At 55.0% G+C, this 57,671-nt stretch carries 41 protein-coding genes, 2 tRNA genes, 3 rRNA genes and 1 riboswitch (1 of these 47 running past the window's edge); of the genes, 29 read left to right on the plus strand and 17 right to left on the minus strand.

What is annotated here, in order from left to right:
- Window positions 1-3 precede the first annotated feature (3 nt).
- On the minus strand, window positions 4-1,593 hold the full coding sequence (purH, locus tag AC6I8T_RS01290) for a bifunctional phosphoribosylaminoimidazolecarboxamide formyltransferase/IMP cyclohydrolase (protein WP_021186411.1): 1,590 nt from the start codon (window positions 1,591-1,593) through the stop codon (window positions 4-6).
- A gap of 602 nt (window positions 1,594-2,195) precedes the next feature.
- Here purH and AC6I8T_RS01295 point away from each other — a divergent pair.
- From AC6I8T_RS01295 to rrf, 5 genes are all read left to right on the plus strand, one after another.
- A 16S ribosomal RNA gene (locus tag AC6I8T_RS01295) occupies window positions 2,196-3,737 on the plus strand.
- A 74-nt stretch (window positions 3,738-3,811) separates the two neighbouring features.
- Window positions 3,812-3,888, plus strand: a tRNA-Ile gene (locus AC6I8T_RS01300).
- Between the two features lie 146 nt (window positions 3,889-4,034).
- Window positions 4,035-4,110: transfer RNA gene (locus AC6I8T_RS01305), tRNA-Ala, on the plus strand.
- Between the two features lie 194 nt (window positions 4,111-4,304).
- Window positions 4,305-7,206 (plus strand): 23S ribosomal RNA (locus AC6I8T_RS01310).
- A 105-nt stretch (window positions 7,207-7,311) separates the two neighbouring features.
- A 5S ribosomal RNA gene (gene rrf, locus AC6I8T_RS01315) occupies window positions 7,312-7,427 on the plus strand.
- Together the 16S, 23S and 5S rRNA genes with 2 tRNA genes alongside form the textbook arrangement of a ribosomal RNA operon.
- 184 nt (window positions 7,428-7,611) lie before the next feature.
- On the opposite strand, the gene AC6I8T_RS01320 is transcribed toward rrf, so the two are convergent.
- Window positions 7,612-8,934, minus strand: coding sequence for a carbohydrate porin (locus AC6I8T_RS01320; protein WP_021186251.1), 1,323 nt, complete (start codon window positions 8,932-8,934; stop codon window positions 7,612-7,614).
- 509 nt (window positions 8,935-9,443) lie between these two features.
- On the opposite strand from AC6I8T_RS01320, the gene metA reads away from it, so the two are divergent.
- The 4 genes from metA to aceK all read left to right on the plus strand — a co-directional run bounded on the left by metA (window position 9,444) and on the right by aceK (window position 15,339).
- Window positions 9,444-10,373, plus strand: coding sequence for a homoserine O-acetyltransferase MetA (metA, locus tag AC6I8T_RS01325; RefSeq protein ID WP_208724573.1), 930 nt, complete (start codon window positions 9,444-9,446; stop codon window positions 10,371-10,373).
- 263 nt (window positions 10,374-10,636) lie between these two features.
- Entirely contained in the window at window positions 10,637-12,235 is a 1,599-nt protein-coding gene (gene aceB / locus AC6I8T_RS01330) for a malate synthase A (protein ID WP_497833442.1), read from the plus strand.
- A gap of 16 nt (window positions 12,236-12,251) precedes the next feature.
- Window positions 12,252-13,556, plus strand: a complete 1,305-nt coding sequence (aceA, locus tag AC6I8T_RS01335) for an isocitrate lyase (RefSeq protein WP_021186254.1) — start codon at window positions 12,252-12,254, stop codon at window positions 13,554-13,556.
- Between the two features lie 49 nt (window positions 13,557-13,605).
- A complete protein-coding gene (gene aceK / locus AC6I8T_RS01340) occupies window positions 13,606-15,339 on the plus strand; it encodes a bifunctional isocitrate dehydrogenase kinase/phosphatase (protein WP_497829890.1) in 1,734 nt (577 codons plus the stop codon).
- On the opposite strand, the gene iclR is transcribed toward aceK, so the two are convergent.
- Entirely contained in the window at window positions 15,336-16,166 is an 831-nt protein-coding gene (gene iclR, locus AC6I8T_RS01345) for a glyoxylate bypass operon transcriptional repressor IclR (RefSeq protein ID WP_021186256.1), read from the minus strand. The two genes, aceK and iclR, sit on opposite strands and share 4 nt — an antisense overlap.
- Before the next feature lie 149 nt (window positions 16,167-16,315).
- Between iclR and metH the strand changes: the two genes are divergently transcribed.
- Entirely contained in the window at window positions 16,316-20,047 is a 3,732-nt protein-coding gene (gene metH / locus AC6I8T_RS01350) for a methionine synthase (protein WP_437180269.1), read from the plus strand.
- 141 nt (window positions 20,048-20,188) lie between these two features.
- Here the strand turns inward: metH and AC6I8T_RS01355 are convergent, their stop codons facing one another.
- From AC6I8T_RS01355 to pgi, 5 genes are all read right to left on the minus strand, one after another.
- Window positions 20,189-22,279, minus strand: a complete 2,091-nt coding sequence (locus tag AC6I8T_RS01355) for a YjbH domain-containing protein (RefSeq protein ID WP_208724577.1) — start codon at window positions 22,277-22,279, stop codon at window positions 20,189-20,191.
- Entirely contained in the window at window positions 22,279-23,016 is a 738-nt protein-coding gene (locus tag AC6I8T_RS01360) for a capsule biosynthesis GfcC D2 domain-containing protein (protein WP_208724578.1), read from the minus strand. The genes AC6I8T_RS01355 and AC6I8T_RS01360 overlap by 1 nt, the downstream gene beginning before the upstream one ends.
- Window positions 23,013-23,660: a YjbF family lipoprotein gene (locus AC6I8T_RS01365; protein ID WP_208724579.1), complete on the minus strand. Its 648-nt coding sequence runs from the start codon at window positions 23,658-23,660 to the stop codon at window positions 23,013-23,015. Before AC6I8T_RS01365 ends, AC6I8T_RS01360 begins: the two co-directional genes overlap by 4 nt.
- Window positions 23,661-23,735: 75 nt before the next feature.
- Window positions 23,736-23,984, minus strand: coding sequence for an exopolysaccharide production protein YjbE (gene yjbE, locus AC6I8T_RS01370; RefSeq protein WP_021186261.1), 249 nt, complete (start codon window positions 23,982-23,984; stop codon window positions 23,736-23,738).
- Between the two features lie 514 nt (window positions 23,985-24,498).
- Entirely contained in the window at window positions 24,499-26,145 is a 1,647-nt protein-coding gene (pgi, locus tag AC6I8T_RS01375; RefSeq protein ID WP_208724580.1) for a glucose-6-phosphate isomerase, read from the minus strand.
- A gap of 418 nt (window positions 26,146-26,563) precedes the next feature.
- Window positions 26,564-26,758: riboswitch (Lysine riboswitch) on the plus strand.
- 113 nt (window positions 26,759-26,871) lie between these two features.
- Between pgi and lysC the strand changes: the two genes are divergently transcribed.
- The 3 genes from lysC to panS all read left to right on the plus strand — a co-directional run bounded on the left by lysC (window position 26,872) and on the right by panS (window position 30,278).
- Complete coding sequence (lysC, locus tag AC6I8T_RS01380; protein ID WP_021186263.1) at window positions 26,872-28,227, plus strand: lysine-sensitive aspartokinase 3; 1,356 nt, start codon at window positions 26,872-26,874, stop codon at window positions 28,225-28,227.
- A 262-nt stretch (window positions 28,228-28,489) separates the two neighbouring features.
- The gene (gene aqpZ / locus AC6I8T_RS01385; protein ID WP_208724581.1) at window positions 28,490-29,182 is read left to right on the plus strand and encodes an aquaporin Z; all 693 of its coding nucleotides are present in this window, start codon (window positions 28,490-28,492) and stop codon (window positions 29,180-29,182) included.
- 178 nt (window positions 29,183-29,360) lie between these two features.
- A complete protein-coding gene (panS, locus tag AC6I8T_RS01390; RefSeq protein WP_021186265.1) occupies window positions 29,361-30,278 on the plus strand; it encodes a ketopantoate/pantoate/pantothenate transporter PanS in 918 nt (305 codons plus the stop codon).
- An 85-nt stretch (window positions 30,279-30,363) separates the two neighbouring features.
- On the opposite strand, the gene AC6I8T_RS01395 is transcribed toward panS, so the two are convergent.
- On the minus strand, window positions 30,364-30,957 hold the full coding sequence (locus tag AC6I8T_RS01395) for a YhgN family NAAT transporter (protein ID WP_497833443.1): 594 nt from the start codon (window positions 30,955-30,957) through the stop codon (window positions 30,364-30,366).
- Window positions 30,958-31,178: 221 nt separating this feature from the next.
- Between AC6I8T_RS01395 and asd the strand changes: the two genes are divergently transcribed.
- Window positions 31,179-32,288, plus strand: a complete 1,110-nt coding sequence (gene asd / locus AC6I8T_RS01400) for an aspartate-semialdehyde dehydrogenase (protein ID WP_021186267.1) — start codon at window positions 31,179-31,181, stop codon at window positions 32,286-32,288.
- Here the strand turns inward: asd and AC6I8T_RS01405 are convergent.
- Window positions 32,232-32,531 carry a hypothetical protein gene (locus tag AC6I8T_RS01405; protein WP_208724582.1) on the minus strand — a complete coding sequence of 100 codons (300 nt, stop codon included), beginning with the start codon at window positions 32,529-32,531 and terminating at the stop codon, window positions 32,232-32,234. The two genes, asd and AC6I8T_RS01405, sit on opposite strands and share 57 nt — an antisense overlap.
- Window positions 32,532-32,640: 109 nt before the next feature.
- Here AC6I8T_RS01405 and glgB point away from each other — a divergent pair, with 109 nt between their 5' ends.
- From glgB to glgP, 5 genes are all read left to right on the plus strand, one after another.
- Complete coding sequence (gene glgB / locus AC6I8T_RS01410; RefSeq protein ID WP_208724583.1) at window positions 32,641-34,824, plus strand: 1,4-alpha-glucan branching enzyme; 2,184 nt, start codon at window positions 32,641-32,643, stop codon at window positions 34,822-34,824.
- Window positions 34,824-36,803 carry a glycogen debranching protein GlgX gene (glgX, locus tag AC6I8T_RS01415; RefSeq protein WP_497833444.1) on the plus strand — a complete coding sequence of 660 codons (1,980 nt, stop codon included), beginning with the start codon at window positions 34,824-34,826 and terminating at the stop codon, window positions 36,801-36,803. The genes glgB and glgX overlap by 1 nt, the downstream gene beginning before the upstream one ends.
- A gap of 10 nt (window positions 36,804-36,813) precedes the next feature.
- Window positions 36,814-38,109: a glucose-1-phosphate adenylyltransferase gene (gene glgC / locus AC6I8T_RS01420; RefSeq protein WP_021186270.1), complete on the plus strand. Its 1,296-nt coding sequence runs from the start codon at window positions 36,814-36,816 to the stop codon at window positions 38,107-38,109.
- Between the two features lie 61 nt (window positions 38,110-38,170).
- A complete protein-coding gene (glgA, locus tag AC6I8T_RS01425) occupies window positions 38,171-39,604 on the plus strand; it encodes a glycogen synthase GlgA (RefSeq protein WP_021186271.1) in 1,434 nt (477 codons plus the stop codon).
- Window positions 39,605-39,625: 21 nt separating this feature from the next.
- Window positions 39,626-42,073 (plus strand): glycogen phosphorylase, encoded by a 2,448-nt coding sequence (gene glgP / locus AC6I8T_RS01430; RefSeq protein WP_497833445.1) that lies wholly within the window; start codon window positions 39,626-39,628, stop codon window positions 42,071-42,073.
- A 70-nt stretch (window positions 42,074-42,143) separates the two neighbouring features.
- On the opposite strand, the gene AC6I8T_RS01435 is transcribed toward glgP, so the two are convergent.
- Both AC6I8T_RS01435 and AC6I8T_RS01440 read right to left on the minus strand, forming a co-directional pair.
- Window positions 42,144-42,701 carry a DcrB family lipoprotein gene (locus tag AC6I8T_RS01435; RefSeq protein WP_021186273.1) on the minus strand — a complete coding sequence of 186 codons (558 nt, stop codon included), beginning with the start codon at window positions 42,699-42,701 and terminating at the stop codon, window positions 42,144-42,146.
- 117 nt (window positions 42,702-42,818) lie between these two features.
- Window positions 42,819-43,484: a 7-cyano-7-deazaguanine/7-aminomethyl-7-deazaguanine transporter gene (locus tag AC6I8T_RS01440; RefSeq protein ID WP_021186274.1), complete on the minus strand. Its 666-nt coding sequence runs from the start codon at window positions 43,482-43,484 to the stop codon at window positions 42,819-42,821.
- Between the two features lie 193 nt (window positions 43,485-43,677).
- Here AC6I8T_RS01440 and tusA point away from each other — a divergent pair, with 193 nt between their 5' ends.
- Window positions 43,678-43,929 (plus strand): sulfurtransferase TusA, encoded by a 252-nt coding sequence (gene tusA, locus AC6I8T_RS01445; protein WP_021186275.1) that lies wholly within the window; start codon window positions 43,678-43,680, stop codon window positions 43,927-43,929.
- A 17-nt stretch (window positions 43,930-43,946) separates the two neighbouring features.
- Here tusA and AC6I8T_RS01450 read toward each other — a convergent pair whose 3' ends face one another.
- Window positions 43,947-46,211, minus strand: coding sequence for a zinc/cadmium/mercury/lead-transporting ATPase (locus AC6I8T_RS01450; RefSeq protein WP_208724586.1), 2,265 nt, complete (start codon window positions 46,209-46,211; stop codon window positions 43,947-43,949).
- Window positions 46,212-46,305: 94 nt separating this feature from the next.
- Entirely contained in the window at window positions 46,306-46,935 is a 630-nt protein-coding gene (locus AC6I8T_RS01455; protein WP_497833446.1) for a lysoplasmalogenase, read from the minus strand.
- Window positions 46,936-47,099: 164 nt separating this feature from the next.
- Between AC6I8T_RS01455 and AC6I8T_RS01460 the strand changes: the two genes are divergently transcribed.
- Window positions 47,100-47,453 carry a DUF2500 domain-containing protein gene (locus AC6I8T_RS01460; RefSeq protein ID WP_021186278.1) on the plus strand — a complete coding sequence of 118 codons (354 nt, stop codon included), beginning with the start codon at window positions 47,100-47,102 and terminating at the stop codon, window positions 47,451-47,453.
- 78 nt (window positions 47,454-47,531) lie between these two features.
- Here AC6I8T_RS01460 and AC6I8T_RS01465 read toward each other — a convergent pair whose 3' ends face one another.
- Entirely contained in the window at window positions 47,532-47,801 is a 270-nt protein-coding gene (locus tag AC6I8T_RS01465; protein WP_021184046.1) for a DUF1145 family protein, read from the minus strand.
- Window positions 47,801-48,391 (minus strand): 16S rRNA (guanine(966)-N(2))-methyltransferase, encoded by a 591-nt coding sequence (rsmD, locus tag AC6I8T_RS01470; RefSeq protein ID WP_208724588.1) that lies wholly within the window; start codon window positions 48,389-48,391, stop codon window positions 47,801-47,803. The genes AC6I8T_RS01465 and rsmD overlap by 1 nt, the downstream gene beginning before the upstream one ends.
- 229 nt (window positions 48,392-48,620) lie before the next feature.
- On the opposite strand from rsmD, the gene ftsY reads away from it, so the two are divergent.
- The 4 genes from ftsY to rpoH all read left to right on the plus strand — a co-directional run bounded on the left by ftsY (window position 48,621) and on the right by rpoH (window position 52,739).
- A complete protein-coding gene (gene ftsY, locus AC6I8T_RS01475; RefSeq protein WP_208724589.1) occupies window positions 48,621-49,985 on the plus strand; it encodes a signal recognition particle-docking protein FtsY in 1,365 nt (454 codons plus the stop codon).
- 5 nt (window positions 49,986-49,990) lie between these two features.
- Window positions 49,991-50,659, plus strand: coding sequence for a cell division ATP-binding protein FtsE (gene ftsE, locus AC6I8T_RS01480; protein ID WP_013507452.1), 669 nt, complete (start codon window positions 49,991-49,993; stop codon window positions 50,657-50,659).
- Complete coding sequence (ftsX, locus tag AC6I8T_RS01485) at window positions 50,649-51,632, plus strand: permease-like cell division protein FtsX (protein WP_021184049.1); 984 nt, start codon at window positions 50,649-50,651, stop codon at window positions 51,630-51,632. Before ftsE ends, ftsX begins: the two co-directional genes overlap by 11 nt.
- 249 nt (window positions 51,633-51,881) lie before the next feature.
- Complete coding sequence (gene rpoH / locus AC6I8T_RS01490) at window positions 51,882-52,739, plus strand: RNA polymerase sigma factor RpoH (protein ID WP_021184050.1); 858 nt, start codon at window positions 51,882-51,884, stop codon at window positions 52,737-52,739.
- A gap of 92 nt (window positions 52,740-52,831) precedes the next feature.
- Here rpoH and panM read toward each other — a convergent pair whose 3' ends face one another.
- On the minus strand, window positions 52,832-53,218 hold the full coding sequence (gene panM, locus AC6I8T_RS01495; RefSeq protein WP_208724590.1) for an aspartate 1-decarboxylase autocleavage activator PanM: 387 nt from the start codon (window positions 53,216-53,218) through the stop codon (window positions 52,832-52,834).
- A 404-nt stretch (window positions 53,219-53,622) separates the two neighbouring features.
- Here panM and AC6I8T_RS01500 point away from each other — a divergent pair, with 404 nt between their 5' ends.
- The 4 genes from AC6I8T_RS01500 to livG form a co-directional block, all read left to right on the plus strand.
- Complete coding sequence (locus tag AC6I8T_RS01500) at window positions 53,623-54,750, plus strand: branched-chain amino acid ABC transporter substrate-binding protein (protein WP_021184052.1); 1,128 nt, start codon at window positions 53,623-53,625, stop codon at window positions 54,748-54,750.
- A gap of 119 nt (window positions 54,751-54,869) precedes the next feature.
- On the plus strand, window positions 54,870-55,796 hold the full coding sequence (gene livH, locus AC6I8T_RS01505; RefSeq protein ID WP_013507457.1) for a high-affinity branched-chain amino acid ABC transporter permease LivH: 927 nt from the start codon (window positions 54,870-54,872) through the stop codon (window positions 55,794-55,796).
- On the plus strand, window positions 55,793-57,064 hold the full coding sequence (locus AC6I8T_RS01510; RefSeq protein ID WP_021184053.1) for a high-affinity branched-chain amino acid ABC transporter permease LivM: 1,272 nt from the start codon (window positions 55,793-55,795) through the stop codon (window positions 57,062-57,064). The genes livH and AC6I8T_RS01510 overlap by 4 nt, the downstream gene beginning before the upstream one ends.
- Window positions 57,061-57,671, plus strand: the 5' portion of a protein-coding gene (livG, locus tag AC6I8T_RS01515) for a high-affinity branched-chain amino acid ABC transporter ATP-binding protein LivG (RefSeq protein WP_013507459.1). Its footprint extends 157 nt past the window's final position; the window shows 611 of its 768 coding nt (coding positions 1-611); the start codon lies at window positions 57,061-57,063; its stop codon lies beyond the right edge, outside the window. The genes AC6I8T_RS01510 and livG overlap by 4 nt, the downstream gene beginning before the upstream one ends.

The following is a 57,671-nucleotide window of genomic DNA, read 5'->3' on the forward strand; positions in this document are numbered from 1 at the left end:
CGATTAATGGCGGAAATGACGCATGTCGGTAAAGATCATCGCGATGCCGTGCTCATCGGCGGCGGCAATCACTTCATCATCGCGAATCGAACCACCTGGCTGAATCACACAGGTGACACCGACGGCAGCCGCAGCATCAATACCATCGCGGAACGGGAAGAAGGCGTCAGAGGCCATTGCAGAACCTTTTACTTCCAGACCTTCATCACCTGCTTTAATACCGGCGATTTTCGCGGAATAGACGCGGCTCATCTGGCCTGCGCCAATACCGATGGTCATGTTGTCACGCGCATAGACAATGGCGTTGGATTTAACGAATTTCGCCACTTTCCAGCAGAACAGCGCATCACGCAGTTCCTGTTCAGTTGGCTGGCGTTTGCTTACTACGCGCAGCTGGCTGGCATCGACCATACCCAGATCGCGGTCTTGTACCAGCAAACCACCGTTTACACGTTTGAAATCCAGACCGGCAACGCGATCCTGCCACTGACCACACACCAGAACGCGCACATTCTGTTTGCTGGCGGTGACTTTCAGCGCGGCTTCAGAGGCGGAAGGGGCAATAATCACTTCCACGAACTGACGGCTAATGATGGCTTGTGCGGTGGCTTCGTCCAGCTCACGGTTGAAAGCGATGATGCCGCCAAATGCAGAGGTAGGATCGGTTTTGTATGCGCGCTCATAGGCGTCCAGAATCGAGCTGCCCACAGCCACACCGCACGGGTTGGCGTGCTTCACAATCACGCAGGCGGCTTCGCTGAACTCTTTGACACATTCCAGAGCAGCATCAGTATCAGCGATATTGTTGTAGGACAGCGCTTTACCCTGCACCTGCTGGGCAGTGGCAACCGAGGCTTCCGCCACGTTCTCTTCTATATAGAAAGCGGCATCCTGATGGCTGTTCTCGCCGTAACGCATATCCTGCTTCTTAATGAAGTTCAGGTTCAGGGTACGCGGGAAACGACCAGCAGGTTCTTTGCTCTCGCCGTGATAGGCCGGCACCAGGCTACCAAAGTAGTTAGCAATCATGCTGTCGTAGGCGGCAGTGTGTTCGAAGGCTTTAATCGCCAGGTCGAAACGGGTTTCCAGCGTCAGAGAGTTTTCGTTGGCGTCCAGCTCGGCAATGATGGCGTGGTAATCGCTGCTCTTAACGACAATTGCCACGTCTTTATGGTTCTTCGCGGCGGAGCGCACCATGGTCGGGCCGCCGATATCGATGTTTTCAACCGCATCTTCCAGCGTACAGCCCGGCTTCGCCACGGTTTGGGCGAAGGGATAAAGGTTAACGACCACCATGTCGATAGGATTGATAGCGTGCTGCGCCATGATGGCATCATCCTGGCCGCGACGACCAAGAATGCCGCCATGCACTTTCGGGTGCAGCGTTTTGACACGTCCATCCATCATTTCCGGAAAACCGGTGTAGTCAGACACTTCAGTGACCGGCAGGCCCGCATCTGCCAGCAGGCGTGCAGTGCCACCTGTGGAGAGCAGCTCAACACCACGGCTGGAGAGTGCCTGAGCAAATTCGAGGATACCGGCTTTGTCTGAGACACTCAGCAGAGCGCGGCGTACTGGACGACGTTGTTGCATGGTGGTTTTATCCCTTGGCTTTGTTTCGCGTAAATAAGAGCGTTACATCAAGCTTAGCGTTTTTCTTCTATATAGAAGAAACGTTGGCCTCAGGTAACGCCCCAAAAGGGGCATCCTTCACGTCGCGGGGCATTGTAGCGAAAACGTTTGCGCGATGCTCGCCTAAATTCATTTCTGTCGTGAGGTGTGGATAACTTTGTGTGTAAGTGGGTATAAGGCGGGGTTTTGCTGTGGAATGCAGCGAACGGTTGTTTTTATTGAAATTAGCGGTTGCGTGCGCCGAACAACTCCCTATAATGCGCCTCCATCGACACGGCACAACGGTTTACGAAATGCGGTGTTGAGAGAGAAGTTCTGAAGGAACTCTCGCCAGAGAAAATCGCTGAAAAAAGTGATTGACTCTGAAAGAGGAAAGCGTAATATACGCCACCTCGCGACAGACGGTTAACCCGCTGCTCGCACTGCTCTTTAACAATTTATCAGACAATCTGTGTGGGCACTCGCAGGATTGATATCAAAAGTCTACGGACTTAAAAAATATCAAGTCTCAAGAGTGAACACGTAATTCATTACGAAGTTTAATTCTTTGAGCATCAAACTTTAAATTGAAGAGTTTGATCATGGCTCAGATTGAACGCTGGCGGCAGGCCTAACACATGCAAGTCGAACGGTAGCACAGAGGAGCTTGCTCCTTGGGTGACGAGTGGCGGACGGGTGAGTAATGTCTGGGGATCTGCCCGATGGAGGGGGATAACTACTGGAAACGGTAGCTAATACCGCATAACGTCGCAAGACCAAAGTGGGGGACCTTCGGGCCTCACACCATCGGATGAACCCAGATGGGATTAGCTAGTAGGTGGGGTAATGGCTCACCTAGGCGACGATCCCTAGCTGGTCTGAGAGGATGACCAGCCACACTGGAACTGAGACACGGTCCAGACTCCTACGGGAGGCAGCAGTGGGGAATATTGCACAATGGGCGCAAGCCTGATGCAGCCATGCCGCGTGTATGAAGAAGGCCTTCGGGTTGTAAAGTACTTTCAGCGGGGAGGAAGGGATGATGTTTAATACGCATCGTCATTGACGTTACCCGCAGAAGAAGCACCGGCTAACTCCGTGCCAGCAGCCGCGGTAATACGGAGGGTGCAAGCGTTAATCGGAATTACTGGGCGTAAAGCGCACGCAGGCGGTCTGTCAAGTCGGATGTGAAATCCCCGGGCTTAACCTGGGAACTGCATTCGAAACTGGCAGGCTAGAGTCTTGTAGAGGGGGGTAGAATTCCAGGTGTAGCGGTGAAATGCGTAGAGATCTGGAGGAATACCGGTGGCGAAGGCGGCCCCCTGGACAAAGACTGACGCTCAGGTGCGAAAGCGTGGGGAGCAAACAGGATTAGATACCCTGGTAGTCCACGCTGTAAACGATGTCGACTTGGAGGTTGTGCCCTTGAGGCGTGGCTTCCGGAGCTAACGCGTTAAGTCGACCGCCTGGGGAGTACGGCCGCAAGGTTAAAACTCAAATGAATTGACGGGGGCCCGCACAAGCGGTGGAGCATGTGGTTTAATTCGATGCAACGCGAAGAACCTTACCTGGCCTTGACATCCAGAGAACTTAGCAGAGATGCTTTGGTGCCTTCGGGAACTCTGAGACAGGTGCTGCATGGCTGTCGTCAGCTCGTGTTGTGAAATGTTGGGTTAAGTCCCGCAACGAGCGCAACCCTTATCCTTTGTTGCCAGCGATTCGGTCGGGAACTCAAAGGAGACTGCCGGTGATAAACCGGAGGAAGGTGGGGATGACGTCAAGTCATCATGGCCCTTACGGCCAGGGCTACACACGTGCTACAATGGCGCATACAAAGAGAAGCGACCTCGCGAGAGCAAGCGGACCTCATAAAGTGCGTCGTAGTCCGGATTGGAGTCTGCAACTCGACTCCATGAAGTCGGAATCGCTAGTAATCGTAGATCAGAATGCTACGGTGAATACGTTCCCGGGCCTTGTACACACCGCCCGTCACACCATGGGAGTGGGTTGCAAAAGAAGTAGGTAGCTTAACCTTCGGGAGGGCGCTTACCACTTTGTGATTCATGACTGGGGTGAAGTCGTAACAAGGTAACCGTAGGGGAACCTGCGGTTGGATCACCTCCTTACCTGAAGATACCTTCCTTCGAAGTGCTCACACAGATTGTCTGATGAAAAAGTAACGAGCAGAAAAAACCTCTACAGGCTTGTAGCTCAGGTGGTTAGAGCGCACCCCTGATAAGGGTGAGGTCGGTGGTTCAAGTCCACTCAGGCCTACCAAATTTCTCCTCATGCTGCGTTATGCGCGCGGTCGTTTACTCACGTAAACTTCCCTTCCGCATGCCTTGCCTGAGAAGAAATTACATTCTTCCTGTAAGAATGTTAACTCGGTTGAGTGGTAGTAGTGGTCTCTGCAGTAACTGTATGGGGCTATAGCTCAGCTGGGAGAGCGCCTGCCTTGCACGCAGGAGGTCAGCGGTTCGATCCCGCTTAGCTCCACCATTACAGTACTTCAATACTTCAGAGCGTACCGGAAACGGTGTGCTGCGAAGTATTTGCTCTTTAACAATCCGGAACAAGCTGAAAATTTGAAACGACACGTTGTTTCATTTCTCCGTAATAAGAAATGAAAGCGATGTGTTCGAGTCTCTCAAATGCTTGCAGTCTGCATGCGTGAAAACGCCTGTGGGTTGTGAGGTTAAGCGACTAAGCGTACACGGTGGATGCCCTGGCAGTCAGAGGCGATGAAGGACGTGCTAATCTGCGAAAAGCGTCGGTAAGGTGATATGAACCGCAACAGCCGACGATGTCCGAATGGGGAAACCCAGTGCATTTATGCACTATCGTTAACTGAATACATAGGTTAACGAGGCGAACCGGGGGAACTGAAACATCTAAGTACCCCGAGGAAAAGAAATCAACCGAGATTCCCCCAGTAGCGGCGAGCGAACGGGGAACAGCCCAGGACCTGAATCAGTTTGTGTGTTAATGGAAGCGTCTGGAAAGTCGCGCGATACAGGGTGACAGCCCCGTACATGAAAATGCACAGATTGTGAGTCCGATGAGTAGGGCGGGACACGTGGTATCCTGTCTGAATATGGGGGGACCATCCTCCAAGGCTAAATACTCCTGACTGACCGATAGTGAACCAGTACCGTGAGGGAAAGGCGAAAAGAACCCCGGCGAGGGGAGTGAAACAGAACCTGAAACCGTGTACGTACAAGCAGTGGGAGCACCTTCGGGTGTGACTGCGTACCTTTTGTATAATGGGTCAGCGACTTATATTCTGTAGCAAGGTTAACCGTATAGGGGAGCCGCAGGGAAACCGAGTCTTAATTGGGCGTTAAGTTGCAGGGTATAGACCCGAAACCCGGTGATCTAGCCATGGGCAGGTTGAAGGTTGGGTAACACTAACTGGAGGACCGAACCGACTAATGTTGAAAAATTAGCGGATGACTTGTGGCTGGGGGTGAAAGGCCAATCAAACCGGGAGATAGCTGGTTCTCCCCGAAAGCTATTTAGGTAGCGCCTCGTGAACTCATCTCCGGGGGTAGAGCACTGTTTCGGCTAGGGGGCCATCCCGGCTTACCAACCCGATGCAAACTGCGAATACCGGAGAATGTTATCACGGGAGACACACGGCGGGTGCTAACGTCCGTCGTGAAGAGGGAAACAACCCAGACCGCCAGCTAAGGTCCCAAAGTCATGGTTAAGTGGGAAACGATGTGGGAAGGCCCAGACAGCCAGGATGTTGGCTTAGAAGCAGCCATCATTTAAAGAAAGCGTAATAGCTCACTGGTCGAGTCGGCCTGCGCGGAAGATGTAACGGGGCTAAACCATGCACCGAAGCTGCGGCAGCGACACTATGTGTTGTTGGGTAGGGGAGCGTTCTGTAAGCCGCTGAAGGTGGACTGTGAGGTCTGCTGGAGGTATCAGAAGTGCGAATGCTGACATAAGTAACGATAAAGCGGGTGAAAAGCCCGCTCGCCGGAAGACCAAGGGTTCCTGTCCAACGTTAATCGGGGCAGGGTGAGTCGACCCCTAAGGCGAGGCTGAAAAGCGTAGTCGATGGGAAACAGGTTAATATTCCTGTACTTGGTGTTACTGCGAAGGGGGGACGGAGAAGGCTAGGTTATCCGGGCGACGGTTGTCCCGGTTTAAGCGTGTAGGCTTGCATTCCAGGCAAATCCGGAATGCTTTAAGGCTGAGGCGTGATGACGAGCCACTACGGTGGTGAAGTAACTGATGCCCTGCTTCCAGGAAAAGCCTCTAAGCTCCAGGTAACACGAAATCGTACCCCAAACCGACACAGGTGGTCAGGTAGAGAATACCAAGGCGCTTGAGAGAACTCGGGTGAAGGAACTAGGCAAAATGGTGCCGTAACTTCGGGAGAAGGCACGCTGGCATTAGGTGAAGGGACTTGCTCCCGGAGCTGAAGCCAGTCGAAGATACCAGCTGGCTGCAACTGTTTATTAAAAACACAGCACTGTGCAAACACGAAAGTGGACGTATACGGTGTGACGCCTGCCCGGTGCCGGAAGGTTAATTGATGGGGTTATCCGTAAGGAGAAGCTCTTGATCGAAGCCCCGGTAAACGGCGGCCGTAACTATAACGGTCCTAAGGTAGCGAAATTCCTTGTCGGGTAAGTTCCGACCTGCACGAATGGCGTAATGATGGCCAGGCTGTCTCCACCCGAGACTCAGTGAAATTGAAATCGCTGTGAAGATGCAGTGTACCCGCGGCAAGACGGAAAGACCCCGTGAACCTTTACTATAGCTTGACACTGAACATTGAGCCTTGATGTGTAGGATAGGTGGGAGGCTTTGAAGCGTGGACGCCAGTCTGCGTGGAGCCAACCTTGAAATACCACCCTTTAATGTTTGATGTTCTAACGTAGGCCCGTAATCCGGGCTGCGGACAGTGTCTGGTGGGTAGTTTGACTGGGGCGGTCTCCTCCCAAAGTGTAACGGAGGAGCACGAAGGTTGGCTAATCCTGGTCGGACATCAGGAGGTTAGTGCAATGGCATAAGCCAGCTTGACTGCGAGAGTGACGGCTCGAGCAGGTGCGAAAGCAGGTCATAGTGATCCGGTGGTTCTGAATGGAAGGGCCATCGCTCAACGGATAAAAGGTACTCCGGGGATAACAGGCTGATACCGCCCAAGAGTTCATATCGACGGCGGTGTTTGGCACCTCGATGTCGGCTCATCACATCCTGGGGCTGAAGTAGGTCCCAAGGGTACGGCTGTTCGCCGTTTAAAGTGGTACGCGAGCTGGGTTTAGAACGTCGTGAGACAGTTCGGTCCCTATCTGCCGTGGGCGCTGGAGAATTGAGGGGGGTTGCTCCTAGTACGAGAGGACCGGAGTGAACGCACCACTGGTGTTCGGGTTGTCATGCCAATGGCATTGCCCGGTAGCTAAGTGCGGAAAAGATAAGTGCTGAAAGCATCTAAGCACGAAACTTGCCCCGAGATGAGTTCTCCCTGACTCCTTGAGAGTCCTGAAGGGACGTTGAAGACGACGACGTTGATAGGCCGGATGTGTAAGTGCAGCGATGCATTGAGCTAACCGGTACTAATGACCCGTGAGGCTTAACCTTACAACGCCAGAGGCGTTTTGAGTTGAGAGACGCGAAAATTTTCAGCATTGTTCGAACGGATTGATTCGTATGGCCTGTGAGGGCGGTGCGGATAAACAGAATTTGCCTGGCGGCTGTAGCGCGGTGGTCCCACCTGACCCCATGCCGAACTCAGAAGTGAAACGCCGTAGCGCCGATGGTAGTGTGGGGTCTCCCCATGCGAGAGTAGGGAACTGCCAGGCATCAATTAAGTGAAGAAGCCCTGAACGAAAGTTCAGGGCTTTTTTACGTCTGGAAACCAGTCAATATCCCCGTAGCGGCGCGATTTATCGCGCATTTTTCAGCGTCCGGAACACTAAAACCCGCGCGATAAATCGCGCCGCAACGGGTAATGATGCGATAAATCGCACCATTACAGCTTAACTGTTAGAACGTTAAGCTCGCTGTAATTCCCCCAACAAATGCATCTTTTACGCTGCTGTCTGCGCCTGGCGCGACAACATATTGCAGATTAGGACGCAATGTAAGCCATGAGCTGGCGTTCCAGGAATAGTAGAGTTCATAGTCGTATTCAGAGCCTCTGATCACTGGCAGATAAGTAGCATCATTCACGCTTTGCGCACCGTTCTCTTCATTCTCCCGCTCGAGCATGCGGCTGTATGCCGAGTTCACATGCAAACGTGCCATACCTAAACCAATTTCATCCTGGGGACGCGTAGCAAAAAGCCCTTTCCAGCTCAGTGCCACCGTTTGGGTATAATCGAGTTTTGAGGTGCGCTTATCATGCATCACCTGGCTCAGCGTCAGAGACAAGCTGCGATGATTATCATGTTGCAGGGCAAATAATTGCTGCTGAACAATGGCATAAGCGCCGTAGCCATGCGCGGTATCGCCATATTGACCGTGTTGCCAGCTGTGATAAACCCCACCCTGAGCCGAAGAGTAGTAAGCACCCAGGCGATAATTTCCCTGTAGTGCATCAGCACCAAGCTTTGGCTGCCAGCCAATTTCTACCGGAACCAGATTGCCATCGGAGTGATTGACCGAGAAGTGAAAACCGCTGCCGCGATTATCGTTATCATCGTTCTGATTATAAAATCCCACCTTAACATAGACATCCGGCGTGATATTCAGCTGTAAACGCCCCATCCACTGAGATACCGGCCAGTTCATCCAGCGATCGCTACGAGATTTACCCGGAATACCCGGTCCGAGCGCCAGGTTCTGGAAATGTGACTCGATGGTGCCAAAATCCTCCCCTACCGTCGCACGACCCAGCTTAAGATTGACATGGTCGTTGAAAAAACCGCTACGCAACCAGAACTGTGTCAGTCGCCATGTCTGACCGCGGCCATAAACCTCCTGAACAGAAGAAAGCATCGGGGCTTTAGGGTTTGCCACCTGTTCCGACAGGTTCTGCCCATTACGATCGGTCACTGTGGCCTGGAAATCAGTGTCCTGCCACCCCAGCAATTTTTCCAGATCGAGATGGGTACTGAACATCCATTGATCGGTATAACGTGCGGTAGTGGAGGATTGATAGCCACCTGCCAGATTCGCGGCACTCTCCATCACATAATTAACATTAAAATCAATGCCTTGTTGTTGAAGGGCGGTACGCTGACCATCCCAGTCACCTAACATCCACGGTGAATCACTGGAGAAGGGGGCGGCAGCCGCAAACCCGTAGGGTGACGCCATGACCAGCATGCCTGGTACGATCAGGTGTGCAATTTTGAGTTTATGCATAGTAATAAACCTTACAGATATAATTTCCGAGCCAAAAAGTTAAATAAAGGGATATTTCAAAATTGGAATTAATAGTGTGGTCTGTTTTTATAACAGAAGTGACTTATACACCTGACGTGATTTAAATTTTATAAATATTTATTTGGAGGTTTTGATTGAGAACAATAAAATTCATAACGTAATGAATTTAATGGTTTTTATATTTCAATTTCATAAGGTTTAATTATTTGCCTCACTTTTATTGCTGGTATTTATACAACCTAAAAAGTCTGGATTATAAACCAAATAAATATGGATCGAATGTTTTCCCTCCGCTTTGATTATTTAAATTGACCCGCAGTCATTTAATTTCAAGCTGTCAGAGATTCTTTCTTCGCCAGATCCTTAAGACACATTAAGCTGAAACATTTTCATAAATCGCATGAAGACTCGACATTCACGATACTCCAGGCTAATGTCAGGCATCTGGATGTCTAAACGTTTATACGGTTGTAAGAGGTAAGCAGGTTATGCCAATCAGGATCCCCGACGAGTTACCGGCAGTAAATTTCTTGCGCAACGAGAATGTCTTTGTGATGACCTCGTCGCGCGCCAGTGTTCAGGAGATCCGTCCGTTGAAAGTGCTGGTCCTCAACCTGATGCCGAAAAAGATTGAGACCGAAAACCAGTTCCTGCGCCTGTTATCCAACTCGCCATTGCAGATTGATATTCAGCTACTGCGTATCGACAGCCGCGAGTCACGTAATACCCCCACCGAGCACCTGAATAATTTCTACTGCAATTTTGAGGATATTCAGGATGATAACTTCGATGGACTGATTGTTACCGGTGCGCCGCTGGGTCTGGTTGATTTCAATGATGTCGCCTACTGGCCGCAGATTCAGCGTGTGCTGCACTGGGCAAAGGAACACGTCACCTCGACGTTATTTGTCTGCTGGGCGGTACAGGCCGCGTTGAATATTCTCTACGGCATTCCTAAACAGACGCGCCAGCACAAGTTGTCTGGCGTGTATGAGCATCAAATCCTGCATCCGCATGCGTTGCTGACGCGTGGTTTTGATGACAACTTCCTCGCCCCGCATTCGCGCTATGCCGACTTTCCCAGCCAGCTGATCCGTGATTACACCGATCTGGAGCTGTTTGCCGAATCGGAAACCACCGGGGCCTACCTGATGGCGAGCAAAGATAAGCGCCTGGCGTTTGTTACCGGACACCCGGAGTACGATGCGCTGACACTATCCGGTGAATACCATCGTGATTACGATGCCGGGCTGCATCCCGCGGTGCCATTTAACTATTTCCCTCACGACAACCCGGAGTTGCCGCCACGCGCTACCTGGCGCAGTCATGGCAACCTGTTGTTCTCAAACTGGCTGAACTATTACGTTTACCAGATCACGCCGTTTGATCTACGACATATGAATCCGACACTCGAGTAACCGTTCCAACTCATTTGACCTTGCCGTGGTTGCCTGTGTAACCACGGCTTTTTTTTGCCTGCTAGATGTCGTGGAAGTCATTGCCTTTAATTCGAGACTTTAAATTACATTTAAATCATATGGTTGAATTACATTTTAATCAAAAATGGAAATTGTTTTTGAAAATAAAATAAAAATCATTATGCTCTAATCTTGCAGGTCAAAAAATACCCTACAGCCGGATCCCGCAACGCAATCAGGGATCAACACAGGAGGCAGCCCGCATGACAGACTCGGTTATCAGCAGTACGCTAACCTTCATCCAGCCCTTTACCCACGCGGAAAAGCAGCTGCTCACCCCGGAAGCGATCGACTTCCTGCACTCCCTGGTGGCACGTTTCGCCCCGGAACGCGATCGCCTGTTGAAAGCTCGCGAGCAACGGCAGCAGCGTTATGACCAAGGCGCATTGCCAGGCTTTGATTCGGAAACGGCTTCCATTCGTGAAAATGCATGGCAGGTGCGCCCCATTCCCGAGTTATTGCGCGATCGCCGCGTTGAGATCACCGGACCACCGGATCGCAAAATGGTGATCAACGCATTGAATGCGAACGTAAAAGTCTTTATGGCGGATTTTGAGGATTCGCTGGCACCCACCTGGCAAAAATTGGTTGATGGTCAGCTGGCGCTGCGTGATGCGGTAAAAGGTACGCTGAGCTTCACCAGTGAAGCAGGCAAGATCTACCAGTTACGATCCGATCCGGCATTGCTGATGTGCCGTGTGCGCGGTTTGCATCTGGATGAGAAGCATGTGGAATGGCGTGATCGTGCTATCCCCGGTGGGTTGTTCGATTTTGCGTTGTATCTGTTTCACAACGTCGATGCGCTGCTGGAGAAAGGTCATGGGCCGTGGTTCTATCTGCCGAAAACCGAACATGCCTCGGAAGTGGCGTGGTGGCGTGAAATCTTCCGTTTCAGCGAAGATCGGCTTGATCTGCCACGCGGCACCATTAAAGCCACGGTGTTGATCGAGACGTTACCGGCGGTATTCCAGATGGATGAGATCCTGTGGGAGCTGCGCGATCATGTGGTCGGTCTGAACTGTGGTCGCTGGGATTATATCTTCAGCTACATCAAAACGCTGGGGCAGCATGGTGAACGCATCCTGCCAGATCGTCAGCAAATCAGCATGGATCAACCTTTCCTGGATGCCTACTCGCGTCTGCTGATCAAAACCTGCCATCGGCGCGGCGCGCTGGCAATGGGTGGCATGTCGGCGCTGATCCCAAGCAAGGATGAAGAGCGTAATGCCTGGGTGATGCAGAAGGTACGGGAGGACAAGGCTCGTGAAGCGGCAAACGGCCACGACGGCACCTGGGTGGCACATCCCGGTCTGGCGGATATTGCGATGGCCGAATTTAATCGCCAACTGGGCGATCGACCTAACCAGTTGCATGTCAGCCGCGAGCAAGACAATCCGATCACCGCCGAGCGCTTATTACTTCCCTGTCGCGGCAAACGTACCGAAGCCGGGATGCGCGCCAACATCCGGGTGGCGCTGCAATATCTGGAGTCGTGGATCAGTGGCAACGGCTGTGTCCCCATTGATGGTCTGATGGAAGACGCCGCGACTGCCGAAATTGCCCGTACCTCGATCTGGCAATGGATTCACCACAGGCAAATCCTCAGCGATGGTCGGCTGGTGACGGCTGCATTGTTTGAACAACTGCTGGATGAAGAGTTGCATGCGTTACAGCACAGCCTCGGCGAAGAGCGCTTCCGTCATGGACGTTTTGCTGATGCCGCTGCGCTGATGGCGCAAATCACCACCGATGATGAACTGGTTCCTTTCCTCACCCTGCCAGGTTACCGCCTGCTGCCATGACCCAGGAGACATTGCCATGACGACTCGTGCACAACAAATCAAACAACTGGAAACCACCTGGCGCGACGCGCGCTGGCAGGGCATTACCCGTCCTTACAGCGCGCAGGATGTGGTGAATTTACGCGGTTCGGTGAATCCGGCTTGCACCCTCGCCGAACGCGGCGCGCAAAAGCTGTGGTCGCTGCTGAATGGCGAATCGCAAAAGGGTTACATCAATAGCCTGGGGGCACTGACCGGTGGTCAGGCGGTACAACAGGCGAAAGCGGGTATTGAGGCGATTTATCTCTCCGGCTGGCAGGTGGCGGCGGATGCCAACCTTGCCGGGCAAATGTACCCGGATCAGTCGCTGTATCCGGTGAACTCGGTACCGGCGGTAGTGGAACGTATCAATCAAAGCTTCCAGCGTGCCGATCAGATTCAGTGGGCCAGCGGAATGTCGCCGGACGTTGAAGGGTTTATTGATTACTACCTGCCGATCGTGGCGGATGCTGAAGCGGGCTTTGGCGGGGTGCTCAACGCGTTTGAGTTGATGAAGTCGATGATCCAGGCAGGTGCGGCGGCGGTGCATTTTGAAGATCAACTGGCGGCGGTAAAGAAATGCGGCCATATGGGCGGCAAAGTGCTGGTGCCAACGCAGGAGGCGATTCAAAAACTGGTGGCGGCACGACTGGCGGCAGATGTGATGGATGTCCCGACGGTGCTGATCGCCCGCACCGACGCGGATGCTGCTGACCTGATCACCTCGGACTGCGATGAATATGATCGCGCCTTTATTACTGGTGAGCGCACCTCGGAAGGGTTCTTCCGCACTCGCGCCGGGATTGAGCAGGCGATCAGCCGCGGTCTGGCCTATGCCCCTTATGCGGATGTGTTGTGGTGCGAAACCTCGACGCCGGATCTGGCGCTGGCGCAGCGTTTTGCCGACGCGATCCATGCGCAATACCCCGGTAAGCTGCTGGCCTACAACTGCTCGCCGTCGTTTAACTGGAAGAAAAACCTCGATGATCGCACCATCGCCCGCTTCCAGCAGGCGTTGAGCGAGATGGGTTACCGCTTCCAGTTCATCACCCTGGCAGGTATTCACAGCATGTGGTTCAACATGTTCGACCTGGCGCACGCCTATGCGCAGGGCGAGGGGATGCGCCACTACGTGGAGAAAGTACAGCAGCCAGAATTCGCGGCGCGTGAGAAGGGCTACACCTTCTCGTCCCATCAGCAGGAAGTGGGTACCGGCTATTTCGACCGTATCACCACGGTGATTCAGGGCGGCCAGTCGTCGGTGACGGCGCTGACCGGTTCCACGGAAGCTGCACAGTTCTGAGTTGTGATCCCTGGCCCACGGAGGGGCCATATTGCCGGGAGACGTGCCGATGCCGCCGAGAGAATCTCTGATCGCCCATACCATCCTGCAAGGTTTTGACGCGCAGTATGGCCGCTTTCTCGATATTACCGCCGGTGCTCAACAGCGCTTTGAACAGGCCGACTGGCATGCGGTACAGCAGGCGATGAAGGCGCGTATTCACCTTTACGATCACCATGTCGGTCTGGTGGCAAACCAGCTACGGATCATCAACGGTGCGGCAGACTGGGATGAGGCCTTCTGGCTGCGGGTGAAAAGCCACTACGAAACGCTGTTGCCGGGTTATCCGCGCCATGAGATTGCCGAAAGCTTCTTTAACTCAGTGTATTGCCGCTTACAGGGCCATAGCCATCTGTCGCCTGAGCGGCTGTTTATCTTTCCGTCGCAGCCGTATGCCTCCGCCCCGGAATCACCGCGCCCGCTGTCGCGTCTGTACCGGCCCCAGCAGGGGTGGCAGGAGACATTACGGCAGATCCTCAACGATATCCCGCTGCGTCTGCCGTGGCAGGATCAGGCGCGTGATATCAGCTGGGTGGTGCGCCATCTGCACGAGCAATTCAGCGCAACGCAGTTAGCGACGGCGACGTTGGATGTGGCCTGCGAGCTGTTTTACCGCAATAAAACCGCATGGATAGTGGCGCGCCTGCGACTGGCCGATGCCACTTTCCCGTGCCTGTTACCGATCCAGCGTGATGAAGCCGGGCGGTTGTGGATTGATACCTGTCTGACTGACAGCAACGACGCCAGCATCGTGTTCGGTTTCGCCCGCGCCTACTTTATGGTTTATGCCCCGGTGCCTGCTGCGCTGGTGGCCTGGCTGGCACCCATTCTGCCCGGCAAAACCACCGCTGAACGTTATATGGCGATTGGCTGCCAGAAGCATGGCAAAACCGAATGCTATCGCGAATATCTGCACTACCTGGCGCACAGCGAGGAAGAGTTCACCATTGCCCCTGGCGTTCGCGGCATGGTGATGTTGGTGTTCACGCTGCCAGGATTTGATCGGGTTTTTAAGGTGATCAAAGACCGTTTTGCCCCGCAGAAGGAGGTGACGGAAGCGCAGGTGCGCGACTGCTACCAACGGGTGAAAGAGCATGATCGTGTCGGTCGCATGGCGGATACCCAGGAGTTTGAACACTTCGCGCTGCCGCGTGCACGTATCCCGGCGGCGCTGATGGCCGAGTTTGAACGTGAAATCCCGGAAAAAATCTGCATTGAAGATGACGTGGTGATTATTCGCCATCTGTGGCTGGAGCGCCGTATGCAGCCGCTCAACTTGTGGCTGGCACAGGCCGATGCTGCGCAGCGCCGCCATGCCATTGAAGAGTATGGCGATGCCATACGCCAGTTGGCGGCAGCGAACATTTTTCCGGGGGACATGTTATTTAAAAATTTCGGCATGACGCGCCACGGTCGGGTGGTGTTTTACGATTACGACGAAATCCGCCCGATGACCGAGCTACAGTTCCGTGACGTACCGCCCGCGCGTTACGAAGAGGATGAACTCCAGGCCGAGCCGTGGTACAGCGTCGGGCCAGATGATGTGTTCCCGGAAACGTTCCGCTATGCGTTGTGTAGCGAACCGGCCACCGGGAAGTTGCTGCTGGCGCTGCATCCTGAGTTATTCGATGCGGGCTGGTGGCGTGCCCAACAGGCGCGTATTCGTCAGGGACATATTGAGGAAGTGATCGCGTGGCGGGCAGCACAGCGCTTTAGCGTGCGCTATGCTTTGCTCCCTGCTTAACGTCCGGCGTACGCCTGAGTCACCTGCTTCGCGGCGCGGATCACCAGCGCACCTAATTCGGTGATGCGGTCATCAGTCATACGTGCAATCGGGCCGGAAATGGAGATCGCCGCAAAGGGTTCACCATGTTCGTCATAAATCGGTGCCGCCACACAACGCAGACCCAGCGCGTGTTCTTCATCATCGTGAGAAAAACCCATCTTGCGAATCAGCGCCAGATTCTCTTTCAGGCTATGCGGCGACATCAGGGTTTTCGGTGTGTAGTAATGCAGCCCTTTTTGATGCAGCAACGCCGTCACCTGATCGTCGCTCAGATGCGCGAGGAAGGCTTTGCCAGCGCCGGAAGCGTGCATCGGGAGCTTACCGCCAATCGGTGCAGACATACGCATCAGTTGAGTGCACTGCACCTGGTCGATAATCACCGCCTGATAATCACTGAGATCCAGCACCGCCAGATTGACGGTTTCTCCGGCATCTTCCATTAACTTGCGCAGAATCGGATGCACAATCGCCAGCAGATTGCGACTTTGCAGGAAGCTGCTGCCGACAACAAACGCATGCGAACCAATCGCCCAGAAACCGAGATCACCCACCTGATGGACGAAGCCCTGCTGCTGCATGGTGGTGAGCAGGCGATGGGTGGTGGAGTTGGGTAAACCGGCCTGTTGCGCCAGTTCAGTCAACGGCACGCTGCCGTGTGATTCTGCAATCAGTTCCAGCAAACGCAGGCCGCGCGTCAGGGATTGGACCTGGCCGCCAGCCGGGGCCGAGCTGGCCGCAGCGGTACGGGGTTTTTTGCCGCGTTTGGCGGGTGCAGGGGTAACCATGACGTCTCCAGAATTGCTCCAAATATGGAAACCATTTTCGTTTTTCGTCTGGTGAATGCAAACGCTGGCTTACTGGTCGGATCTGTAAAGTCACACTCTGAAAATGTCTCAACTGGCATAACTTTTACCCACCGTAAAGTTATGCCAGTATGTCTGGCTGGCATTTCAGCCAACGTAATGACGTGGACGGGGCAAGAGTGAGCAACAGAATAGAAGCGCTGCATCAGCAGCTCGCGCGACGCATCATGATTCTGGACGGTGGCATGGGCACCATGATCCAGAGTTATAAACTGGACGAGCAGGATTTTCGTGGCAGCCGTTTTGCCGACTGGCCATGCGATCTGAAGGGCAACAACGATTTGCTGGTGCTGTCCAAACCTGAGGTGATCCGCGAGATCCATGACGCCTACCTCGCGGCAGGTGCTGATATTCTGGAAACCAATACCTTCAACGCCACCACCATTGCGATGGCGGATTACGAGATGGAGGCGTTGTCGGCGGAGATTAATTTCGAGGCCGCGAAACTGGCGCGTGCCTGTGCCGACGAATGGAGTGCAAAAACACCTGAGCGCCCACGCTACGTGGCCGGGGTGCTTGGCCCGACCAACCGCACCTGTTCCATCTCACCGGACGTGAACGATCCCGCTTTCCGTAATATCACCTTTAATCAGCTGGTGGACGCCTACCGTGAATCCACCCACGCGCTGATCAAAGGCGGTTCTGACCTGATCATGATCGAAACGGTGTTCGATACCCTGAACGCCAAAGCCGCGATTTACGCAGTACAGGCCGAGATGGAGGCGATGGGGGTCAAGCTGCCGCTGATGATCTCCGGCACCATCACCGATGCCTCTGGCCGTACCCTGTCCGGTCAGACGACGGAGGCCTTTTATAACTCGCTGCGCCATGCTGAGCCGCTCTCCTTCGGTCTTAACTGTGCATTGGGACCCGATGAACTCCGTCAGTATGTCGCTGAATTGTCGCGCATTGCCGAAGGTTACGTCACCGCACACCCTAACGCCGGTCTGCCCAACGCCTTTGGCGAATACGATCTCGATGCCGCCACTATGGCACAGCAGATTGGTGAATGGGCGCGTTCCGGCTTTCTGAATATTATCGGTGGCTGCTGCGGCACCACGCCGGAGCATATTGCGGCGATGGCCGCGGTAGTGGACGGCGTTGCCCCACGTCAACTGCCGGAGATCCCGGTGGCGTGTCGCTTGTCCGGGCTGGAACCGCTGAATATCAGCGCTGACTCGCTGTTCGTTAACGTGGGCGAACGTACCAACGTAACCGGTTCGGCGAAATTTAAGCGTCTGATTAAAGAAGAGAAATACAACGAAGCGCTGGATGTGGCGCGTCAGCAGGTGGAAAGCGGCGCGCAAATCATCGATATCAACATGGACGAAGGTATGCTGGATGCGGAAGCGGCGATGGTGCGCTTCCTCAACCTGATTGCCGGTGAACCGGATATCGCGCGCGTGCCGATCATGATCGACTCCTCCAAATGGGAGGTGATTGAGAAAGGGCTGCAATGCATCCAGGGCAAAGGCATCGTCAACTCGATCTCGATGAAAGAGGGGATTGAGCCGTTTATCGATCACGCACGTAAGGTGCGTCGTTACGGTGCGGCGATGGTGGTGATGGCGTTTGACGAAGTCGGTCAGGCGGATACCCGCGCACGCAAAATTGAGATCTGCCGTCGTGCTTACCAGATCCTCACCGAAGAAGTCGGTTTCCCGCCGGAAGATATCATCTTTGATCCGAACATTTTTGCCGTCGCGACCGGTATTGAAGAACACAACAATTACGCGATGGACTTTATCGGTGCTTGTGAAGACATCAAGCGCGAGCTGCCGCATGCGATGATCTCCGGTGGTGTATCCAACGTATCGTTCTCGTTCCGGGGTAACGAACCGGTGCGTGAAGCGATCCACGCGGTGTTCCTTTACTACGCGATTCGCAACGGCATGGACATGGGTATCGTCAACGCCGGGCAGCTGGCGATTTATGACGACTTACCCGCTGAACTGCGCGATGCGGTGGAGGATGTGATTCTCAACCGCCGTGACGACGGCACCGAGCGTCTGCTGGAGCTGGCGGAGAAGTACCGTGGTGCCAAAGGCGACGGCGAGCAGGAAAAACAGCAGGCGGAATGGCGCAGCTGGGATGTGGTCAAACGTCTCGAATATTCGCTGGTTAAAGGTATCACCGAGTTTATCGAGCAGGACACCGAAGAAGCGCGCCAGGCATCTGCGCGGCCGATTGAGGTGATTGAAGGGCCGCTGATGTCCGGCATGAACGTGGTGGGCGATCTGTTTGGCGAAGGGAAGATGTTCCTGCCGCAGGTGGTGAAATCCGCGCGCGTGATGAAGCAGGCGGTGGCTTACCTCGAGCCTTTTATCCAGGCGAGTAAAGAAGCGGGCAGCAGCAACGGCAAAATTGTGCTGGCGACGGTGAAGGGCGATGTGCATGACATCGGCAAAAACATCGTTGGCGTGGTGCTGCAATGTAACAACTACGAAATCATCGATCTTGGCGTGATGGTGCCGAGTGACAAAATTCTGAAAACCGCGATTGAGCAGAAGGCCGACATTATTGGTCTCTCCGGGCTGATCACGCCATCGTTGGATGAGATGGTCAACGTGGCGAAAGAGATGGAGCGTCAGGGTTTCACCCTGCCGCTGCTGATTGGCGGCGCAACCACCTCTAAAGCGCATACCGCAGTCAAAATCGAGCAGAACTACAGCGGCCCGACGGTGTACGTACAGAACGCCTCGCGCACCGTTGGCGTGGTTTCTTCGCTGCTGTCACCGACGCTGAAAGATGATTTTGTGGCACGTACGCGCAAAGAGTACGACACCGTGCGTATTCAGCATGCGCGCAAAAAGCCGCGTACTCCGCCGGTCAGCCTGCAAATCGCGCGTGACAATGATTTCTCATTTGACTGGGAAAGCTATACGCCGCCGGTGGCACATCGTCTCGGCGCCAGTCCGGTAGAGGCCAGCATTGAAACGCTGCGTAACTACATCGACTGGACACCCTTCTTTATGACCTGGTCACTGGCCGGGAAATACCCACGCATTCTGCAAGATGAAGTCGTGGGTGAAGAGGCACAGCGTCTGTTCCATGATGCTAACGCGATGCTCGATATGCTGAGCCAGAAAGGTACGCTTCAGCCACGCGGTGTGGTGGGGATTTTCCCGGCTAACCGCGTGGGCGATGACATCGAAATTTACACTGATGAAAACCGCAATCAGGTGTTGTGTGTGAGTCATCACTTACGTCAACAGACGGAAAAAACCGACTTTGCTAACTATTGTCTGGCTGACTTCGTGGCACCGAAATCGAGCGGCAAGGCGGATTACCTTGGTGCTTTCGCGGTCACCGGTGGCCTCGAAGAAGATGCACTGGCCGAAGCCTATGACCAGCAGCATGACGACTACAACAAAATCATGATCAAGGCGGTGGCGGATCGTCTGGCTGAAGCGTTCGCGGAATATTTACATGAGCGAGTGCGTAAGGTGATCTGGGGCTTTGCTGCTCATGAAAACCTCAGCAATGACGAACTGATTCGTGAGAATTATCAGGGTATCCGTCCGGCACCGGGTTATCCCGCATGCCCGGAGCACACCGAAAAAGCGCAGATCTGGCAACTGCTGGATGTGGAAACCCATACCGGCATGAAGCTGACCGAGTCCTTCGCTATGTGGCCGGGGGCATCAGTGTCCGGCTGGTATTTCAGCCATCCTGACAGCCGCTATTTCGCCGTGGCGCAGATTCAGCGCGACCAGGTGGAGGATTACGCGGTGCGTAAAGGGATGAGCATCAGTGAGGTGGAGCGCTGGTTAGCGCCGAACCTCGGCTACGACGCAGACTAGTCTTTGCTGCGCGATAAATCGCGCCGCTACAGGTTCGCACGGGCTCGTCGCGGCGCGATTATCCCATCGTTACCCGTGCGTAGCGGCGCGATTTATCGCGCATATTTGGGCGACCCACCGGGCCGCCCATTTTTATGGCGGTTAATTAAACCGCGCATCACGATCAGAGGTCATATCATACAGCTGGTATTTACGTCCCAACATCTGACCGCCATCACGCGTCAACGGTACCCAGTTCACCTGCGCACGACCACGCGTTGGCGTCACGGTAAACAGGTCCATCGGAATTGAGATATAGAAGCCTTTGGTGAAGCTACCTTCGCCATACTCTTCTGCGGAGACGTTGGTTTTGGTGGCGTAGAAGCCGACGATCACACCGCTGTCGAACTGCTTCGACATATCGACTGTCACACCTTTATCCTTCGCCAGATACTGACCTACGCTGGCTTTCACCAACACGTTCTCCATAAACCACGGACGCCAGTAAGCGGTCAGATTACCCACAGGCGCTTTGTAATCGGTGAACTTCATCATGTTGTCCCAGTCGCGCTGCTTGACGTAGTTGGCATCGACGCCAAACGCCCAGTTGCTGTCGACCGGACGGTACAACACCTCGCCACCGACACCGCCATACATAGTTTCCAGATAACCGCCGTACACCTGACCGTAGAAGCCATTGCCGAGGTAATGCATGTAGTTGGCTTGCAGGTCATTGATATAAACGTTGTTCTCAACGTACTGACGAATATGGGTACGTACACGCGGCAGGCCGTTGCTGGCCGATAAACCATTGTAATTAAACTTATCGTAGTTGTTGGCGATGTTGCCAAACAGGCTACCGCCGACCAGCAGGTGATCCGTCAGCCAGTAATCAACGTTACCCATCACCCCGACCTGGTACATATAGAAACTTTCCGGCCCACCGACCGACTGATTCAGCACCGGCGACAGGCTGTAGTTCAGACGATCTTTACGGATGAAGTAACCCTGTTCGGCTTCACCCGGATCGACCGGATCGATACGCTGCTGTTGCAACGGTTTTTCCTGACCCAGCGGGTAACCGGCGAGATCGTTGTGCAGACTGGCGACGTCGGTGCGGGTGGTCACCTGTGGCATATTGAAGCGCGACTCGGTCACATCAATCGTCTTAATGCCGTCCGGCAGATTATTCATGATAATGCGGTTGGCACGGTCGACGCCTTCGGTGGTATCACGATATTTGGTCTGCTCGCCAGAGACATACAAGGTATCGCCTTTGGTCTGAATTCGTGGGCCATCCAGGCCAGCGTTATATTTCAGGTCGGTCAACTGGTTTGCCACCACGGTCGATTGCAACAAATCGCCCTGCGGCTGCGGATTGTAGGCCGGTTTGGCGCTGTCGATATGTTCCTGGCGCAAATCGTTAAAGTTGGTGCGAATGGTGAAGCCAAACATAAAGGTATTGCCGCGCTCATAGCTGGCGTTGATATCCGCCCAGTCGGTCACACGGTAAATCGCCCCGACGTTAACTTTGCTGCGCTGCTCCAGACGTCCGGCGAAGTCATCCTGGTAGTTGTTGCCTTCATATTCGACTTTCAGACGCAGCGGCTGCCAGGGGGTCTGATATTCGATACCCCCAAACAACGCAGCCGGGCCGTGGAACATCTGCGAACCGTTGATCGAACCCGTCTCGCCGCCGCTGCTGCGGCTACAGAAACTGGCGCTGTAGGAACAGAATGGGTTTTTGATGCTGCCGCTGTTACCGAGATAGCCCCAGCCGATACCGAAGGTGAAATCAAACGGTCCCCAGGCTTTGGTGCCCACCAGATATTCGCTGTCGAACAGGCCGGTACCGCCCAAATCGCGCGTGCCAACCGACACTTCCGGCAGCCAGTAGCTCTCTTGCCACAGGCGCAGCTTCAGGTCGAAGGCTTTGTCTTTATAGCTCTGGTCGCCACTGAAACTCTCGCTGGCGCTGTAGCGACGGGTGCGTACGTCGGTATAACGCACGGTGCTTTCGAGCCACGGGAACAGTTGCAGCGACGCCGAATAGTAGCGGTACTGGTCGTTGTTGCGATAGTTGAGGCTGAACTCCCCGTCACGCGACATGCGCGCAGTCGGCACCTGCATCAGGCCGACGCCGCCGAAGTCAGATTGTGACGGGCCAATCGGATCGTCATAGCTTGCCGCCTGTACGTTACAGGCCGCGGAAACAGCAACAGCCAGCAGGCTGAGAAGATAGTGTTTTTTCATCAGTCTGGAATCCGGTGAGTCAGAACAGAAATCATGCGGTCATTCAGGTCGCTCTGGCCCCAGGGCAGGCTCCACGATGAAAAACCGAGCCAGATAATGCTGCCAGGCTCCACTTCCACATGACGATGATTCCAGTACGCAATCGGGACCTGTTGCGTCTCGCCGGAGGGGGCAATCACCGTGGCGAAGCTGCGTTCACCACCGGAAAGACGATCGTGATCGGCCAGATAGCTGCGCACCGTGCGGCCAGGTTGCCAGCTCACTTTGCCGGGATGCGCCAGCGCACCAAGCACCAGTACCTGAGTCGGCGGTGCCAGCGTGTAGAGGTCATAGCTGCCTTGCAAGCGACGATTGGCTTCCGGGCGGATACGTACCCAGTCGGGGTCGAGCGAAGTAAACTGACGGCCCGTCACCGGGACGGCGGCTAGCTGCTGGATAACCGTACCAATGACGGCGGCACGATCGCCGCTGCTATCCGCCTGCCAGGCGCGCAAATCGGCCAGCAATTGTTGTTGCTGTTGTTTTACCACAGCGGTAGCGCCGCGTTCGGCAATCACCGTACCAGGCCACCAGGTGTGGATAGCCGGATTGGTCACCAGTTGGCTGAGGTTTTGTGCATGATCGACCTGAAAGGTCGCGCGCTGTTGTCCGTCGTGGACGATAACCTGGCTATCGGCCAGCGCATTGCCCGCAGTGAACAGCGCCAGTCCCGCCAGCAAAGACGTTATTTTTTTCATGATTTCGCCGGTTTCAGAATGGTGGTTTCAATCGGGAATTCGCCTGCTGCCAGCATCTGCGTGGCTTGCATCACGGTGCCGTCGCGGTTATCGAGCCAGAAGGTGTTCTGCCACTCACGACCCATGCTGTCGATACGCACCGTCTCGTGCCATACCCGGCAGGGCACGGCCTCACCGGCAATAGTCAGCACTTCATCATCACCGCGCTGAAATTGGGAGACAGCGGTAGCGGCGCGTTGCTTATCTTTCTCACGCCACTGCACCACGCGGGTCCAGCTGGCGCCGTTTTGCAGGTGTAGTGGGTCGGCCAGCGGGTCCTGCGCCAGATTACTGACATCAATCAGGTTGTCGGACAGGCCGAGGGTTTTCACCAGACGGCCGTGCTGCATCACCAGCATCGCCCGGTCCTGGGTTATCCATTTCTGCTGACCATTTTCGTTGTAGCCCAGCACCACAAAGATGCGCTGGCCAGCGTTGATGCGGGCATAAAGGCTGGCGTAAGGCAGGCTGGTAACCTGCTCATTGGTTACCGTGACATCATCCGGCCCATTGATAGCCAGCATTACGGTCTGTTCCAGACCTTTTTGTGTTTGAGTACAGGCCTGCAACAACAGGCAGAGAAGCAGCAAAGGAAGTCGGCGCACTGTGTGTCCCTGATCAAATCGAATCAAAGCAAAAAATAACCACACGGATGTGTGGTTATGTTTAAAGGTGCTACATCAACGAGTGGTGCCCGTTGTGGTCGTGGTTGTTGTACCGGTATTTGCACCGTCACCACCGCCGGAAGCGGCAATGCCGAGACCTACCAACGCACCGAGCGCACCGATACCCACAGCGGTTGATGCACCAGCGGACATAGCACCCGCCTGCGCACCTGCTGCGGCACCAGCTTCTTCCGGTGCGGCAATCGCAGCGGAAGAAACGGCAACGTAAAGTAAGGCTGCACCGGCAACCATAAGTTTTTTCATAACAGCTTTCCTGCATCTATATGAATGAAGGATTTACCCTTTATAGGGCGCGTTCAGTATAGGGCAACAAATTACCAGAGTTCAGCGCGAGGGGAAGGGGGCGAAAATAACGAACGGTTCTGGTGGAAAATAAGGCAAATTAGCGATAGCTGCTTTTTTTTATTGGGGTTTTTATTTGAACTGGAACAACTGTTTGGTTGCGAGATTGCGGGCAGGATTTTTCACTTTTGCATTAAGAATTGGTACGGAATCGGAATATTCAGAATTCCCTTAATATGAGTAAATAAAAAGAATCTATTAATCATGATGATAGGGAAAAAATCAAACGTAAATAGATCCATGTTTTTTAGATGTTAGTTCAATTCTCACACAAAATCTTCAGAATTTGCCTAAGTCATTTTAAGAATTATCTAACCAATAATAGTCCAATAAATAACAAAATCTACCGGGTTATTGCATATTAGACGTAAAAAAGGCGGCCATATTGCCGCCTTATGACAAAACCCGTAAAAGATTAACGCCAGGACTTATAGCGATTAATTAAGCCATTGGTGGAACTGTCGTGGCTGGCAATTTTCGCGTCGTTCTCCAGCTCTGGCAGAATACGGTTTGCCAGCTGTTTACCCAGCTCAACGCCCCACTGGTCAAAGGTGAAGATATTCAGGATTGCGCCCTGGGTGAAGATTTTGTGTTCGTACAGCGCAATCAACGCACCGAGGCTGAACGGCGTGATTTCGCGCAGCAGGATGGAGTTAGTCGGGCGGTTACCTTCGAACACCTTGAACGGCACGATATGCGCCACTGACTCAGCGGATTTACCGGCATCGGTAAACTCTTTCTCAACCACATTGCGAGACTTACCAAACGCCAGTGCTTCGGTCTGGGCGAAGAAGTTCGACAGCAGTTTCTGATGATGATCCGCCAGAGCGTTATGGGTCTGCGCCGGAGCGATAAAGTCACACGGAATCAGTTTGGTGCCCTGATGAATCAGCTGATAGAACGCGTGCTGACCATTGGTGCCGGGTTCACCCCAGATGATGGGGCCGGTCTGGTAATCCACGGCGTTGCCGTCACGATCGACGTATTTACCGTTGGATTCCATGTTGCCCTGCTGGAAGTAGGCAGCGAAGCGATGCATATACTGGTCGTACGGCAGAATGGCTTCGGTTTCGGCACCAAAGAAGTTGTTGTACCAGATCCCGATCAACGCCAGCAGTACCGGCAGGTTCTGCTCGGCAGGCGTGGTGGAGAAGTGTTTGTCCATCGCGTGCGCGCCGCTCAGCAGCTGCTCGAAATTGTCGAAGCCGATGGACAGAATGATCGACAGGCCAATCGCTGACCACAGGGAATAACGACCGCCGACCCAGTCCCAGAACTCGAACATATTGGCGGTATCAATGCCGAACTCACCGACCGCTTTGCCGTTGGTGGAGAGCGCCGCAAAGTGTTTCGCCACATGCTGCTGATCGCCAGCGGCTTTCAGGAACCAGTCACGCGCGCTGTGGGCGTTAGTCATGGTTTCCTGGGTGGTGAAGGTTTTGGAGGCGACGAGGAACAGCGTGGTTTCCGGGCTGAGATCTTTCAGCGTTTCAGCGATATGGGTGCCATCGACGTTGGAAACAAAGTGCATGTTCAGGTGGTTTTTGTACGGACGCAGCGCTTCGGTCACCATGAACGGACCCAGGTCAGAGCCGCCGATACCGATGTTGACCACGTCGGTGATGGCTTTGCCGGTATAACCCTTCCACTCGCCGCTGATGATGCGCTCAGAGAAGCCTTTCATCTTCGCCAGCACCGCATTTACTTCCGGCATTACATCTTTGCCATCGACCACGATCGGCGTGTTGCTGCGGTTACGCAGGGCGACATGCAGCACGGCGCGGTCTTCGGTGCGGTTGATCTTCTCACCAGAAAACATGGACTTAATGGCGCCCGCCAGATCGGTTTCTTTTGCCAGCGCCTGAAGTTTGTCGAGGGTTTCCTGGGTAATGCGGTTTTTTGAGAAATCCACCAGCATCTGATCATCAAAGGTGGCAGAGAATTTCGCAAAACGATCGGCATCCTGAGCGAACAGGTCGGCGATCTGCACCGATTTCATCTGGTCAAAATGCTGCTGCAGCGCTTTCCAGGCTGCGGTTTGTGTCGGATTGATATTTTTCATGGCAACACTCTTGTTGAAATAAAAAGAACTGTCATTCCAACCGGGCGCATCCAGCTGGCCCGGCTTGTTTAGCATTCTGGCGGCGACTTGTGCTACCGCGACGGGTTTCAGTATGACCACAGTTGCTACTGAAAGGAAAAAAATTGTGATTTCGCGCGCTGCCCCCAAATCTCGTCCGGCAGAGGAGCTGCGATGATTCTGAAACATTTTCAGCAAAATCCGCTGTGGATTCCCTGTGCCGTATCAGGAAAAGGGCAGATGACTGGCCACCCGCCACTACTTTAGGCGGGAGTTCACCTGTCCGTTTGTTCTGCGATGCGCACGTCATGCCGTGAATGTGAAAAATCCTCAAACATCAGGCGTTGACAGCGGAACAATTAACCTATATTTATGTGCGCGCTACTTACGCCTCCGGGCGTAAGCCAGAAGAGGCGCGTCGCCCAGGCAGTGTGTTGGAGGAACCGTATCCGGGGATAACACATCAGGGGGTGCGACGCCGAGGTGGGGCAACACGCGGTGTGTTGTGCTGTCGGCTGCAGGGGCTGAATCCTCTGGGTTGTCACCAGAAACGTCCACAGTCGGACGTTTCGCAAGGTGAAGCGCTTCTGGGTGACTCGTCTCATGATCTTGTCTGCCCATTTCTGCTCTTCTCTTGTGCCAAGGCTGATAGAATGTCTCCCGTCCCAACAAAGCGGGAGAAAGATAACCTGACACGAGGTTCGTTACATGTCTCAAACTCTGATCGTGGCGAAATTTGGTGGCACCAGCGTTGCCGATTTTGATGCCATGAACCGCAGCGCCAACGTGGTGCTGTCCGATGCCAATACCCGTCTGGTGGTGTTATCCGCCTCGGCTGGCGTCACCAACCTGCTGGTATCCCTCTCTGAAGGCAAAGAACAAGCGCAGCGCGCGACTCTGCTGGATGAAATCCGCCGTATTCAATACGCCATCATCGATCGTCTGCAATCACCGGAAGTGATCCGTGAAGAGATTGATCGCATGCTGGAAAACATCGGCATGCTGTCGGAAGCGGCGGCACTGGCGACGTCCAATGCACTGACCGATGAACTGGTCAGCCACGGCGAACTGATGTCGACGCTGCTGTTCGTGGAAATTCTGCGTGAGCGCCAAATCAACGCCGAGTGGTTTGATGTGCGCAAAGTGATGCGCACCAGCGACCGCTTTGGTCGTGCGGAACCGGATGTGGCGGCATTGAAAGAACAATCCGCTGTGTTGCTGGCCCCGCGCACCGCCCAGGCGCTGGTAGTGACCCAGGGCTTTATCGGTAGTGAAAGCAAAGGCCGCACCACCACGCTGGGCCGTGGCGGTAGCGACTATACTGCTGCACTGTTGGGTGAAGCGTTGCAGGCAGTACGCGTCGATATCTGGACCGATGTCCCGGGTATCTACACCACCGATCCGCGCGTGGTGCCTGCCGCCAAGCGTATCGATGAAATCACCTTCGAAGAAGCCGCTGAAATGGCGACCTTTGGTGCCAAAGTGCTGCATCCGGCGACGTTGCTGCCCGCAGTGCGCAGCGATATCCCGGTGTTCGTCGGTTCCAGTAAAGACCCGGCCGCTGGTGGTACACGCGTGTGCAACGAGACGCAAAACCCGCCGTTGTTCCGCGCACTGGCGCTGCGTCGTAAGCAAACTCTGCTGACGCTGCACAGCCTGAACATGTTGCATGCACGCGGCTTCCTGGCCGAAGTGTTCGCGATTCTGGCGCGCCACAGTATCTCGGTCGATCTGATCACCACCTCCGAAGTGAGCGTGGCGCTGACGCTGGATACCACCGGTTCCACCTCCACCGGCGACAGCCTGCTGACTCAGGCGTTGCTGACCGAACTCTCTTCTCTGTGTCGCGTCGAAGTGGAAGAGAACCTCGCGCTGGTGGCGATTATCGGTAACAACCTGTCGAAAGCCTGCGGTGTGGGCAAAGAAGTGTTTGGTGCCCTGGAACCGTTTAATCTGCGAATGATCTGTTACGGAGCCAGCAGCTACAACCTGTGCTTCCTGGTGCCGGGTGGTGACGCAGAAGAAGTGGTGCGCGCGCTGCATAAAAATCTTTTTGGCTGTTAAAAGAATTTTTAAGCATGTATCGAGCCGGACAAGGTCCGGCTTTTTTTATTTATTAATTAATCTAAACAATTAATTAAGTCGCAAAATTTATCCGTATCCGTACCACTTTTTCCTCCCGTTTCGCTTAAACCCGCACGGCAAGCGCCTGTTTTGCGCTGGAATAGTGTAAAAAGCCCACTACGCTCACTGTGAACGGTTGCACTTCAGCAACCGAGAATGACAATTCTGACGCTAAATCATCAATCTTATTGAGGGAATCGCGATGCAAAAGTTCGTTGCAGAGTTCTTCGGTACTTTTGTTCTGGTGTTAGGGGGCTGTGGCAGTGCGGTGTTGGCCGCTGCGTTTCCACAACTGGGTATTGGCTTTGCAGGCGTGGCGCTGGCATTTGGTTTGACGGTGCTGGTAATGGCGTTCGCTGTCGGGCACATCTCGGGCGGGCATTTTAATCCGGCGGTGACCGTTGGGGTGATGATTGGCGGGCGTTTTCCGGCCAGCCTGGTGGTGCCCTATATCGTCTCGCAACTGCTGGGGGCCGTTGCAGCGGCGGCGGTGTTGTATCTGATCGCCAGCGGCAAGGCCGATTTTGATGTCGCCGCCAGTGGCTTTGCCGCTAACGGCTATGGTGAGCACTCACCCGGTGGTTTTAACTTGCTGTCGGGGATGATTAGCGAAACGGTCCTCAGCGCGGTGTTTCTGATAGTGATTATGGGGGCCACTGATAAACGCGCCCCGGCGGGGTTCGCGCCGATTGCCATCGGTCTGGCATTGACGCTGATCCATCTGGTGAGTATTCCGGTGACCAATACTTCGGTGAATCCGGCGCGCAGCACCGGCGTGGCGTTGTTCCAGGGCGGTTGGGCGTTGTCTCAGTTGTGGATGTTCTGGCTAATGCCCATCATCGGCGGTGCAATTGGTGGTGCGATCTACCGCTTTTTACTGGAAAAAGCAGAGTAATTTCGGCCAATTTACCCGGATCGGCAGCAGCCGATCCGCATTTTCACTTCCAGCCTTACCTCACGATAACGAAATGTTATGATCCCGCGTCCGTCGTGGCAGCCGTTTCCTGCGCGACACTTTATCTGTGGCAATACTCCGCAATGACATAATAAAACCTGCATAAGGAAGTTCGTCCATGCTCGGCAAAATTACCCGCCTGTTCCCACTGTGGGCTGTACTGCTCTCGGTCGCTGCCTATTATTCTCCATCCACGTTCCTTGGCATTGGTCCGTGGGTGACGTATCTGCTGATGCTGATTATGTTTGGCATGGGCGTAACGCTAAATATTGATGATTTCAAACGCGTGCTGGTGCGCCCGGCTCCGGTTATCGCCGGTACGTTTCTGCACTATCTGGTGATGCCGCTGGCGGCATGGGGTCTGGCAAAACTGTTCCAGATGCCGCCGGACCTGGCCGCGGGCATGATTCTGGTGGGCAGCGTTGCCAGTGGCACCGCGTCGAACGTGATGATCTATCTGGCGAAGGGGGATGTGGCCTTGTCGGTGACCATCTCCTCCGTTTCGGCGCTGGTGGGGGTGTTTGCCACCCCGCTGCTGACGCGTTTCTATGTCGACACGCATATCCAGGTGGATGTGGTGGGGATGCTGCTCAGCATCGTAAAAATCGTGGTGATCCCGATTGGTCTGGGCCTGATTATCCACCACTCAATGAATAGCGTGGTGCGTCGCGTAGAACCTTATCTGCCGGCGTTTTCTATGGTGTGTATTCTGTTGATCATCAGCGCGGTGGTGGCGGGTAGCCAGGGCTTTATCGGTTCGGTAGGGCTGGTGGTGATTGTGGCGGTGATTCTGCACAACGCCATTGGTCTGCTCGGCGGGTACTGGGGCGGTAAGCTGTTCGGCTTTGACGAATCCACCTGTCGCACCCTGGCGCTGGAAGTGGGGATGCAAAACTCCGGTCTGGCGGCAACACTGGGCAAACTCTACTTCTCGCCGCTGGCTGCGCTGCCAGGCGCGTTGTTCTCGGTATGGCACAACCTGTCAGGTTCCCTGCTGGCGGGTTACTGGTCAGGCAAACCCATAAAGAAAAAGTAAAACATGCACCCGTAGCGGCGCGATTTATCGCGCAAGGTTTTTCCTGCATCGCGCACCGAACCGCGCGATAAATTGCGCCGCTACGTTAAATCTTCAGGTAAGCGCGAATCCCATCCAGAAACATCTGCGTAGCCAGCATAATCAAAATCAATCCCATCAGACGTTCCAGCGCGTTGACACCTTTATCGCCCAACAGGCGCAAGAACAAGCCGGACAACAACAAAATCACCACTGTCACGCCCCAGGCGATCAACAGCGCGCCGACCAGATATGTCATTTGATTTGGGTACTGATGCGACAGCAGCATCAGGGTTGCCAACAGCGACGGTCCGGCCACCAGCGGGATCGCCAGCGGCACCAGGAAGGGTTCTTCTCCGGCGGGTAAACCGGTGCTGCTGTTTTCAGTCGACGGGAAAATCATGCGGATCGCGATCAGGAACAAAATGATGCCGCCGGAAATCGACACCGTCTCGGTGCGCAGATTGAGAAACGCCAGAATGCGTTCACCAGCGAATAAAAAAAGCAGCATTAACACCAGCGCAATCAACATTTCCCGTATGAGCACCACGCGACGGCGTTTAGGTTCCAGATGCTTCAAAACCGACATAAATATCGGTAGGTTACCCAACGGGTCCATAATCAGCAGCAATAATATGGTGGCGGAAATCATTTCAGTCATTTGTGTTAAACCATCCCTTTGCGGCGTTATGCGCCGTTATTAGTTGCGCTGCTGAAAAAGTTAGCGCAATCGAATTAATTCACTTGCCAGAAGTGCAGCATTTTGTAGAGTTGAAGGTCATAGGTAAACCTGATTATTACGCAGACCAGCAGGTTAATCCGGTTGGTTTTTTCCCTCGCACCAGACAGGGCCTCTGAAGAAGCGCCCGAGACGGACAGAAAATGAAGAATGTAGGTTTTATTGGTTGGCGTGGTATGGTCGGCTCCGTGCTGATGTCCCGCATGAGCGAAGAACGTGATTTTGATGTGATCAATCCGGTCTTCTTCTCCACTTCGCAACTTGGCCAGGCTGCACCGACCTTCGGTAGTAAGTCGACCGGTGCGCTTCAGGATGCTTTTGATATTGATGCGCTGAAGGCGCTCGACATCATTATCACCTGCCAGGGCGGGGATTACACCAGTGAAGTCTATCCGAAGCTGCGCGCCAGCGGCTGGCAGGGTTACTGGATTGACGCCGCTTCCACGCTGCGCATGAAAGATGACGCCATCATTATTCTTGATCCGGTCAACCATCAGGTGATTCGTCAGGGCCTCGACAGCGGCATCAAAACCTTTGTCGGCGGTAACTGCACCGTCAGCCTGATGCTGATGTCACTCGGTGGCCTGTTTGCTAACGATCTGGTGGAGTGGACCTCCGTGGCCACTTATCAGGCGGCGTCCGGAGGCGGTGCGCGTCATATGCGCGAGCTGCTGACGCAGATGGGTATGCTGCATGATCATGTGGCGAAATCGTTGCAGGATCCGGCTTCTGCCATCCTCGACATCGAACGTAGCGTGACCGACTTCACCCGTTCAGGCACGTTGCCAACCGATAACTTCGGTGTGCCACTGGCGGGCAGCCTGATTCCGTGGATCGACAAACAACTGGAAAACGGCCAGAGCCGCGAAGAGTGGAAAGGCCAGGCAGAAACCAACAAAATCCTCGGCACGCAGAAAGTCATCCCGGTTGATGGCCTGTGCGTACGCGTCGGTGCGCTGCGCTGCCACAGCCAGGCATTTACGCTGAAACTGAAAAAAGATGTGCCGCTGGCGGAGATTGAGCAGCTGCTGGCCGCCCACAACGAGTGGGTCAAAGTGGTGCCGAACGACCGTGAAATCACCATGCGTGAACTGACACCGGCGGCGGTAACCGGCACGCTCACGACGCCGGTAGGGCGTCTGCGCAAACTGAATATGGGGCCGGAGTACCTGTCGGCCTTCACCGTCGGCGACCAGTTATTGTGGGGCGCGGCAGAACCGCTGCGTCGTATGTTGCGTCTGCTGGTGGATTAAGCGTAACGTTAAAACATGGCCGGGATTTTCCCGGCCTTTTTTGCATTTCAGGCTGCAACACTTAACCAAAATTTCGCCTGACAAGTGATCGGCTTCCCTTTTTTGCTCTCCCGAAAATAATTTTTTGCGATCCTCCCTGGCTTCTGCCAGCCCCAAGCTATGATTTAACAATGATGTGCCGGTAGTTGGTTGTTTTGCTTTCCGTACTGAATGGTTGTTGTACATAGCAAAGATTTTTTCCACGGACGGTCTCCTTCCTTGCTGTGTACTCATGGCTCAATGAAGAGCAGCGCATCTGATAAGGCTTTCACGTCTGACGCAGTTCGCCTGCCAAATGTCACAGGAAGAAATCATGTCAGAGCTTCCCGATCGCCAGGCGATCAATGCCCTGTTTGCGGGCAATTATTCCGATCCTTTTTCCCTGCTGGGAATGCACCAGACTGAGCAAGGTCTGGAAGTCCGGGCCTTGTTGCCCGACGCGTCAGAGGTGTGGGTGATAGAAACCAACACCGGGCGTAAATGCGCTCAGCTGGAGTGTTTTGACTCACGCGGCTTCTTCAGTGGCGTCATCCCGCGCCGAAAAAATCTGTTTCGTTACCAACTGGCGGTGAACTGGCACGGCCAGCAAAATCTGATTGATGATGCCTACCGTTTCGGGCCATTGCTGCAAGAGATGGATGCCTGGTTGCTGGCTGAAGGCACCCATTTACGTCCGTATGAAACCCTGGGGGCACACGGCACCACCCTTGATGGCGTCAGTGGTACGCGTTTTTCCGTTTGGGCGCCCAACGCGCGGCGCGTGTCGGTAGTGGGGGAATTTAATTACTGGGATGGACGGCGCCATCCGATGCGTTTCCGCCGTGAACTGGGGATCTGGGAGCTGTTTGTCCCCGGTGCGTTCAACGGGCAGCTCTACAAATTCGAAATCATTGATGCCTTCGGCCAACTGCGTATCAAAGCCGATCCCTTTGCCTTTGAAGCGCAGATGCGCCCGCAAACGGCGTCGATGATCTGCGGCCTGCCGCCAAAAACCGAGATGACGGCGCAGCGCAAAGCCGCGAATGCCTTCGATGCGCCGATTTCCATTTACGAAGTGCATCTGGGTTCCTGGCGGCGGCATACCGAGAACAACTTCTGGCTCAGCTACAAGGAGCTGTCGGAGCAGTTGATCCCGTATGTCAAAGAGATGGGGTTCACCCATATTGAGCTGCTGCCGATTAATGAACACCCGTTTGACGGTAGCTGGGGTTATCAGCCACTCGGCATGTATGCGCCGACTCGCCGCTTTGGCACCCGCGATGAGTTCCGCGAGTTCATCGCCAGTGCGCATGCTGCGGGCATCAACGTGCTGCTGGATTGGGTACCGGGCCATTTTCCCAGCGATGATTTTGGGCTGGCGAAGTTTGATGGCACCGAGCTGTATGAACACAGCGACCCGCGCGAAGGTTACCATCAGGACTGGAACACGCTGATCTACAACTTTGGTCGCCGCGAAGTGAGTAATTACCTCTCCGGCAATGCGCTGTACTGGCTGGAGCGCTTTGGTATCGATGGGCTGCGTGTGGATGCGGTGGCGTCGATGATTTACCGCGATTACAGCCGGGCTGAAGGTGAGTGGATACCCAACCAATATGGAGGCCGCGATAATCTGGAGGCCATCTCCTTCCTACGTTATACCAACCGCACCCTGGGGCGAGCAGCGCCGGGCGCTGTCACGATAGCCGAAGAGTCCACTGACTATCCCGGCGTCTCACGTCCACCGGAAGCGGGTGGTCTTGGTTTCTGGTTTAAGTGGAACCTCGGTTGGATGCACGACACGCTGGATTACATGAAACACGACCCGGTGCATCGCCGCTACCATCACCAGTTGATGACCTTCGGCATGCTCTATAACTACACGGAAAACTTCGTGCTGCCGCTGTCGCATGATGAAGTGGTACACGGTAAACGTTCGATTCTCGATCGCATGCCGGGTGATCCGTGGCAGAAATTCGCTAACCTGCGCGCCTATTACGGCTGGATGTGGGCCTTCCCGGGCAAGAAGCTGCTGTTTATGGGTGGTGAATTTGCTCAGGGCAAAGAGTGGAACCACGACACCAGCCTCGACTGGCATCTGCTGGAAGGGGCGGATAACTGGCATCACGGCGTGCAGCGGCTGGTACGCGATCTTAACCATACCTATCGCCACTATTCGCCGCTGTATCAGCTGGATTTCGACCCGCAGGGGTTCGAGTGGCTGGTGGTCGACGACCATGAAAACTCGGTGTTTGCCTTCGTGCGGCGCGATCGTGACGGCAATGAGGTGATTGTGGTCAGCAATTTTACGCCGGTACCGCGTCCCCATTACCGCTTTGGCGTCAATCAGGCTGGCCGCTGGCAAGAAGTACTCAATACCGACCAGCATGACTACCACGGTAGCGATGTGCGTAATCATCAGGTACACACTGACGACATCCCGAGCCACGGTCGGGGACAATCCCTCAGTCTATCCCTGCCGCCGCTGGCGACAGTCTGGTTGGTGCGGGAGGGAGAATAATGCTGGAGAGCGGGCAGCCCGCACCGCTGGGCGCGAATTACGATGGTCATGGTGTCAACTTCACGCTGTTTTCCCGCCATGCGGAAAAAGTGGAGCTGTGCCTGTTTGATCAGCACGGCGTTGAGCGTCGCTTCCCGCTGCCACAACGCAGTGGCGATATCTGGCACGGCTACTTTCCTGGGCTGAAACCGGGTCAACGCTATGGCTACCGCGTGCATGGCCCGTGGTCGCCTGCTGAGGGGTATCGTTTTAATCCGAAGAAATTGCTGGTTGATCCTTGCGCCAGAGCGGTGGTTGGCGATGTGCCGGACGATCCGCGCTTTTTTAACGGCACAACCCTGCCGGACAAGCAGGATAATGCTGGCATTGCGCCCAAATCACTGGTCATCGCCGAAGATTTTGACTGGGATGAAGACACGCCGTTGCGCACCCCCTGGGGGAAAACGGTGATTTATGAAGCGCATGTCCGTGGGCTGACTCAGTTACATCCGGAAATTCCGGAAAGACTGCGCGGGACTTATGCGGCACTGGGTCATCCTGTTATGGTGAAGTATCTGCGCCACCTTGGTATCACGGCGCTGGAGCTGCTGCCGATTGCCCATTTTGCCAGCGAGCCGCGTTTACTGCGGTTGGGACTCAGCAATTACTGGGGCTACAACCCGGTGGCACTCTGGGCGGTCGATCCCCGTTACGCCTCCGGCGAAGACGGTTTGACGCCGTTGCAGGAGTTTCAGCAGGCGGTAAAAAGGCTGCATGCGGCGGGTATTGAGGTGATTCTTGATGTGGTGTTCAACCACACCGCCGAACTGGATGAGCTTGGCCCGGTGATCGCGATGCGCGGCATTGATAACGCCAGTTATTACTGGCTCAACGCGCAGGGCGAATACCATAACTGGACCGGCTGCGGCAATACGCTGAATCTCAGCGATGCTCAGGTGATGGAATGGGTGTTGGAAGGGCTGCGCCACTGGGTGCGCGATTGTCATATTGATGGCTTTCGTTTCGACCTTGCCTCGGTGTTGGGGCGTACGCCGGATTTCCGCCAGGATGCGCCGCTATTCGCGGCCATCAAAGCCTGTCCGATTTTGTCAAAAGTGAAACTGATCGCCGAACCCTGGGATGTCGGTCCCGGCGGCTATCAGGTCGGTAACTATCCGCCAACCTTTGCCGAGTGGAACGACCACTTTCGCGATGCAACGCGGTGCTTCTGGTTACACGGCGGGCTGAGCAACGGTGATTTTGCCCGACGCTTTGCCGCCTCCAGCGATGTTTTTCAGCGTGCGCCACGTCTGCCGCACGCCAGTATCAATCTGATCACCGCACACGACGGTTTTACGCTGCGCGATGTGGTGAGCTTCAACCATAAACACAATCAGGCTAACGGCGAAGACAATCGCGACGGCAGCAACAACAACTTCAGCGATAACCACGGTCATGAAGGGCTGCATGTCAGTTTCGATGTTGTCGAGCGACGGCGGCTCAGTGTGCATGCGCTGCTCACGACGTTGCTGCTGGCGCAGGGTACGCCGATGCTGCTGGCGGGTGATGAACGTGGTCACAGCCAGCATGGCAACAACAATGCGTATTGTCAGGACAACCCGCTGACCTGGCTGGACTGGCAACAGGATGATTCTGGACTGGTCGACTTCACTGCCGCGTTAATCCATCTGCGTAAGCGCATTCCCGCGCTCACGGCAGATCGCTGGTGGCAGGAGGGCGATGGCAACGTACGGTGGTTCAATGCCAGCGGCAAACCACTGGGGAATGAGGAGTGGGAACAGGGGACGCACAGAATGCAGATCCTGCTCTCCGGCCGCTGGTTAATAACAATTAACGCCACGGATGCGGTGAGTGACCTCGCCTTACCAGACGGAGAGTGGCGTGCCATTCCTCCTTTCGCCGGGGAAGATAACCCCATTTTGACAACTGTCTGGCACGGGCCCGCACACGGTGTGTGTGTGTTCCTGAAACAATCATAAGGAGTCAGACATGGTGAATTTAGATAGAACAGATCATCTGATGCTGGCACGCCAGCTTCCTACGCAGACGGTGGCGCTGATCCTCGCCGGAGGACGCGGCACACGCCTGAAAGACCTGACCGCCAAACGCGCCAAACCGGCGGTGCACTTTGGCGGGAAGTTCCGCATCATCGACTTTGCACTCTCCAATTGCCTCAACTCGGGCATCCGGCGCATTGGCGTGATCACGCAATATCAGTCACACACGCTGGTGCAGCATATCCAGCGCGGCTGGTCGATTTTCAACGAAGAGATGAACGAATTTGTTGATCTGTTGCCCGCACAACAGCGCTTCTCCACTGAGCACTGGTACCGTGGGACGGCGGATGCGGTAACGCAAAACCTCGACATCATTCGTCGGTATAACGCCCAGTACATCGTGATCCTCGCCGGGGATCATATCTACAAAATGGATTATTCGCGCATGCTGCTGGATCACGTCGATCGTGGTGCCAAATGCACCATCGCCTGCTTGCCGGTGCCGTTGGAGGAAGCTACTGCCTTTGGCGTGATGGCGGTGGATACCGAGAACAACGTGGTCGATTTTGTAGAAAAACCGCCTGTTCCCCCCTCAATGCCCGGCGATGACAGCAAGGCGCTGGCCAGCATGGGGATTTATGTCTTTAACGCCGATTATCTCTACCAGCTGCTGGAAGAAGACGCCCAGATACCTGAGTCCAATCACGATTTCGGTAAAGATTTGCTGCCGAAAATTGTGGCCAGTGGCGACGCCTACGCGCACTCCTTCACCCTGTCCTGCGTGCAAAGCGACGAAGCTGCCGAACCCTACTGGCGCGATGTCGGAACGCTCGAAGCCTACTGGCGCGCCAATCTGGATTTGGCCTCCGTCACACCGGAACTGGACATGTATGACCACGGCTGGCCGATCCGTACCCATATGGAGCCGCTACCACCGGCGAAGTTTGTGCAGGATCGTTCCGGTAGCCATGGTATGACGATGAACTCGCTGGTTTCTGGCGGGTGCATTATCTCCGGCTCCGTGGTGGTGAACTCGGTACTGTTCCCGCGCGTACGTGTGAACTCTTTTTGCAACATCGATTCTTCGGTACTGCTGCCGGATGTGGTGATTGGCCGATCCTGCCGTCTGCGCCGCTGCGTGATTGACCGCGCCTGCGTGCTGCCGGAAGGCATTGTGATTGGCGAAAATCCCGATGAAGACAGCCGCCGTTTTTACCGTTCAGAAGAGGGCATCGTGCTGGTGACGCGCGCCATGTTAGCCAAACTGGCGGGTGCCGTCGGCCGGTGACGAAAAAGCACACAGACAATCGACGCGTGGAACGCGAGCGATATCACAAAAGGGGTCCAGGATGCAGGTTTTACATGTCTGTTCAGAACTTTTCCCGTTGTTGAAAACCGGCGGGTTGGCTGATGTTGTCGGCGCTTTACCGCAGGCACAAATTGCCGGTGGTACGGATACGCGGGTCTTACTTCCCGCGTATCCCGACCTGCGTAGAGGGATTCCGGATACGGAAGTGGTGGCGGAGCTGCCAACCTTTGCTGGGTTTGTTCGCTTACTTTTTGGACATTTCAACGGTGTTGGCATTTATTTAATTGATGCACCGGGATTGTATGAACGTCCGGGAAGCCCGTACCACGATGAATCACAGTTTGCCTACGTCGATAACTATCTGCGCTTTGCGCTGCTCGGCTGGATGGGCTGTGAAATCGCCTGTGGACTGGACACCTTCTGGCGGCCAGATATCGTGCATGCACATGACTGGCATGCCGGGTTAACCTGCGCCTATCTGGAGGCGCGAGGCCGCCCGGCGAAATCGGTGTTTACCGTGCATAACCTGGCGTATCAGGGGCTGTTTTCGGCGCGCCATATGGAGGAGATCCAGTTACCGCGATCATTCTTCAACATGCATGGCCTGGAGTTTTATGGGCAAATTTCTTATCTCAAAGCTGGCCTGTTTTATGCAGATCATATTACGGCGGTCAGCCCGACTTACGCGCTGGAGATCACCCGCCCGGAGTTTGGCTATGGTATGGAAGCGCTGCTGGCGCAGCGTCTGCGTGAAGGACGGTTAAGTGGCGTGTTGAATGGTGTTGATCCGGCGATCTGGGACCCGACGCATGACCTGCTGCTGACCGCGCGTTACGACCGGGACACGCTGGAGAGCAAGGCGGAGAACAAACGTCAGCTGCAAATTGCTATGGGCTTGAAGGTCGATGACAAAGTACCGGTGTTTTGCGTAATCAGCCGTTTAACCCGGCAGAAAGGTCTGGATTTGGTGCTGGAAGCGCTGCCCGGTTTACTGGCGCAGGGCGGCCAGTTGGTATTGTTGGGGCAGGGAGATGCCGAATTACAGCAGGGATTTCTGGCGGCGGCGGCCGAACACCCCGGCAGCGTTGGCGTGCAGATTGGCTATCACGAGGCTTTCTCGCACCGCATTGTCGGCGGCGCGGATGTGATTCTGGTGCCCAGCCGCTTTGAACCGTGTGGCCTGACACAACTTTATGGTCTGAAATACGGCACGCTGCCACTGGTACGTCGTACCGGTGGTCTGGCGGATACGGTGAATGACAGTTCGCTGGAAAACCTGGCAGATGGGATCGCCAGTGGTTTCAGCTTTGAAGACAGTAATGCCTGGTCGCTGCTCAGAGCGATTCGGCGCGCTTTTGTACTGTGGTCCCGTCCTTCCCTCTGGCGTTATGTTCAGCGTCAGGCGATGGGGATGGATTTTAGTTGGCAGGTGGCAGCACAAGCCTACCGCGATCTTTATCAACGTTTGCTGTAATGAGAGATTGGGATACTTGATATGAACGCACCTTTCACCTATGCCTCACCCACCCTGACGGTTGATGCGCTGAAGCACTCGATAGCCTATAAACTGATGTTTACCATCGGTAAAGACCCTTCCATCGCCAATAAGCACGAGTGGCTCAACGCCGCGCTGCTGGCAGTGCGCGACCGCATGGTGGAACGTTGGCTACGTTCCAGCCGGGCGCAATTGTCGCAGGATGTACGTCAGGTGTATTACCTGTCGATGGAATTCCTGATGGGCCGCACCCTGGGCAACGCGCTGCTGGCGATGGGTATTTACGACGATCTCAATCAGGCGCTGGATGAGATGGGGCTGGATCTCAGCGAACTGATGGAAGAAGAGAACGATCCCGGCCTTGGCAACGGTGGTCTGGGACGTCTCGCCGCCTGCTTCCTCGATTCACTGGCGACCCTCGGCCTGCCGGGGCGTGGCTACGGCATCCGTTACGATTACGGTATGTTCAAGCAGAATATTGTCGATGGCCAGCAGCGCGAATCGCCGGATTACTGGCTGGAATATGGTAACCCGTGGGAATTCCAGCGTTTTAACACCCGCTACAAAGTGCGTTTTGGTGGCCGTTTGCAACACGAAGGCAGCCGGGTGCGCTGGATCGAAACCGAAGAGATCCTGGCCATTGCGTATGATCAGATCGTGCCCGGTTTTGATACCGATGCCACCAACACGCTGCGGTTGTGGGGCGCGCAGGCCAGTAACGAAATCAACCTTGGTAAGTTCAATCAGGGCGATTACTTTGCCGCCGTGGAAGATAAAAACCACTCGGAAAACGTGTCGCGTGTGCTTTATCCCGACGACTCCACCTATTCCGGTCGCGAGCTGCGTCTGCGCCAGGAATATTTTCTCGTCTCCTCAACGGTGCAGGACATCCTGAACCGTCACTGGCAGATGCACCAAACCTGGGACAACCTGGCGGATAAAATCGCCATCCATCTCAACGATACCCACCCGGTGCTGGCGATCCCCGAACTGATGCGGTTGTTGATTGATGAGCAGAAATTTTCCTGGGACGATGCGTTTGAAGTCACCTGCCAGGTGTTCTCCTACACCAACCATACGCTGATGACCGAGGCGCTGGAAACCTGGCCGGTGGATATGATCGGCAAGATCCTGCCGCGCCATCTCAGCATCATCTTTGAAATTAATGATTATTTCCTGAAAACCATTCAGGAATACTATCCGGATGACTGGGATCTGATGTCACGTATCTCAATCATTGATGAGAACAATGGCCGCAAGGTCCGTATGGCATGGCTGGCGGTGGTGGTCAGCCATAAGGTTAACGGTGTTTCCGAACTCCACTCCAACCTGATGGTGCAGTCGCTGTTTGCCGATTTTTCTCGTCTGTTCCCGGGACGTTTCTGCAATAAAACCAATGGCGTCACACCACGCCGCTGGCTGGCTCTGGCTAACCCGGCACTTTCAGAAGTCCTGGATGAGGCGATTGGTCGCAACTGGCGCACCGACCTTAGCCAACTCAGCGACCTGACGCCGCAAATCGATTTCCCGGCGTTTATTGAGCAGATCGCCGATGCCAAATTTGCCAACAAAAAACGCCTGGCGGATTGGGTAGCAAAAAACCTCGATATTGTGCTGGACCCTCATGCGCTGTTTGATGTGCAAATCAAACGCATTCATGAGTACAAACGCCAGCTGCTGAACGTGTTGCACGTTATCACCCGCTACAACCGCATCAAGGCCGATCCCGATGCAGATTGGGTACCTCGGGTGAATATTTTTGCCGGTAAAGCGGCCTCCGCCTATTACATGGCGAAGCACATCATTCATCTGATCAACGATGTAGCGAAGGTGATCAACAACGATCCACAGGTGAAAAACAAGCTGAAGGTGGTGTTTATCCCTAACTACGGGGTTAGCCTGGCGCAGATCATTATTCCGGCGGCGGATCTCTCCGAGCAGATCTCCACGGCGGGTACGGAGGCTTCCGGCACCAGTAATATGAAGTTTGCGCTCAACGGCGCGTTAACGATTGGTACGCTGGATGGGGCCAACGTCGAGATGCGCGAACATGTCGGTGCGGGGAATATCTTTATCTTCGGTAACACTACGCCGCAGGTCGAGCAGTTGCGCAAAGATGGCTACAACCCACGTAAATACTACGAAGAGGATGAGGAGCTGCATCAGGCGCTGACGCAGATTGCCAGTGGTCTGTTTAGCCCGCAGGATCCAGGTCGCTATCGTAACCTGTTCGATGCGCTGGTGAACTTTGGTGACCACTATCAATTGCTGGCAGATTATCGCAGCTACGTGGATACCCAGGATAAGGTGGACAAACTCTATCGTCAGCCAGATGAGTGGCAACGACGTGCGGCGCTGAATATCGCTAATATGGGTTATTTCTCGGCGGATCGTACCATTCAGGAGTATGCCGATGAGATCTGGCATATTTCGCCAGTGAGATTGTAACGGAACGCTGGACGCCACCCTCTCCCGTCTTGCGGGAGAGGGCCGGGGTGAGGGCCACAGGCCGCAAAAACTATTTCAGCGTGATGCTTTTCACGATGCTGTCGGCATCGCTCTGCGCCTGCTGCTGATTATCCGCTGGCAGGGTAATTTGCAGGGTCAGCAGTTTGCCATCGACCTTCGCCAGAATCACCGAAGACCAGGAGGTCTGGTGGTTGGCAGAAATCACCGTATCCAGCTGCTGGGCCGGTTGATCGCTCAGCGTTACCGCTTTGTTCGATACCACCTGCAACTGCGGATCGCGGTTGCGTTGCTGCTGTTCCAGACGCTGGGAGAGAGAATCCAGCGCTTCATTGGTTGGGTCACCGGCTATCACGATAATCGCGCGCGCGCCGGTTTGATCGGCGTAGACATGCATGTTGGCGGATTCTGTACCCAATTTGCCGCTCTTATCCGACATCCCCGCAGGCAGGGTAAAGCTCAGTTTGCCATCCAGCAGACTCACCGTCTGGGTTGACTGGCTGGCAGTGGCACCGTTGTCCGCCGCTGCCGCGTCATCTTTTTTCTGGTCACAGGCCGCGAGGCCAAGCACCAGCAGGCCAATGCCCGCATATTTCACTAAGTTACGCATTCTTTTCCCTATAACAAGATTCCAGTCCGCGATTATCAAATCGGAATCGGCAGTCAAAAGCAACCGCCGGTTTGTCAGGAAATCTTAGCGTGGGTGCGGCGAGGGTACTACGTAGAATTAACCGAAATTGAGCTGACGCTGGGCCGAACGCTCAGCCAGACGCTTCAGGGTTGCGTTCAGCAGTACGCCATAGGCTGGCAGGAAGAAAAGCATGCAGATCATTACTTTGAAGCTGTAATCCACCAGCGCGATTTCCACCCAGTGCTGAGCCATAAACGGGTCCGGACTTTTGTAGAAGGCGATAAAGAAGAACGCCAGCGTATCGCTGATATTACCGAGGAACATGGCTGCGCCGGGTGCAATCCACCACTGCGGCAGACGACGCAGACGGTTAAATACATGCACATCCAGAATCTGTCCCAATGCATAGGCCATAAAGCTGGCACTGGCGATACGGGCCACGAACAGATTCACTTGCTCCAGTGACGCCCAACCCTGCCATTCGCCCTGATAAAACACGCAGGAGACGATGTAAGAGATAAACAACGCCGGCACCATCACCGCCAGAATAATGCGTCGCGCCAGTGGCGCGCCAAAAATACGCACGGTGAGATCGGTCGCGAGGAAAATAAACGGAAAGCTGAACGCACCCCAGGTGGTGTGGAAGCCAAAAATGGCCACCGGTAACTGCACCAGATAGTTACTGGAAGTGATCACCAGCAGATGAAACAGCGACAGCCAGAACAGCGCATGCATGCGCTGACGCGGAGAAAAAGCGATCATGTTGAGCCTTTTTAGTGTTGGGGTGAGGGAACCCAGTACCGCAGTTTGCTGCGGTGGTTAATAAAAAATCGGCGGCATCTTATCGCGTTGTGCGATTTATGCAATGGTTAATATTAACGCAATCGTTATCGCCTTGCGCTGATGATTTAGCGCGTTAGAATGAGCGCCCTCCCTTGAAAACAGACAGAGAATCATGAGCGATCCCTTTTCCGCGCCGGACCACACCCTGGATGCCCTTGGCCTGCGCTGCCCGGAGCCGGTGATGATGGTGCGCAAAACCGTGCGCCAGATGCAGGCGGGTGAAACCCTGCTGATTATCGCCGACGATCCGGCAACCACGCGTGATATTCCCGGCTTTTGCCGTTTTATGGAGCATACGTTGCTGGCACAGCAGACGGAAAGCCTGCCGTACCAGTACCTGATCCAGAAAGGAGCGGACGCCTGAGGGCATCCGCGCGCAGCTTAACGTGAGCGCAGCAACCGCAGCGCATTGGCAGTCACCAGCGCGGTGGCACCGGAATCCGCCAGCACTGCCAGCCACAAGCCGGTAAAGCCGAGTAGCGTGGTGACGAGGAACAAGGCCTTCAGCCCCAGCGCCAGTGCGATATTCTGACGGATAATGCGGCGGGTACGGCGTGCCAGCGCCACGGTGCGCGGCAGAATCGCCAGCCGGTTTTGCGTCAGGGCCGCATCGGCTGCTTCCAGTGCAACATCGGTGCCGCTGCCCATCGCAATCCCTATGGTAGCGGCTTTCATCGCCGGGGCATCATTGATGCCATCGCCAATCATTGCCAGCGATTGTTGTGCATCCAGATCGCGTACCGCGGCAACCTTATCAGCAGGCAACAGACCCGCGCGATAATCAATCTCCAGGTCTGCGGCGATGGCGGCGGCAGCACGCGGATTATCACCGGTCAGCATCAGGCTGCTGACACCGAGTTGTTGAAGCGCCGCTACGGCGCTCGCGGCCTCGCTTCGTAACTTATCCTGCAACGCCAGCACACCCAGCGGGCGGGCATCCTGCAACAGCACCACCACAGTTTTGCCTTCGGCTTCAAGCTGCGCGATGGTTTGCTGCTGATCCTCAAGCAGGTTTTTCACTTCGCGCGGGGCCAGCAATTGATAGCTGATGCCCGCAATCTGCGCTGCAATGCCGCTACCGGGCAACGTACGCTGATCGCGGGCCTCAGGCAGGGAAAGCTGGCGACGGCTGGCTTCCGCGACGATCGCCATTGCCAATGGGTGACTGGAGCCAAGTTCCACCGCTGCGCCTGACGTCAGCAAGGTTTCAGGTTGGGCGTCACCAAAGGGGACCACGTCGGTCACCTGCGGCTTACCCTCGGTCAGGGTGCCGGTTTTATCAAACGCCATGATGGTGACGCGGCTGAGTCTTTCCAGCGCGGCTCCCCCTTTAATCAGCGCTCCCTGACGTGCCGCAGCAGCCAGCCCAGAGGTAATGGCTGCCGGGGTAGAGATCACCAGTGCACAGGGGCACCCAATCAGCAGCAGCGTCAAACCTTTGTAAATCCATGGCAGCCAGTCAGCGCCACCCAACAGCGGCGGCAACGTCATCACCAGCACCGCCAGCAACATAATCGTCGGGGTGTAAAGGCGGCTAAAGCGATCGATAAAACGTTCGATCGGTGCGCGGTGGCTTTCTGCTTCCTCAATCAGTTGCAGGATACGATCAATAGCGCTGTGGCCGGGTTCCGAGATCACTTGTAGCGTTACCAGACGGTCGACGCTGGTGGCTCCGGCCATCACTGTCTCACCGGGTTGGCGTGCTACCGGCAACGATTCGCCGGTCAATGCGCTTTCGTCAAAGCTGGCAGCGCTGGCAAGTAACTCGCCATCGGCAGGCAAACGGCCACCCGCAGCCACTTCAATGACATCGCCGGGGCGTAAATCCGCCAGCGCGACTTGTTCACGCTGTGCACCACGCACGCGAGTAGCGGTATCCGGGCGCAGCGCCATCAGCGCGGTCACACCACGACGGGCGCGAGTGGCGGCATAGGCTTCCAGCCGTTCACCCAGCAGGAACAGCAGCAAGACCATCGCGGCTTCGGCATGGGCGCCAATCGCCAGCGCACCGCCAGCGGCGAGGGTCATCAGGGTTTCGATACTGAAAGGGGAACCGCTACGTAGCAGACGCCATGCGCTGCGGGCCACCGGCAGCAGGCCGACTAAGGTGGTCACAATAAACAGGCGATCGCCCCAGACCGGAGCAACCAAGCTGAGGAGCCAACTGGCGAGCATCAATAGCGCCAGCAGCAGCAATCCGGCATTTTCCCGTAAACGGCCTGGTTGGGGTTGTGGCTCGGTGGAGGTCAGGCGGAAACCGGCGTTTTTTACCGCCTGTTCGATCGCCGGACGGATATCATTTTCAGCGTCAACCACCAGTTTCTCGCTGGCGAAGATGACACGGGCGTTGCGTACCTGCGGCAGTTTTTGTACGGCAGTTTCGATTTTGCGGGCGCAGCTCGGGCAATCCATCCCGGCAATTTGCCAGCGGAATTGTTGGGTGTCAGGGCCGGACCTGTCGCTCTCTTCGTCGGCGTCGCCACCGCCGGGACTGCCGTTATCGCAGCAGCTACAGTTGCTGTCCGGCGTGACCGGCTGTGCGGCGGAAATCTGTAACGTCACCGGGCGCGCGCGGCTAATGCCACAAAGTGGCTGCGGTTTGCTATGGCTTTTACCACAACGACAGGCGTGGGAATGTTGATGCATGTAACCTCCGGATTCAGGGACGGACAAAGGTCCGTACCCTGATGCTACACTCTGGAGTGCACTCCAGAGTCAAGCGTTGGAGCTTACTTTTTCTTCAATTGAGCCACAAAGAACGCACGATCATAAAATGACCGGCAAAGTAGCAGGCGGCAACGATGGCGCTATCCGGGCTGTAACGACGACGATAGTGGGTGATAAACCAGACGATATTCGCCAGCAGCAGCAATGCGGCACCGACCATCAGTGAGAAGCTGCAATCCGTCGGGCGGAAGAAGTAATTTTCAGCGGCCATCCAGGTCATGACCAACGTCATGCCAATAAAGGTGCACACCGGCCAGCGCAACTCTTCCAGCTTGCTCCAGATGATGGCAATCAAGAGCACGCCGATAATCAGCAGCGTTAGTGGTACCGGCCAGAAGAAGCTGATCGTCATATGCGCGGCAAAGCTGATGGTGTAGAGCAGATGCGAGAGGAAGAAAGCCCCCAGCGCATACAGCATCTGCTGGCGAGGCAACAGCGTCAGCGCATCGCCAACCAGCGTGGCGACCAGGCCGGCAAGAATCAGGTAATCGGTGGGGTTAAAGGTTGGCGCTTGCCAGGCCCAGGCCACCAGCAGCAACAGGGTGACGGGTTTAAATAACCAACGTTGCCACTGCGGGCCGCGGTAAGTTGCATCGACATAGAGCCAACCGGAAAAAAGTACGGCAAGGAAAGACCAAAGCATGTTTTCTCCCTTTTCTGGACGTGATGTCCGCCAGTCTGATGAATTTTCCCAAAAACGCGATCCCAGTGTAAGTTACCGGCGGTGAATGTGACAATCGGGCAACTCTGGTTGTATGCTTGGGCCTCTTTACCTTTCCGACATTAACGCAAAGCACGAGAGAAAACATGAGCAAACCACCGCTACTCTTTTTTATCGTTCTGGCGATTATTGCTGTTTTGGCGACCCGTCAGTTTATCAAGCAACGCCGCGAAACGGCGGTGAACGATGCTTCCCCGATCCAAACCCTGAGTGTAGAAATCAAAACCAAACGTGAGTATCCGTCACCCAATCGCCGTTCGCGCCAGCGTGAAGTGATTGCCGGGGAAGATATGCGTTATGAAGCCTGGTTTCACCCGCTGAATGGCGCGGGCGATTTCAAGCTGGTCGTCAATGCCGGGGATTATCATCAGATGGATAAAGGGGTGAAGGGCGAGCTGAAAATGCAGGGCACCCGCTTTGTGAGTTTCACTCCCCTGTAACGGCGCGATTTATCGCGCAATTGCGTGTGCGCGGCAGGAAAAATCTGCGCGATAAATCGCGCTGCTACGTAAGAAACATTATCCTTTCGGATAATGTTTTTTCTGCCACGCCAGCAGTTCAAACACGCCAAAGAAGAAAATCTTTAATTGTGTGGCGCGTCCCAGTTTGGGCGCTTCCTTCGGCTGCGTGGCGCGCAGCAAGACCAGCTGCAAACCGTGCATGATGATCATAAAGAACAGCGCCACATGCACGAAATAGCGCAGCGGCGTTGGAAATGGCTGGACCAGATTTAACAGCAAAAAGGCCCAGACGCAGATCATTAATAAACGTCCCAGATTAAGCCACATCACACATCTCCTTGTTGACGTTGATATAAACGATAAGCGACCTGGCCGGCAATTTTCTCACGATACAGATCCCAGCAGGCGGGAACCGGAGGGGCGCCATGCTCCACCTCACTTTCGACATAAATCAGCGCTTCGGCTGCCAGCCAGCCGTTTTGCTCCAGCAGCGTCAGCGTCTCCTGTAACAATCCCTTACGGAATGGCGGATCAACAAACACCACATCAAAGGGCTCACCCGGCTGACTCAGCCATTGTAGCGTATTGGTCTGTACCACTTTGCCATTGCTGGCGCGCAGCGTTTGCAGATTTTGCGTCAATTGTTGTGCCACCGGGCGCTCCAGCTCCAACAGGGTGGCAGAGCCGGCAAAGCGCGACAGCGCCTCCAAACCGAGCGCACCGCTGCCAGCAAAGCAATCCAGGCAGCGTGCCTGCTGAATGTCCGGGGCTAGCCAGTTAAACAAGGTTTCGCGTACCCGGTCGGTGGTCGGGCGCAGGCCCGCGCTGTCGGGCACCGGCAATTTACGGCCGCGCCATTGACCGCCAATAATGCGGATCTGACCAGCAGCGCCGCTGCTGCGGGGGGATTTACTCATTTTGCTCACAACTCGTCATAATTTGTTGCGTAGTTTAACGGGCGTGGAAGGCAGAAGAAACGTAAAAAAGGGTGCTGTGGTGCGCTGGCTGGAAAGTGTTAGACTAGTGAGTTGGTATGGCGCGTGTAATTCACTGATTTTTACGCGGCTAAAGCCTTCAAATTGAATTTTTTATCCCCTGGGAACAGCGTGCTACCGGGAATAAGCCATCGAGGAGTGTGGTTACACAATGGCAAAAGAGAAAAAACGCGGCTTTTTTTCCTGGCTGGGCTTTGGCAAAGAAGAAGAGACGCAACAGCCTGCCGAAGAGCAGCAACAACCCGCTGAGGTGGCGCAGGAGCCAGCCGTTGAAGAGAGCGCGTTAGATCGCGCCGAAGCGCAGGCGGAAGAAACCGTTGCCGTCACCGAGCAGGTGGCAGAGCAGCAGGCTGAAGCGCCGGACGTTGTCGTCGCCGAAGAAGTCCTGCCAGAAACCCAGCAGCCACCTGTAGTTGAGCCGGTTGCCGAGGTCGAGCAGGACGAAGAAGACACCGCGCTGAGCGATGAAGAACTCGAAGCGCTGGCGCTGGCGGAAGAAGCGCCAGAAGCGGAACCCGAAGTCGCGCAGGATACTGTCAGCGATCTGCCGCTGGCCGCTGCGCCGTTGGTGGCGCAGGAGCAGGAACGTCCAACCAAAGAGGGCTTCTTTGCCCGTCTGAAACGTAGCCTGGTAAAAACGCGCGCTAATCTTGGTTCCGGGTTCATCAGCCTGTTCCGTGGCAAGAAAATCGATGACGATTTGTTTGAGGAACTGGAAGAGCAGCTGTTGATTGCTGACGTTGGTGTTGAAACCACGCGCCGCATCATCACCAATCTGACGCAGCAGGCAGACCGTAAACAACTACGGGATGCCGAAGCGTTGTATGGTTTGCTGAAAGCGGAAATGGCCGGAATTCTCGATAAAGTCGATGCTCCGCTGGATGTATCAGGCAAAACGCCGTTTGTCATCCTGATGGTTGGGGTCAACGGCGTTGGTAAAACCACCACTATCGGCAAGCTGGCGCGCCAGTATCAGGCCGAAGGCAAATCCGTGATGCTGGCGGCGGGCGATACCTTCCGTGCGGCTGCGGTTGAGCAGTTGCAGGTCTGGGGGCAGCGCAACAACATCCCGGTTATTGCCCAGCACACCGGTGCGGATTCCGCATCCGTGATCTTTGACGCCATTCAGGCGGCGAAAGCGCGTAATGTCGATGTGTTGATCGCCGATACCGCCGGACGTCTGCAAAACAAATCGCACCTGATGGAAGAGTTAAAGAAAATCACCCGCGTGATGAAGAAACTGGATGAAGATGCGCCGCATGAAGTGATGCTGACCATTGACGCCAGCACCGGGCAGAACGCCATCAGCCAGGCGAAACTGTTCCATGAAGCGGTGGGCCTGACTGGCATCACCCTGACAAAACTGGATGGCACTGCGAAAGGTGGTGTGATCTTCTCGGTTGCCGATCAGTTTGGCATTCCGATTCGTTATATCGGTGTCGGGGAAGGCATCGAGGATTTACGGCCGTTTAAGGCCGCAGACTTTATTGAGGCACTGTTTGCCCGAGAGGACTAATTGGGATGATTCGCTTTGAAGAGGTCAGTAAGGCATATCTGGGCGGACGTCAGGCGCTCCAGGGGGTGGATTTTCATCTGCGCCCCGGTGAAATGGCGTTTCTGACCGGCCACTCTGGCGCGGGGAAAAGTACCTTACTGAAGCTGATTTGTGGTATTGAGCGCCCGAGCGCCGGGAAAATCTGGTTCAGTGGGCACGATATCTCCCGGCTGCGGAATAGCGAAGTGCCTTTTTTGCGTCGTCAGATTGGCATGATCTTCCAGGATCACCATCTGCTGATGGACCGTTCGGTGTATGACAACGTGGCGATCCCGCTGATCATCTCGGGAGCCAGCGGTGAGGATATTCGTCGTCGCGTCTCTGCGGCACTGGATAAAGTGGGCCTGCTCGACAAAGCGAAAAGTTTCCCGATTCAGCTCTCTGGTGGTGAACAGCAGCGCGTCGGCATTGCGCGCGCGGTGGTGAATAAACCCGCCGTACTGCTGGCGGATGAACCGACCGGTAACCTTGATGAAGCGTTGTCGGAAGATATTCTGCGCCTGTTTGAAGAGTTCAACCGCGTTGGTGTAACGGTGCTGATGGCTACCCATGATATGGGCCTGATTGCCCGTCGTAACTATCGCATGATGACGCTTAATCAGGGACGCCTGCACGGAGGCCATGATGGTCAATAAACGCAATAAGCGCACACCGGCGCCGAAAGCGAAACAGCCTTCAAAAAGCAAAGCGCTGAAGGGCGGCTGGCAGGAGCAGTGGCGCTATGCGCTGCGCGGCACGCTGTCTGATATGTGGCGTCAGCCGTTGGCGACGTTGCTGACGGTAATGGTGATTGCCATCTCGCTGACGCTGCCGAGCGTTTGCTATATGGTGTGGAAAAACGTCAGCCAGGCGGCAACCCAGTGGTATCCGGCTCCGCAGCTGACGGTGTATCTCTCCAAAACGCTGGATGACACCGCGGCGGAAAACGTCACTGCACAGCTGAAGCAGTTGGACGGCGTGAAGAACGTCGACTATCTGACGCGGGAAGAGGCGCTCAACGAATTCCGCAACTGGTCCGGTTTTGGCGGCGCGATGGATATGCTGGAGCAGAATCCGTTGCCAGCCGTGGCGATTATCACGCCGAATCTGAATTTCCAGAGTGCCGATACACTGGCGAGCCTGCGTGATCGGGTGTCCAAAGTGCAGGGCGTCGATGAAGTGCGCATGGATGACAGTTGGTTTGCCCGTCTGGCGGCGTTGTCTGGGCTGGTAGGACAAATTGCGGAGATCATTGGTCTGTTAATGGTAATCGCGGTATTCCTGGTGATTGGCAACAGCGTGCGTCTCAGCATTTTTGCGCGCCGCGATACTATTAACGTTCAGAAATTGCTGGGTGCAACTGACGGCTTTATCCTGCGTCCGTTCCTGTATGGCGGGGCGATGTTGGGTTTAAGTGGCGCGGTGTTATCGCTGATTTTGTCTGAAGTGCTGGTGCTGCGTCTGCAATCGGTGGTCGCGCAGGTGGCGCAGGTATTCGGCACCAGCTTTGATCTGGAAGGATTTTCCTGGGATGAAGCGCTGCTGCTGTTGTTAATTGCTGCCATCATCGGCTGGATTGCTGCCTGGCTGGCAACGGTACAACATTTACGCCGATTTACGCCCCAGTAAACGCCTGACACATTTTTTTGGTATAATAGTCCTCTGCTGCCGACAATCGGGCGCAGAGGATTTTTTCTCCGCTTCCCTTCCTGTCATCTGTGTGTAAAATATTCACTGTTACGATGGAACTTGTGGATAACTTTGATCTCTAAGTTCGGGTAGCACAGATTGCTTTCGGATTTCCCGCGACGTTGACTTAATGTATCGTCTGCTCATGGGAACGTGCAGCAATATTCCACTGAATTTGTGAGGGTTTGAATGACCAAAGAAATGCAAACTTTAGCTATTGCTCCTCTTGGTAACCTGGAATCGTATATTCGGGCTGCCAACGTCTGGCCGATGCTGTCGGCAGAAGAGGAAAAAGCGCTGGCTGAACGGCTGCATTACCAGGGCGATCTGGATGCGGCTAAGACGCTGATCCTGTCTCATCTGCGCTTTGTTGTTCATATCGCTCGTAACTATTCCGGTTACGGCTTGCCACAGGCAGACCTGATTCAGGAAGGGAACATCGGCCTGATGAAGGCGGTGCGTCGCTTCAATCCTGAAGTGGGTGTGCGTCTGGTGTCGTTTGCCGTGCACTGGATTAAAGCTGAGATTCACGAATACGTGCTGCGTAACTGGCGTATTGTGAAGGTCGCTACCACAAAAGCACAGCGTAAGCTGTTCTTTAACCTGCGTAAAACCAAGCAGCGTCTGGGCTGGTTTAACCAGGACGAAGTCGAGATGGTAGCGCGCGAGCTGGGCGTGAGCAGCAAAGATGTGCGTGAAATGGAATCGCGCATGGCGGCACAGGATATGACTTTCGACATGTCGTCTGACGACGAAAACGGCGAAAGCAAAACCATGGCCCCGGTGCTGTATCTCCAGGATAAAACGTCTGACTTTGCTGATGGCATTGAAGAGGACAACTGGGATGCACACGCCGCCGATAAACTGACCGACGCGATGCAGGGCCTGGACGAGCGTAGTCAGCACATCATCCGTGCGCGCTGGCTGGATGAAGAGAACAAAACCACCTTGCAGGAACTGGCCGACCAATACGGCGTTTCCGCAGAGCGTGTACGCCAGCTGGAAAAGAACGCCATGAAGAAATTACGTATGGCAATTGAAGCCTGATAAAAGCACATAACCTGTAGCGGCGCGATTTATCGCGCGCCTTTGACGTTATTACAACGGACAAAAGCGCGATAAATCGCGCCGCTACGTTTTTATCGTGTCCAGCCATCACCCTGCGCGCGAAAGCCGCAAGCCTGCATAAACGCAGCACGAATGTCCTGTTCATCAGCGCCGTCATCGGCCACCCACCACTCTGCCAGCGCGCTGTTCTGCGCCAGCGTCTCCTCCAGCAAATATTTCCCCACGCCGCGACGACGCGTCACTTCCCGCACCTGAAGCTGGGTAATTTTTCCCTGCGCGCCCTGAATGGTCAGTTGCAGTGCCGCCAGCAGACGATCATTAAAGCGCGCGGCATACATCCGTTGTGTCTCGCTCAGCTGGGCTTCCAGCTGTGAAATATCGATTTCCGGCCAGACTTTGGTCAGGTCGATTCGATCCTGCGTCGTCAACGATGTTAAGCGCTGAATAGTGAGCTTCATTCCCCGTACCTGTACTAGTGCAAAGGGCATAGTGTAGCGAATTTAGACAGTCAGAGCGCTGTCACTTTTTTTTGATGAAAATAGGTCAAACAACAGCCTGTTTGCCAGGATGATAGTTGAACAGAGTGATGATTGGTTAAATAGCCAGCATAATTATCTGGCAAGTCGGCGAAAATACGGCCATAACAACCAGACGATTCTGCTGTTCAACCCAGCTATAACTGAATATGTCAGTTGATTTACAGAAGAAACTTCCTGTTTAATAACCTGAAAAATAAAGCCTTATTACCAATAAATGCCAGAAAAGTGCGCTAACTCATTATTCCAGAATCAGTTTTCCTCTTTCACTGGCAGAAAATAATCCAACTCACAACAGACACGACACAACAGATGGGGAAGTTCGCATGAAAATGAGTAAAGGACGCGCATTATTGGCGGGCTGCGTAGCGCTGGCGATGAGCCATGCGGCGCTGGCAAAAGACATCAAAATTGCCATCGTCGGTGCAGCAACCGGTCCGGTAGCCCAATACGGCGACATGCAATTTACCGGTGCGGCACAGGCCATTAAAGACATCAATGCCAAAGGCGGTGTCAACGGCGATAAACTGGTTGGCGTGGAATATGACGATGCCTGCGACCCGAAACAAGCGGTAGCGGTTGCCAACAAAGTTGTGAACGATGGTATCAAATACGTTATCGGTCACCTCTGCTCCTCTTCTACCCAGCCGGCCTCTGATATCTATAACGACGAAGGCGTGCTGATGATCACCCCGGCAGCGACCGCACCGGAACTGACCGCGCGTGGTTATGCTGACGTGATGCGCACCACCGGCCTCGACTCCGATCAGGGCCCGACGGCGGCAAACTACATCCTCGATACCATCAAACCAAAACGTATCGCTGTGGTGCATGACAAGCAGCAATACGGCCAGGGTCTGGCGGAGTCGGTGCAGAAAACCCTGAAAGCCAAAGGCGGCAACGTGGTGCTGTTCGAAGGTATCACCGCTGGCGATAAAGATTTCTCCACCCTGATTGCGCGTCTGAAGAAAGACAACGTCGACTTCGTTTACTACGGTGGTTACTACCCGGAGCTGGGGCAGATTCTGCGCCAGGCAAAAGCCGCGGGCCTGAACGCGGGCTTTATGGGACCGGAAGGGGTGGGCAACGCCTCACTGTCTAACATTGCCGGTGATGCATCTGAAGGTCTGTACGTGACCCTGCCGAAGCGTTATGACCAGCTGCCGGACAACAAAGCGATTGTTGACGCCATCAAAGCCAACACCGCACCGAACCGCAAAGATCCGACCGGTCCGTTCGTCTGGACCACCTATGCCGCGATTCAGTCGCTGGTGGCCGGTATCGAGCGCAGCAAGAGCGACGAGCCTGATGCGATCGCCAAGAACCTGAAAGAAGGCGCACCGGTTCCGACCGTGATGGGCAACCTGAGCTGGGACCAGAAAGGTGACCTGAAAGGCTTCGAATTCGGCATCTTCAAATGGCATAAAGACGGCTCATCAACCGCGATCAAGTAATCGTTGCATCCAGCACGATCGCAAGGGCGGCCTTCAGGCCGCCCTTAATCAAACCGGTTAATTTACCGCCAGTCGCGGTAACGATTTACCATCACGGACGTGTTTCTAAGGTACTTGTTATGTCCGAGCAGTTCCTCTATTTCCTCCAGCAGATGTTCAACGGAGTGACCCTGGGCAGCACCTACGCGCTGATCGCCATTGGGTACACGATGGTTTACGGCATTATCGGCATGATCAACTTCGCCCACGGCGAGGTGTACATGATCGGTAGCTATGTCTCCTTTATCGTCATCGCCGCGCTAATGATGATGGGCATCGACACCACCTGGCTGATGATTGCCGCCGGTTTTGTCATGGCGATCATTATCTCCAGCGCCTACGGCTGGAGTATCGAACGTGTGGCGTATAAGCCGGTGCGTTCCTCCAAGCGCCTGATCGCGCTGATCTCCGCCATCGGGATGTCGATCTTCCTGCAAAACTACGTCAGCCTGACGCAAGGTTCGCGCGATCTCGCGCTGCCGAGCTTGATCACCGGGCAATGGACCTTGGGTGAAAGCAACGGCTTTGCCGCCACGCTCTCCACCATGCAGTTGATGATCTGGGTTGTGACCTTTATCGCCATGTTGGCACTGACGGTATTTATCCGTTATTCACGTATGGGGCGCGCCTGCCGTGCCTGTGCAGAAGACCTGAAAATGGCCAGCCTGCTGGGTATCAATACCGATCGCGTGATTTCACTGACCTTTGTGATTGGTGCGGCGATGGCGGCAGTGGCTGGCGTACTGCTGGGGCAGTTCTACGGTTCCATCAACCCGTTTATCGGCTTTATGGCCGGGATGAAAGCCTTCACTGCCGCAGTACTGGGCGGGATCGGCAGCATTCCGGGGGCGATGATCGGTGGTCTGGTGCTGGGCATTGCCGAAGCATTGACCTCGGCCTATCTCTCTACCGAATATAAAGACGTGGTCTCCTTTGCGTTGCTGATTGTCGTGCTGCTGGTGATGCCAACCGGCATTCTTGGCCGTCCGGAGGTGGAAAAAGTATGAAGCGCCTCGGACTGGTTAACGCCGTTATCTCTACGGTGATGTTGCTGGTGCTTGCCACCTTCTTTATGGGTATGCGCCTTGATCTTGATGGCACCAAACTGGTGGTATCCAACGCCGGAACGGTGCGCTGGAACTGGATTTTTGTCGGTTGCGGCGTGGTATTCCTGTTCCAGTTGCTGCGTCCGTTATTCCACGGCAAATTCAAACGCAGCGGCAATGGCCTGGTGCTGCCGGGCTTTGATGGTTCAACGCCGAAGCAGAAGCTGGTGATGGTGTTGATGATCGTGGCTGCGGTGATCTGGCCGTTCCTGGTTTCGCGCGGTAGCGTGGATATCGCCACCCTGACGCTGATCTACGTGATGTTGGGCCTCGGGCTTAACGTGGTGGTGGGCTTGTCGGGCCTGCTGGTGCTGGGCTACGGCGGCTTCTATGCCATCGGTGCCTATACCTTCGCCTTGCTGAACCACTACTACGGTTTTGGCTTCTGGCAGAGCCTGCCGCTGGCGGGTCTGGTGGCCGGGGCGTTCGGCTTACTGCTCGGTTTCCCGGTGCTGCGTCTGCGTGGTGACTATCTGGCGATTGTCACCCTCGGCTTTGGCGAAATCGTCCGTATCCTGCTGCTGAACAACACCTCGATTACCGGCGGTCCAAACGGTATCGCGCAGATCCCGAAACCGACCCTCTTCGGCCTGGAGTTTGGTCGCAAGGTCAGCGAGGGCGGCTGGGGCACCTTCCACGAGGTGTTCGGCATGAAATACGATCCCAATGACCGCGTGATTTTCCTCTACCTGGTGGCGCTGCTGCTGGTAGTGCTGACGCTGATTATCATCAACCGCCTGCTGCGTATGCCGCTGGGCCGTGCCTGGGAAGCGCTGCGCGAAGATGAAATCGCCTGCCGTTCTCTTGGTCTTAGCCCGACGCGTATCAAGCTGACGGCGTTTACCATCAGCGCGGCCTTTGCCGGTTTTGCCGGTACGCTGTTTGCTGCGCGCCAGGGCTTTGTCAGCCCGGAATCCTTCACCTTTGTCGAGTCGGCGTTTGTGTTGGCGATTGTGGTGCTGGGGGGCATGGGCTCGCAGTTTGCGGTCATCCTCGCCGCTGTGTTGCTGGTGGTATCGCGTGAGCTGATGCGTGACCTCAACGAATACAGCATGCTGGTACTGGGTGGCTTAATGGTGCTGATGATGATTTGGCGACCGCAGGGGTTGCTGCCGATGAAGCGTCCGCAGCTGAAACTGAAACAGGGTAAAGCAGGAGAGCAGGCATGAGTCAGCCTTTATTAGCCGTAGAAGGCCTGATGATGCGTTTTGGTGGCCTGCTGGCAGTCAACAACGTGGCGCTGGAACTGCGGGAGCAGGAAATCGTTTCGTTGATTGGTCCAAACGGCGCGGGTAAAACCACGGTGTTCAACTGCCTGACCGGTTTCTACAAACCCACGGGCGGCAGCATCAAACTGCGCGATCAAAATCTGGCCGGCTTACCGGGGCAGAAAATTGCACGGATGGGCATTGTGCGTACCTTCCAGCATGTGCGCCTGTTTCGTGAGATGACGGTGATTGAAAACTTGCTGGTGGCGCAACATCAGCATCTGAAAAGCGGCGTATTTTCCGGGTTATTCAAAACCCCGGCGTTCCGCAAAGGCGAAAGCGAAGCGCTGGACCGCGCTGCCACCTGGCTGGAACGTATCGGCCTGCTGGAGCTGGCGAACCGTCAGGCGGGTAACCTTGCTTATGGTCAGCAACGTCGTCTGGAGATCGCACGCTGCATGGTCACGCGCCCGGAAATCCTGATGCTGGATGAACCGGCGGCCGGTCTGAACCCGAAAGAAACGCACGAACTGGACGAACTGATTGCCGAACTGCGCGGTACGCATAA

It is taken from the genome of Pantoea sp. X-Soil-OKNW-556, assembly GCF_059730695.1.

Bases quoted from the DNA above. Each gene is read 5' to 3' on its own strand.
- purH (WP_021186411.1), bottom strand. From the start codon at position 1,593: ATGCAACAACGTCGTCCAGTACGCCGCGCTCTGCTGAGTGTCTCAGAC.
- AC6I8T_RS01320 (WP_021186251.1), bottom strand. From the start codon at position 8,934: ATGCATAAACTCAAAATTGCACACCTGATCGTACCAGGCATGCTGGTC.
- metA (WP_208724573.1), top strand. From the start codon at position 9,444: ATGCCAATCAGGATCCCCGACGAGTTACCGGCAGTAAATTTCTTGCGC.
- aceB (WP_497833442.1), top strand. From the start codon at position 10,637: ATGACAGACTCGGTTATCAGCAGTACGCTAACCTTCATCCAGCCCTTT.
- aceA (WP_021186254.1), top strand. From the start codon at position 12,252: ATGACGACTCGTGCACAACAAATCAAACAACTGGAAACCACCTGGCGC.
- aceK (WP_497829890.1), top strand. From the start codon at position 13,606: ATGCCGCCGAGAGAATCTCTGATCGCCCATACCATCCTGCAAGGTTTT.
- iclR (WP_021186256.1), bottom strand. From the start codon at position 16,166: ATGGTTACCCCTGCACCCGCCAAACGCGGCAAAAAACCCCGTACCGCT.
- metH (WP_437180269.1), top strand. From the start codon at position 16,316: ATGTCTGGCTGGCATTTCAGCCAACGTAATGACGTGGACGGGGCAAGA.
- AC6I8T_RS01355 (WP_208724577.1), bottom strand. From the start codon at position 22,279: ATGAAAAAACACTATCTTCTCAGCCTGCTGGCTGTTGCTGTTTCCGCG.
- AC6I8T_RS01360 (WP_208724578.1), bottom strand. From the start codon at position 23,016: ATGAAAAAAATAACGTCTTTGCTGGCGGGACTGGCGCTGTTCACTGCG.
- yjbE (WP_021186261.1), bottom strand. From the start codon at position 23,984: ATGAAAAAACTTATGGTTGCCGGTGCAGCCTTACTTTACGTTGCCGTT.
- pgi (WP_208724580.1), bottom strand. From the start codon at position 26,145: ATGAAAAATATCAATCCGACACAAACCGCAGCCTGGAAAGCGCTGCAG.
- lysC (WP_021186263.1), top strand. From the start codon at position 26,872: ATGTCTCAAACTCTGATCGTGGCGAAATTTGGTGGCACCAGCGTTGCC.
- aqpZ (WP_208724581.1), top strand. From the start codon at position 28,490: ATGCAAAAGTTCGTTGCAGAGTTCTTCGGTACTTTTGTTCTGGTGTTA.
- panS (WP_021186265.1), top strand. From the start codon at position 29,361: ATGCTCGGCAAAATTACCCGCCTGTTCCCACTGTGGGCTGTACTGCTC.
- AC6I8T_RS01395 (WP_497833443.1), bottom strand. From the start codon at position 30,957: ATGACTGAAATGATTTCCGCCACCATATTATTGCTGCTGATTATGGAC.
- asd (WP_021186267.1), top strand. From the start codon at position 31,179: ATGAAGAATGTAGGTTTTATTGGTTGGCGTGGTATGGTCGGCTCCGTG.
- glgB (WP_208724583.1), top strand. From the start codon at position 32,641: ATGTCAGAGCTTCCCGATCGCCAGGCGATCAATGCCCTGTTTGCGGGC.
- glgX (WP_497833444.1), top strand. From the start codon at position 34,824: ATGCTGGAGAGCGGGCAGCCCGCACCGCTGGGCGCGAATTACGATGGT.
- glgC (WP_021186270.1), top strand. From the start codon at position 36,814: ATGGTGAATTTAGATAGAACAGATCATCTGATGCTGGCACGCCAGCTT.
- glgA (WP_021186271.1), top strand. From the start codon at position 38,171: ATGCAGGTTTTACATGTCTGTTCAGAACTTTTCCCGTTGTTGAAAACC.
- glgP (WP_497833445.1), top strand. From the start codon at position 39,626: ATGAACGCACCTTTCACCTATGCCTCACCCACCCTGACGGTTGATGCG.
- AC6I8T_RS01435 (WP_021186273.1), bottom strand. From the start codon at position 42,701: ATGCGTAACTTAGTGAAATATGCGGGCATTGGCCTGCTGGTGCTTGGC.
- AC6I8T_RS01440 (WP_021186274.1), bottom strand. From the start codon at position 43,484: ATGATCGCTTTTTCTCCGCGTCAGCGCATGCATGCGCTGTTCTGGCTG.
- tusA (WP_021186275.1), top strand. From the start codon at position 43,678: ATGAGCGATCCCTTTTCCGCGCCGGACCACACCCTGGATGCCCTTGGC.
- AC6I8T_RS01450 (WP_208724586.1), bottom strand. From the start codon at position 46,211: ATGCATCAACATTCCCACGCCTGTCGTTGTGGTAAAAGCCATAGCAAA.
- AC6I8T_RS01455 (WP_497833446.1), bottom strand. From the start codon at position 46,935: ATGCTTTGGTCTTTCCTTGCCGTACTTTTTTCCGGTTGGCTCTATGTC.
- AC6I8T_RS01460 (WP_021186278.1), top strand. From the start codon at position 47,100: ATGAGCAAACCACCGCTACTCTTTTTTATCGTTCTGGCGATTATTGCT.
- AC6I8T_RS01465 (WP_021184046.1), bottom strand. From the start codon at position 47,801: ATGTGGCTTAATCTGGGACGTTTATTAATGATCTGCGTCTGGGCCTTT.
- rsmD (WP_208724588.1), bottom strand. From the start codon at position 48,391: ATGAGTAAATCCCCCCGCAGCAGCGGCGCTGCTGGTCAGATCCGCATT.
- ftsY (WP_208724589.1), top strand. From the start codon at position 48,621: ATGGCAAAAGAGAAAAAACGCGGCTTTTTTTCCTGGCTGGGCTTTGGC.
- ftsE (WP_013507452.1), top strand. From the start codon at position 49,991: ATGATTCGCTTTGAAGAGGTCAGTAAGGCATATCTGGGCGGACGTCAG.
- ftsX (WP_021184049.1), top strand. From the start codon at position 50,649: ATGGTCAATAAACGCAATAAGCGCACACCGGCGCCGAAAGCGAAACAG.
- rpoH (WP_021184050.1), top strand. From the start codon at position 51,882: ATGACCAAAGAAATGCAAACTTTAGCTATTGCTCCTCTTGGTAACCTG.
- panM (WP_208724590.1), bottom strand. From the start codon at position 53,218: ATGAAGCTCACTATTCAGCGCTTAACATCGTTGACGACGCAGGATCGA.
- AC6I8T_RS01500 (WP_021184052.1), top strand. From the start codon at position 53,623: ATGAAAATGAGTAAAGGACGCGCATTATTGGCGGGCTGCGTAGCGCTG.
- livH (WP_013507457.1), top strand. From the start codon at position 54,870: ATGTCCGAGCAGTTCCTCTATTTCCTCCAGCAGATGTTCAACGGAGTG.
- AC6I8T_RS01510 (WP_021184053.1), top strand. From the start codon at position 55,793: ATGAAGCGCCTCGGACTGGTTAACGCCGTTATCTCTACGGTGATGTTG.